Source organism: Streptomyces sp. NPDC002324 (genome assembly GCF_053593335.1).
In genome coordinates, this window is sequence record NZ_JBSFCF010000012.1 from 56484 (window position 1) to 112562 (window position 56079).

General features: G+C 71.3%; 51 protein-coding genes and 1 pseudogene (2 of these 52 running past the window's edge). 24 read left to right on the top strand and 28 right to left on the bottom strand.

What is annotated here, in order from left to right; genetic code table 11:
- The 6 genes from rapZ to ACWCRJ_RS18185 all read right to left on the bottom strand — a co-directional run.
- Nucleotides 1–648, bottom strand: partial view of an RNase adapter RapZ gene (gene rapZ / locus ACWCRJ_RS18160; protein ID WP_450940197.1) — the 5' portion only. The gene continues 414 nt to the left of window position 1, outside the view; only the first 648 of its 1062 coding nucleotides appear in the window; the start codon lies at nucleotides 646–648; the stop codon falls past the left edge of the window.
- Nucleotides 645–2729, bottom strand: coding sequence for an excinuclease ABC subunit UvrC (gene uvrC, locus ACWCRJ_RS18165; RefSeq protein WP_450940198.1), 2085 nt, complete (start codon nucleotides 2727–2729; stop codon nucleotides 645–647). Before uvrC ends, rapZ begins: the two co-directional genes overlap by 4 nt.
- A gap of 82 nt (nucleotides 2730–2811) precedes the next feature.
- Nucleotides 2812–3483, bottom strand: coding sequence for a response regulator transcription factor (locus ACWCRJ_RS18170; protein ID WP_450940199.1), 672 nt, complete (start codon nucleotides 3481–3483; stop codon nucleotides 2812–2814).
- Nucleotides 3484–3809: 326 nt separating this feature from the next.
- Nucleotides 3810–6503: a PAS domain S-box protein gene (locus ACWCRJ_RS18175; RefSeq protein ID WP_450940316.1), complete on the bottom strand. Its 2694-nt coding sequence runs from the start codon at nucleotides 6501–6503 to the stop codon at nucleotides 3810–3812.
- Nucleotides 6504–6632: 129 nt separating this feature from the next.
- Complete coding sequence (locus ACWCRJ_RS18180; protein WP_450940200.1) at nucleotides 6633–8036, bottom strand: ABC transporter substrate-binding protein; 1404 nt, start codon at nucleotides 8034–8036, stop codon at nucleotides 6633–6635.
- Nucleotides 8033–9427 (bottom strand): ABC transporter substrate-binding protein, encoded by a 1395-nt coding sequence (locus tag ACWCRJ_RS18185; RefSeq protein ID WP_450940201.1) that lies wholly within the window; start codon nucleotides 9425–9427, stop codon nucleotides 8033–8035. The genes ACWCRJ_RS18180 and ACWCRJ_RS18185 overlap by 4 nt, the downstream gene beginning before the upstream one ends.
- A 203-nt stretch (nucleotides 9428–9630) precedes the next feature.
- On the opposite strand from ACWCRJ_RS18185, the gene ACWCRJ_RS18190 reads away from it, so the two are divergent.
- From ACWCRJ_RS18190 to ACWCRJ_RS18200, 3 genes are all read left to right on the top strand, one after another.
- Nucleotides 9631–10005 (top strand): response regulator, encoded by a 375-nt coding sequence (locus ACWCRJ_RS18190; RefSeq protein WP_450940202.1) that lies wholly within the window; start codon nucleotides 9631–9633, stop codon nucleotides 10003–10005.
- A 375-nt stretch (nucleotides 10006–10380) separates the two neighbouring features.
- Nucleotides 10381–11346 carry a hypothetical protein gene (locus ACWCRJ_RS18195; protein ID WP_450940203.1) on the top strand — a complete coding sequence of 322 codons (966 nt, stop codon included), beginning with the start codon at nucleotides 10381–10383 and terminating at the stop codon, nucleotides 11344–11346.
- 102 nt (nucleotides 11347–11448) lie between these two features.
- Nucleotides 11449–12360 carry a carbohydrate kinase family protein gene (locus tag ACWCRJ_RS18200; protein WP_450940204.1) on the top strand — a complete coding sequence of 304 codons (912 nt, stop codon included), beginning with the start codon at nucleotides 11449–11451 and terminating at the stop codon, nucleotides 12358–12360.
- 87 nt (nucleotides 12361–12447) lie between these two features.
- Here ACWCRJ_RS18200 and ACWCRJ_RS18205 read toward each other — a convergent pair whose 3' ends face one another.
- A complete protein-coding gene (locus ACWCRJ_RS18205; protein WP_450940205.1) occupies nucleotides 12448–13302 on the bottom strand; it encodes a helix-turn-helix domain-containing protein in 855 nt (284 codons plus the stop codon).
- 206 nt (nucleotides 13303–13508) lie between these two features.
- Nucleotides 13509–16577: an excinuclease ABC subunit UvrA gene (gene uvrA, locus ACWCRJ_RS18210; protein WP_450940206.1), complete on the bottom strand. Its 3069-nt coding sequence runs from the start codon at nucleotides 16575–16577 to the stop codon at nucleotides 13509–13511.
- Nucleotides 16578–16799: 222 nt separating this feature from the next.
- Here uvrA and ACWCRJ_RS18215 point away from each other — a divergent pair, with 222 nt between their 5' ends.
- Both ACWCRJ_RS18215 and ACWCRJ_RS18220 read left to right on the top strand, forming a co-directional pair.
- Nucleotides 16800–17486 carry a maleylpyruvate isomerase family mycothiol-dependent enzyme gene (locus tag ACWCRJ_RS18215; protein ID WP_450940207.1) on the top strand — a complete coding sequence of 229 codons (687 nt, stop codon included), beginning with the start codon at nucleotides 16800–16802 and terminating at the stop codon, nucleotides 17484–17486.
- 9 nt (nucleotides 17487–17495) lie between these two features.
- On the top strand, nucleotides 17496–18149 hold the full coding sequence (locus ACWCRJ_RS18220) for an MBL fold metallo-hydrolase (protein WP_450940208.1): 654 nt from the start codon (nucleotides 17496–17498) through the stop codon (nucleotides 18147–18149).
- Nucleotides 18150–18229: 80 nt separating this feature from the next.
- On the opposite strand, the gene ACWCRJ_RS18225 is transcribed toward ACWCRJ_RS18220, so the two are convergent.
- A complete protein-coding gene (locus ACWCRJ_RS18225) occupies nucleotides 18230–18787 on the bottom strand; it encodes a PadR family transcriptional regulator (RefSeq protein WP_450940209.1) in 558 nt (185 codons plus the stop codon).
- Here ACWCRJ_RS18225 and ACWCRJ_RS18230 point away from each other — a divergent pair.
- From ACWCRJ_RS18230 to ACWCRJ_RS18250, 5 genes and pseudogenes are all read left to right on the top strand, one after another.
- Nucleotides 18738–18874: pseudogene (locus ACWCRJ_RS18230) on the top strand (nuclear transport factor 2 family protein); the annotation flags it as partial. The gene ACWCRJ_RS18225 and the pseudogene ACWCRJ_RS18230 sit on opposite strands and share 50 nt — an antisense overlap.
- Nucleotides 18871–18996, top strand: coding sequence for a hypothetical protein (locus tag ACWCRJ_RS18235; protein WP_450940210.1), 126 nt, complete (start codon nucleotides 18871–18873; stop codon nucleotides 18994–18996). The pseudogene ACWCRJ_RS18230 and the gene ACWCRJ_RS18235, both read left to right, overlap by 4 nt.
- A 313-nt stretch (nucleotides 18997–19309) precedes the next feature.
- Nucleotides 19310–20209: an ABC transporter substrate-binding protein gene (locus tag ACWCRJ_RS18240; protein ID WP_450940211.1), complete on the top strand. Its 900-nt coding sequence runs from the start codon at nucleotides 19310–19312 to the stop codon at nucleotides 20207–20209.
- Entirely contained in the window at nucleotides 20206–21120 is a 915-nt protein-coding gene (locus ACWCRJ_RS18245) for an amino acid ABC transporter permease (protein ID WP_450940212.1), read from the top strand. The genes ACWCRJ_RS18240 and ACWCRJ_RS18245 overlap by 4 nt, the downstream gene beginning before the upstream one ends.
- A complete protein-coding gene (locus ACWCRJ_RS18250; RefSeq protein ID WP_450940213.1) occupies nucleotides 21117–21899 on the top strand; it encodes an amino acid ABC transporter ATP-binding protein in 783 nt (260 codons plus the stop codon). Before ACWCRJ_RS18245 ends, ACWCRJ_RS18250 begins: the two co-directional genes overlap by 4 nt.
- 193 nt (nucleotides 21900–22092) lie before the next feature.
- Here the strand turns inward: ACWCRJ_RS18250 and aroQ are convergent, their stop codons facing one another.
- Complete coding sequence (aroQ, locus tag ACWCRJ_RS18255) at nucleotides 22093–22566, bottom strand: type II 3-dehydroquinate dehydratase (protein ID WP_381202063.1); 474 nt, start codon at nucleotides 22564–22566, stop codon at nucleotides 22093–22095.
- Nucleotides 22567–22665: 99 nt separating this feature from the next.
- Here aroQ and ACWCRJ_RS18260 point away from each other — a divergent pair, with 99 nt between their 5' ends.
- Nucleotides 22666–23712: a S66 family peptidase gene (locus ACWCRJ_RS18260; RefSeq protein ID WP_450940214.1), complete on the top strand. Its 1047-nt coding sequence runs from the start codon at nucleotides 22666–22668 to the stop codon at nucleotides 23710–23712.
- 123 nt (nucleotides 23713–23835) lie between these two features.
- Nucleotides 23836–25113 (top strand): MFS transporter, encoded by a 1278-nt coding sequence (locus ACWCRJ_RS18265; protein ID WP_450940215.1) that lies wholly within the window; start codon nucleotides 23836–23838, stop codon nucleotides 25111–25113.
- Between the two features lie 43 nt (nucleotides 25114–25156).
- Here ACWCRJ_RS18265 and ACWCRJ_RS18270 read toward each other — a convergent pair whose 3' ends face one another.
- From ACWCRJ_RS18270 to ACWCRJ_RS18295, 6 genes are all read right to left on the bottom strand, one after another.
- Nucleotides 25157–26257 (bottom strand): calcium:proton antiporter, encoded by a 1101-nt coding sequence (locus tag ACWCRJ_RS18270; RefSeq protein ID WP_046919672.1) that lies wholly within the window; start codon nucleotides 26255–26257, stop codon nucleotides 25157–25159.
- A 111-nt stretch (nucleotides 26258–26368) separates the two neighbouring features.
- Complete coding sequence (locus ACWCRJ_RS18275) at nucleotides 26369–27370, bottom strand: TerC/Alx family metal homeostasis membrane protein (protein ID WP_450940216.1); 1002 nt, start codon at nucleotides 27368–27370, stop codon at nucleotides 26369–26371.
- Nucleotides 27371–27650: 280 nt separating this feature from the next.
- Nucleotides 27651–29714, bottom strand: coding sequence for a TerD family protein (locus ACWCRJ_RS18280; protein ID WP_450940217.1), 2064 nt, complete (start codon nucleotides 29712–29714; stop codon nucleotides 27651–27653).
- A 46-nt stretch (nucleotides 29715–29760) separates the two neighbouring features.
- Complete coding sequence (locus ACWCRJ_RS18285) at nucleotides 29761–30339, bottom strand: TerD family protein (protein ID WP_037693164.1); 579 nt, start codon at nucleotides 30337–30339, stop codon at nucleotides 29761–29763.
- A 171-nt stretch (nucleotides 30340–30510) separates the two neighbouring features.
- Nucleotides 30511–32640, bottom strand: a complete 2130-nt coding sequence (uvrB, locus tag ACWCRJ_RS18290; RefSeq protein ID WP_450940218.1) for an excinuclease ABC subunit UvrB — start codon at nucleotides 32638–32640, stop codon at nucleotides 30511–30513.
- Nucleotides 32641–32680: 40 nt separating this feature from the next.
- A complete protein-coding gene (locus ACWCRJ_RS18295) occupies nucleotides 32681–33550 on the bottom strand; it encodes an MHYT domain-containing protein (RefSeq protein WP_450940219.1) in 870 nt (289 codons plus the stop codon).
- 280 nt (nucleotides 33551–33830) lie between these two features.
- Between ACWCRJ_RS18295 and ACWCRJ_RS18300 the strand changes: the two genes are divergently transcribed.
- Nucleotides 33831–34700, top strand: a complete 870-nt coding sequence (locus ACWCRJ_RS18300; protein ID WP_450940220.1) for a glycerophosphodiester phosphodiesterase — start codon at nucleotides 33831–33833, stop codon at nucleotides 34698–34700.
- An 85-nt stretch (nucleotides 34701–34785) separates the two neighbouring features.
- Nucleotides 34786–35340, top strand: a complete 555-nt coding sequence (locus ACWCRJ_RS18305) for a methylated-DNA--[protein]-cysteine S-methyltransferase (protein ID WP_046917303.1) — start codon at nucleotides 34786–34788, stop codon at nucleotides 35338–35340.
- A 127-nt stretch (nucleotides 35341–35467) separates the two neighbouring features.
- On the opposite strand, the gene ACWCRJ_RS18310 is transcribed toward ACWCRJ_RS18305, so the two are convergent.
- A complete protein-coding gene (locus ACWCRJ_RS18310) occupies nucleotides 35468–35902 on the bottom strand; it encodes a VOC family protein (RefSeq protein WP_450940221.1) in 435 nt (144 codons plus the stop codon).
- Nucleotides 35903–36001: 99 nt separating this feature from the next.
- Between ACWCRJ_RS18310 and ACWCRJ_RS18315 the strand changes: the two genes are divergently transcribed.
- On the top strand, nucleotides 36002–36907 hold the full coding sequence (locus ACWCRJ_RS18315; protein WP_450940222.1) for a pseudouridine-5'-phosphate glycosidase: 906 nt from the start codon (nucleotides 36002–36004) through the stop codon (nucleotides 36905–36907).
- A gap of 1 nt (nucleotide 36908) precedes the next feature.
- Nucleotides 36909–37811 (top strand): carbohydrate kinase family protein, encoded by a 903-nt coding sequence (locus ACWCRJ_RS18320; RefSeq protein ID WP_450940223.1) that lies wholly within the window; start codon nucleotides 36909–36911, stop codon nucleotides 37809–37811.
- 73 nt (nucleotides 37812–37884) lie between these two features.
- Here the strand turns inward: ACWCRJ_RS18320 and ACWCRJ_RS18325 are convergent, their stop codons facing one another.
- On the bottom strand, nucleotides 37885–38682 hold the full coding sequence (locus tag ACWCRJ_RS18325) for a methyltransferase domain-containing protein (protein WP_450940224.1): 798 nt from the start codon (nucleotides 38680–38682) through the stop codon (nucleotides 37885–37887).
- 295 nt (nucleotides 38683–38977) lie between these two features.
- Between ACWCRJ_RS18325 and ACWCRJ_RS18330 the strand changes: the two genes are divergently transcribed.
- Entirely contained in the window at nucleotides 38978–40105 is a 1128-nt protein-coding gene (locus tag ACWCRJ_RS18330; protein WP_450940225.1) for a magnesium and cobalt transport protein CorA, read from the top strand.
- Nucleotides 40106–40188: 83 nt separating this feature from the next.
- On the opposite strand, the gene ACWCRJ_RS18335 is transcribed toward ACWCRJ_RS18330, so the two are convergent.
- Nucleotides 40189–40617: a CBS domain-containing protein gene (locus tag ACWCRJ_RS18335; protein WP_450940226.1), complete on the bottom strand. Its 429-nt coding sequence runs from the start codon at nucleotides 40615–40617 to the stop codon at nucleotides 40189–40191.
- Nucleotides 40618–40911: 294 nt separating this feature from the next.
- On the bottom strand, nucleotides 40912–41553 hold the full coding sequence (locus tag ACWCRJ_RS18340; RefSeq protein WP_450940227.1) for a uridine kinase: 642 nt from the start codon (nucleotides 41551–41553) through the stop codon (nucleotides 40912–40914).
- A 92-nt stretch (nucleotides 41554–41645) separates the two neighbouring features.
- Between ACWCRJ_RS18340 and ACWCRJ_RS18345 the strand changes: the two genes are divergently transcribed.
- The 3 genes from ACWCRJ_RS18345 (at nucleotide 41646) to ACWCRJ_RS18355 (ending at nucleotide 44667) form a co-directional block, all read left to right on the top strand.
- The gene (locus ACWCRJ_RS18345) at nucleotides 41646–42329 is read left to right on the top strand and encodes a DUF2293 domain-containing protein (RefSeq protein ID WP_450940228.1); all 684 of its coding nucleotides are present in this window, start codon (nucleotides 41646–41648) and stop codon (nucleotides 42327–42329) included.
- Nucleotides 42330–42503: 174 nt separating this feature from the next.
- Complete coding sequence (locus ACWCRJ_RS18350; protein WP_450940229.1) at nucleotides 42504–42983, top strand: anthrone oxygenase family protein; 480 nt, start codon at nucleotides 42504–42506, stop codon at nucleotides 42981–42983.
- Nucleotides 42984–43179: 196 nt separating this feature from the next.
- Nucleotides 43180–44667, top strand: coding sequence for a glutamate synthase subunit beta (locus tag ACWCRJ_RS18355; RefSeq protein WP_450940230.1), 1488 nt, complete (start codon nucleotides 43180–43182; stop codon nucleotides 44665–44667).
- A 168-nt stretch (nucleotides 44668–44835) separates the two neighbouring features.
- Here ACWCRJ_RS18355 and ACWCRJ_RS18360 read toward each other — a convergent pair whose 3' ends face one another.
- Complete coding sequence (locus tag ACWCRJ_RS18360; RefSeq protein WP_450940231.1) at nucleotides 44836–45378, bottom strand: carboxymuconolactone decarboxylase family protein; 543 nt, start codon at nucleotides 45376–45378, stop codon at nucleotides 44836–44838.
- A gap of 47 nt (nucleotides 45379–45425) precedes the next feature.
- On the opposite strand from ACWCRJ_RS18360, the gene pdxR reads away from it, so the two are divergent.
- Nucleotides 45426–46838, top strand: a complete 1413-nt coding sequence (pdxR, locus tag ACWCRJ_RS18365) for a MocR-like pyridoxine biosynthesis transcription factor PdxR (RefSeq protein WP_450940232.1) — start codon at nucleotides 45426–45428, stop codon at nucleotides 46836–46838.
- Nucleotides 46839–47017: 179 nt separating this feature from the next.
- Here pdxR and ACWCRJ_RS18370 read toward each other — a convergent pair whose 3' ends face one another.
- The 3 genes from ACWCRJ_RS18370 to ACWCRJ_RS18380 form a co-directional block, all read right to left on the bottom strand.
- Nucleotides 47018–47821 (bottom strand): SAM-dependent methyltransferase, encoded by an 804-nt coding sequence (locus tag ACWCRJ_RS18370; RefSeq protein WP_450940233.1) that lies wholly within the window; start codon nucleotides 47819–47821, stop codon nucleotides 47018–47020.
- 91 nt (nucleotides 47822–47912) lie between these two features.
- Nucleotides 47913–48191, bottom strand: coding sequence for a DUF397 domain-containing protein (locus tag ACWCRJ_RS18375; RefSeq protein ID WP_046919744.1), 279 nt, complete (start codon nucleotides 48189–48191; stop codon nucleotides 47913–47915).
- A gap of 9 nt (nucleotides 48192–48200) precedes the next feature.
- Nucleotides 48201–49061: a helix-turn-helix domain-containing protein gene (locus ACWCRJ_RS18380; RefSeq protein WP_450940234.1), complete on the bottom strand. Its 861-nt coding sequence runs from the start codon at nucleotides 49059–49061 to the stop codon at nucleotides 48201–48203.
- A gap of 435 nt (nucleotides 49062–49496) precedes the next feature.
- On the opposite strand from ACWCRJ_RS18380, the gene ACWCRJ_RS18385 reads away from it, so the two are divergent.
- The 3 genes from ACWCRJ_RS18385 to ACWCRJ_RS18395 all read left to right on the top strand — a co-directional run bounded on the left by ACWCRJ_RS18385 (nucleotide 49497) and on the right by ACWCRJ_RS18395 (nucleotide 52927).
- Nucleotides 49497–50180, top strand: a complete 684-nt coding sequence (locus tag ACWCRJ_RS18385) for an ATP-binding protein (RefSeq protein ID WP_450940235.1) — start codon at nucleotides 49497–49499, stop codon at nucleotides 50178–50180.
- Nucleotides 50171–50641 carry a hypothetical protein gene (locus ACWCRJ_RS18390; protein ID WP_450940236.1) on the top strand — a complete coding sequence of 157 codons (471 nt, stop codon included), beginning with the start codon at nucleotides 50171–50173 and terminating at the stop codon, nucleotides 50639–50641. Before ACWCRJ_RS18385 ends, ACWCRJ_RS18390 begins: the two co-directional genes overlap by 10 nt.
- Before the next feature lie 261 nt (nucleotides 50642–50902).
- Nucleotides 50903–52927, top strand: a complete 2025-nt coding sequence (locus ACWCRJ_RS18395; RefSeq protein ID WP_450940237.1) for an ABC transporter ATP-binding protein — start codon at nucleotides 50903–50905, stop codon at nucleotides 52925–52927.
- A 2-nt stretch (nucleotides 52928–52929) separates the two neighbouring features.
- On the opposite strand, the gene ACWCRJ_RS18400 is transcribed toward ACWCRJ_RS18395, so the two are convergent.
- From ACWCRJ_RS18400 to ACWCRJ_RS18415, 4 genes are all read right to left on the bottom strand, one after another.
- Nucleotides 52930–53115 (bottom strand): hypothetical protein, encoded by a 186-nt coding sequence (locus ACWCRJ_RS18400; protein WP_005478010.1) that lies wholly within the window; start codon nucleotides 53113–53115, stop codon nucleotides 52930–52932.
- Nucleotides 53116–53318: 203 nt separating this feature from the next.
- Nucleotides 53319–53933 (bottom strand): DUF899 family protein, encoded by a 615-nt coding sequence (locus ACWCRJ_RS18405; RefSeq protein WP_450940238.1) that lies wholly within the window; start codon nucleotides 53931–53933, stop codon nucleotides 53319–53321.
- A gap of 89 nt (nucleotides 53934–54022) precedes the next feature.
- Entirely contained in the window at nucleotides 54023–55414 is a 1392-nt protein-coding gene (locus ACWCRJ_RS18410) for an amidohydrolase (protein ID WP_450940239.1), read from the bottom strand.
- Nucleotides 55415–55515: 101 nt separating this feature from the next.
- Nucleotides 55516–56079: the 3' portion of an FUSC family protein gene (locus ACWCRJ_RS18415; RefSeq protein WP_450940240.1), read on the bottom strand. Its footprint extends 1509 nt past the window's final position; only the last 564 of its 2073 coding nucleotides appear in the window; its start codon lies off the right edge, out of view; its stop codon occupies nucleotides 55516–55518.

Genomic DNA, 56079 nt, shown 5'->3' on the forward strand with positions numbered 1-56079 from the left:
GCGCAGCTCGTGCACGTTCAGGCTGGAGGTGTCGATGACCAGGTCGGCGTCGCCGCGCAGCTCGCGCAGCAGTTCCCGCTCGGCGGCGATGCCGTCGGTGATGCGGCCGTCGCCCTGGAGGGGGTGCGGGCGGCGGACCGACTCGAAGCGGCGCACCAGGGCGTCGTCGGAGGACTCCAGGAAGACGATGCGCCGGGTGACGTGCTTGGTCTCCAGGTCCGCGAGGGAGTCGCGGAGGTTGTCGAAGAAGCGGCGGCCGCGGACGTCGACGACGACCGCGATCCGGGCCACGTTCCCCTGGGAGCGGGCGCCGAGTTCCACCATGGTGGGGATCAGCGCGGGCGGCAGGTTGTCGACGACGAACCAGCCGAGGTCCTCCAGACACTTGGCGGCCGTGGACCGTCCGGCGCCGGACATGCCGGAGATGATGACCAGCTCGGGGATGGCCGCCTCGGGGACCCCGGCTGTTTCGATGCCCGTACTCACGTGTGCTCCGTCTTCGTGTGGCGCTGGGTGCTGCGGGGTACCGTCGCCCACCGCGCTGTGGGCCTCCCCGCGCTCCGCCGTGTGCTCGTGGTGCTGCTCTTCCGGACGCTCCGTGGGTTCTGCGGGCTCCGGGGGTTCCGGTCGTTCGTCGTGCTCGTTCATGTCTCCTGCCCTCGCCGCCGGTCCGGGGCGCCCGCGGCCACGGGCTCCCCAGAGGGGTCCGCCGTCGTACCGGGCTCCTCTTCCTCCATGATCTCTCCAGTGGCCGTGTTCACGGCGGGCGCGGCCGGAGCCGCCTCGGCGAGGGCCACGGCGATGGTCTCGGCCGTCTTGCGGCCTATGCCGGGGACCTCGCAGATCTGGTCGATCGTCGCGGAGCGCAGCTTCTTCAGCGAGCCGAAGTGTTTCAGCAGGGCCTGCTTGCGAGCGTCCCCGAGGCCGGGCACGTCGTCCAAGGGGCTCGCCCGGAAACGCTTGGCGCGTTTGGCGCGCTGGTAGGTGATGGCGAAGCGGTGGGCCTCGTCGCGGACCCGCTGCAGGAGGTACAGGCCCTCGCTGCTGCGGGGCAGGACGACCGGGTCGTCCTCGCCGGGCACCCAGACCTCCTCCAGGCGCTTGGCGAGGCCGCAGACGGCGATGTCGTCGATGCCCAGCTCGTCGAGCGCCCGCCGGGCGGCGGCGACCTGCGGCTGCCCGCCGTCGACGACGACGAGCTGGGGCGGGTAGGCGAACCGCTTGGGGCGGCCGTCCTCCTCGGTGAAGGCGTTCTGGTCGGTGCCCGCGGTCTCGTCCTCCTCGACCCATTCGCCCGTCTTCTCCTTCTCCGCGAGGTAGCGCCGGAAGCGGCGGGCGATGACCTCGTGCATGGAGCGGACGTCGTCCTGGCCCTCGCCGTGCCAGACCTGCGTGTCCCCGACACGGCCCTTGATCTGGAAGCGGCGGTACTCGCTCTTGCGGGCCAGTCCGTCCTCGAAGACGACCATGGAGGCCACGACGTCGTCCCCCTGGAGGTGGGAGATGTCGTAGCACTCGATCCGCAGGGGGGCGCTGTCCAGGTCGAGGGCCTCGGCGATCTCCTCCAGCGCGCGGGAGCGAGTCGTGAGGTCGGAGGCCCGCCTGGTCTTGTGCAGGACGAGCGACTGCTGGGCGTTGCGTGCGACGGTCTCCATGAGGGCCTTCTTGTCGCCGCGCTGCGGGATGCGCAGGGAGACGCCCGCCCCGCGGCGGCCGGTGAGCCACTCCTGGACGGGTCCGACGGGGTCGGGCAGCGCCGGGACCAGGACCTCCTTGGGCACGGAGTCGCCGCTCTCCTCGCCGTAGAGCTGCTGGAGCGCGTGTTCGACGAGGTCACCGGTGGTGACGGCCTCGACCTTGTCGGTGACCCAGCCGCGCTGTCCGCGCACCCGGCCGCCGCGTACATGGAAGATCTGGACGGCCGCCTCCAGCTCGTCCTCGGCGACCGCGATCAGGTCGGCGTCGGTCGCGTCGGCGAGCACGACCGCGTTCTTCTCCATGGCCTTCTTCAGGGCCTCGATGTCGTCACGCAGCCGGGCGGCCCGCTCGTACTCCATGTCCTCGGCCGCGTCCGTCATCCGCTTTTCCAGACGTCGGATGTACGTGCCGGTGCGCCCCGCCATGAAGTCGCTGAACTCGTCGGCCAGTTCGCGGTGGTCCTCGGCGGAGATCCGCTCGACGCAGGGGGCCGAGCACTTGCCGATGTAGCCGAGCAGACAGGGCCGGCCGGTGCGGGCCGCGTTCTTGAACACCCCGGCCGAGCAGGTGCGTACGGGGAAGACGCGCAGCAGCAGGTCGACCGTGTCCCGGATCGCCCACGCGTGCGCGTACGGCCCGAAGTACCGCACGCCCTTCTTCTTGTGACCGCGCATCACCTGCACGCGCGGGTACTGCTCGTTCATCGTGACCGCGAGGTACGGATAGCTCTTGTCGTCGCGGTACTTGACGTTGAACCGGGGGTCGAACTCCTTGATCCAGGAGTACTCCAGCTGCAGTGCCTCGACCTCCGTGGACACGACGGTCCACTCCACGGAGGCGGCCGTGGTGACCATCGTGCGGGTGCGCGGGTGGAGGCCGGCCAGGTCCTGGAAGTAGTTGGCCAGGCGCTGGCGCAGGCTCTTCGCCTTCCCGACGTAGATCACCCGCCGGTGCTCGTCACGGAACTTGTACACCCCGGGAGAGTCCGGGATCTGCCCCGGGCTGGGGCGGTAGCTGGAGGGATCGGCCATGCTCCACACCCTACTGGCGGGGAGTGACAACCCGGGGGCCCTGTGGACGGAGCGGAGGGGCCGGACGGCCGCGCTCTGGGCGCTAGCGCGTCTCCAGGAACGTCAGCACCGCCAGGACCCGCCGGTGGTCGTCCGGCTCCTCGGGCAGCCGCAGTTTCCCGAGGATGCTCCGCACATGCTTCTCGACGGTCCCCTCGGTCACCCACAGCCGTCGGCCGATGCCCGAGTTGGACCGCCCCTCCGCCATCAGGCCGAGGACCTCCCGCTCACGATTGCTGAGCATCGACAGCGGATCGTCACGGCGCTGCGCCGCCACCAGCTCCTGCACCAGTGAGGGGTCGACCACGGACCCGCCCCGGCGGATGCGGTCGAGGGTCTCCAGGAACTCGTCCACGACCGTGATCCGGCTCTTGAGCAGATACCCGATGCTGCGCCCGCCGGCCAGCAGCTCCAGGGCGTCCTCGACCTCGACGAACGCCGACAGCACCAGGATCCCGACCGACGGATACCGCTCCCGGATGATACCGGCGGCCTTCAGGCCCTCCGTGGACTGCGTCGGCGGCATCCGGATGTCGACGATCGCGATGTCCGGCAGCTCCGTCTCGACGAGGTCCATGAGCCCGTCGGCGTCGCCCGCCTGGCCCGCCACCTCGTAGCCGACGCGCTCGCACAGGCTCGCCAGCCCCTCCCGCAGCAGTACGTCGTCGTCCGCGAGCACCACCCGTCCGCGCACCGGATGCTGATCGGCCTCCATGGTCTCGGCCTCCCCCTTGCCCGACCTGTCCCGTTCGTCTCGACAGCCTGCCTGAACACGGGTCTTACGGCTAGCCGGAAGCCTAGTTGGGGGAGGGCCGTGAAGACACCTGAACGTCTGTCCGCCATGCTCGCAGATGTGCGGCCGCGGGTGGACCGGCGTCTCTGACGAGAGACGGCGAGTCATCCGCCCTGCCCCGGGACCGGACGGCCGTCTCCGCCGTCCGATTCGGCCGCCCGGAACGTACGCCCGTACCGAGTCCCGAACTCCCCCCTTTGAACGGGCCTCACCGCGTACGCTTCGGGCGGTCACACACGTCACCCACGTCACACACGCGGCAGGACGACCGCCGCGTCCCCCTCCTGCGGCGGCGTCAGCGGCAGACGTACGCTCAGCGTCGTCCCGCTGCCGGGCGCGCTGGCCACCGTCAACCGGCCGCCGATCGCCTCCACCCGGTCGATGAGCCCGATCAGTCCCGACCCCTTGTCGGGGTCCGCCCCCCCGGCACCATCGTCGCGGATGACCAGTTCCAGCCCGCCCGAGCGCTCCTCGGCCGCCACGGTCACCACGTTCGCGCGCGCGTGCTTGACGGCGTTGGTGAGGCTCTCGGAGATGACGTAGTAGGCGGCCACCTCGACCTGTTCCGGGAAGCGGGCCTTGCCGAAGGCGAGGTCGAGTTCCACGGGGACGGCGCAGCGGCGGGCCAGGGCGCGCAGGGCGGGGCCCAGGCCACCTCTGGAGAGGACGGAGGGGTGGATGCCCCGGGCCACCTGCAGCAGGTCCTGGAAGGTGTCGTCGAGGCCCTTGGCCAGCTGGTCCAGCCGCCGGGCCAGTTCCGAGGAGGGGTCCTTCACCAGGGTCTCGGCCATCCTCAGCTCCAGTTGCAGGGAGACCAGGCGCTGCTGGACACCGTCGTGCAGGTCGCGCTCGATGCGCCGCCGGGAGGCGTCCCCGGCGGCGACCACGCGCGCGCGGGAGGCGGCCAGCTGGGCCCGGCTGTCGGCGTTGGCGATCGCGGTGGCGATCAGTTCGGTGAAGTCGGCGAGCCGGGACTCGGTGCCCCCGGGCAGCGGGTCGAGGAGCGAGGCGGCCACGACGACCCCCCACAGACAGCCCTCGACGACGATGGGGGCGCCCACACAGGTGCCCGACCGGGCGGAGCACCGGGTGCGGGCCACCTCGCTGATGGTCTTCCTGGCCGCCTCACGGCGGGTCGTACGGACGATCTCGGCGGCCTCGTCCCCGCGCGCGTGCGCGATCCCGAGGATCTTGACGCTGCGGTCGGGCTCGTAGCGCAGGACGGCCGCCGCCGTGCCCAGCAGGGACGCCACCTCCTCGGCGACCTTCCCGAACACGTCGGCCGGCGGTACGCCGCGCGCGACCGCGGTGGCGACCCGGCGCAGCGCGGCCTGTTCGAGCGCGGCCCGGCGGCTCTCGGTGACGTCGCGGGCGGCCGCGTAGATGAGGCCCTCCTCCAGGACCGGCCGGGCACTCCACTGCAGCCAGCGTTCGGTGCCGTCGGCGCGGACGTACCGGTTCTCGAACTCGGCGACCTCGGTGCCGCTCGCCAGCAGCGCGATGGCCTCACGCGTCTTGTCCCGGTCCTCCTCGTGGACGAAGTCGATTAGGGGCCGGGAGGTCAGCGTCTCGATCGGGTAGCCCAGGGTGCGTTCGAACGCCGGGTTGACGCGCTTGAAGTAGCCGTCGACGCCGCTGATGCAGAGCAGGTCCATGGAGAGGTTGAAGATGCCCTCCAGTTCCTGTTCGGCCCGTCTGCGCCGGCCGTGGGCGGCGGCGAAGGACGCCATGGTGCCGTTCATGCCGCCCAGCAGCTGGGCCCACGTGCCGTCGAAGGAGTCGACGTCCGCCCGGTGGCAGAGCCGGCCCGCGTCGATCGCGGTGTTCATGGCCCGGATCTCGCCGGCCAGCCGTCCGCTGGTCACCCGCAGCTCGCGGAACGTGTCGGCGACGTCCCCGAGTTCGTCGCGTCCGGTGTAGTGGATGTCGTACGAGAGGTCGCCCTCCGACAGGGCGCGGGCGCCCTCGGAGACCTCGCCGAGAGGGCGGGTGATCGAGCGGCGCAGGGCCAGCGCGAGCAGGGTGACGAAGGCCAGCACGGCGAGGGAGATGCCCAGTTCGGTCAGGGCCCGGGCCCGTATGGCGCGCAGATCGCGGTGGGCGGTGTCGTCGAGTTCGCGGGCGGCGCGGACCTGGATGCCGCGCAGGGCGTCGACGTAGCGCGCGGAGTCGTCGAGCCAGCTGTCGTACGAGGGCCAGTCGGCGGGCCGGGGGTCGGTGTCGGCGGCGAGCAGGTCGCGGACCGTGCGGACCTCGCGTCCGGGGGCCTGAAAGATCACGGTGTGCAGTTCGGCGTTCAGTCCGTCCGAGGCGGTCAGCCGAAACCTTCTGAGCTGGGACTTCTCCAGTTCGGTCCAGCGGCCGGCGGCGGCGGTGGTGCGCCGCTCCCCGGGTGTGTGGAAGAGGATGGCGAGTTCCGCGCGTTCGCTCTCGGTGGCGGCGACGGCCCGCAGCATCGCCATGTGGGCGTCGGCCGCGCGGCCCGCGGACCTGGTGGGGCGCCCGGCTTCGAGGCCGGCGACCGTGTCGAGCACCCTGTTCTGGATCACCTCGTACCGCTGGGTCAGGGTCCGGGCGTCCAGCGAGCCGGTGCCGGTCTGGACCCGCAGTGCGTGCAGTTGGCGGCGTACGGAGTCGAGGACCCCGGCGACGTCGGACCCCACCTGCCGGTCCACGGCTTCCCCGAAGGCGTGCCGCAGGGCGTCGTCGGTGACCCGCTCGGCCTGCGACCGGGCGCGCAGGGTGTCCGGTCCGGCATCCAGCCGGGCCTCGACCGCGGCGATCCGCTCACGGGCCACGGCGCCTCCGACCTCGCTGGTCGCGAACGAGACCTCGATCGCGGTGTCGAAGTCGCGCAGCGTCCGCGCCTCCTCCCACTGGGTCATGGCGGTGAACGCCGTGAAGGACAGCAGGACGGTGACCGGCAGCAGGACGAGCAGCATCAGCTTGGGGCCGACGCGCAACCGCGCCAGGAACGGGACGGTGCTCGCGCCCGTGGCGGTCCGGCGGACCTCGGTGGGGCGCGGGGCGGGGGTACGTCCGTGGGACGGTGGGCGGAGCACGGCCGGGCCTCACGGTCCGGTCGGGGGGTAGTGCCCGTGGTCCGCCAGATCCTGGTCGACGGCCCGCACCGCCTCGTCCAGCGCGGGGCGCACGGCCCCTCCCCGCATGATCTTCGCGAAGGCGTGGGAGAAGGCCTCGGTGATCGCCGGATAGGCGGGGGTCTGCGGCCGGGGACGCGCGGTCCCGGCGCGCAGTTGTTCTATGTAGAGGCGTGCGCGGCCGCCCTCGGCGAAGGCGTCGGTCCGCTCGATCGCGGTTCCGGTGGCGGGAATCGCCCCGTTGGCCTCGGTCATCCGCAGGATCTCCTCGGGGCGCAGCAGGAAGTCCAGGAACCGCCACACGGCGTCGCCGTCCGCCGGGCCCGCGGGGATGCCCCACTGCCAGGAGCCCATGCCGGTGGCGCTGCCCGTGCCGAAGTCGGGCAGCGCCACGATCGCCACGTCGCCCGGGTGGGCCTCGGTGTAGCGCCCGTACGACCAGTGACCGGCCCAGGACACCGGGGTTCTGCCCTTCTGGAAGGCCTCGAAGTCCTTGTTCTCGTCCACGTAGCCCGTCTTCACCCAGCCCTGCAGCGTGGTCAGCGCCTGGACCGACCGCGGCCCGTTGAGCACACCGTCGGCCGTTCGATAGGTGGAGCGGTCGATCAGGTCGCCGCCCGCCGACCACAGCGCCGGTGCGAAGCCGTACGTCCCCCACTCGGTGTCGGCCCACTGCAGCTGGAGGTCCAGCGGCCGCTCGTGGCCGTGGGCGCGCAGCTTCTTCAGGATGCCGGTGAACTCGTCGGCGGTCCAGGCGTCGCCGACGCCCCGCGGGATGCGTACGCCCGCCTTCTTCAGCACCGACGGCCGTACGTACAGGCCGAGTCCGGAGTCGAACGTGCCGAGGCCCCACAGCCTGCCGCGATAGGTGCCCTGTTCGAGGACGGACGGCAACAGGTCGGTGCGCAGGGACTTCGGGACGCAGGAGTCGATCGGCCGGAGGTCGCCGGCCCAGGCGTGGCTGAACAGTTTCGGGGCGTCGAAGTCGAGCAGGTCCGGCAGTTCGCCGTCGGCGGCCGCCTCGCGGACCAGGTCGTCGTGGTCGCCCTTCGGATGGTGGACGAGCCGGACGGTCACGTCGTCCTGGGCGGTGTTGAAGGCCCGCACCTGGGCGCGCAGGGCCTCCAGTTCGCCGCGTGCCGAGGGCCGGTGGTACCACATGGTGATCTGCGCGGGGGCGTCGATCCGCCCGTCGCAGGTCACGTCGGAGGCCCGCCGGATGTTCTCGTCGCCGTCCCCGCCCGCCTCGCAGCCCGCGAGCAGCAGGGCCATGCAGAGCAGGAGCGCCGCCGGACCCCGCCGGGCCGGCCGCACCGTGCTGCGCCGGCCCGCCGCGCGGGGCGTGCTGCGCCGGGGTCCGGCGGCTCGGGTCATGGTCCGCTCTTCGGGTATCCGTCGTGGGCCGCGAGGTCCTGGTCGATGCTCTCGACCGCCTTGTCCAGCGTCTTCTCGACGGGTGCTCCGGAGAAGACGATGTCGGCGACCGCCCGCGAGAACGCGACGGTGACCGCCGGGTACGCCGGGGTCTGCGGCCGCGGCCGGGCGGCGCCGCTGCGCAGCTGCTCGATGAACAGCCGCTCCGCGCCGTCCTCGTCGTACATCGGGGACAGCTTCACGCCCCCTTCCGTCGCCGGGATCGCGCCGTTGGCCTCGCTCATCCTCGCCACCTGCTCGGGCCGCAGCAGATACTCCAGGAAACGCCACACCGCGTCGCCGTCGGCGCCCCCCGAGGGGATGCCCCACTGCCAGGAGCCCATGCCGGTGACGGTACCCGTGCCGAAGTCGGGCAGCGGCACGATCGCCACGTCGCCCGGGTAGGCCTTGCTGAACTCCCCGTACTTCCAGTGCCCCATCCAGGAGATGGGGCTGCGGCCCTTCACGAACGCGCTCCTGTCCTTCTTCTCGTCCCTGTCGACATAGCCCTCCTTCACCCAGCTCTGCATGGTGGTGAGTGCCTCGACGGCCTCCGGGCCGTTGAGGAATCCGTCGGCCGTGCGGAACTCCTCGGGGTCGATGAGGTCGCCGCCCGCCGACCACACGGCCGGTGCGAAGGCGTAGGTGTTCCACTCGTCGGCGAGCTTCGAGTCGGTGAAGTTCAGGTCGAGCGGCGCCTCGTAGCCCTGCGCGCGCAGTTTGCGCAGGATCCGCGTCAGTTCGTCGGCGGTCCAGGCGTCGTCGACGCCCTTCGGGACGCGCACGCCCGCCTTCCTGAGCACCGAAGGCCGTACGTACAGGCCGAGTCCGGAGTCGAACGTGCCGACGCCCCACAACCGGTCGTCGTACGTGCCCTGTTCGCGGATGGAGGGGAGCAGGTCCTCGCGGCTCCTCGCGGGTACGCAGGAGTCGATCGGCTTGAGGGTGCCGGACCAGGCGTAGCTGTAGAGGTTCGGGCCGTCGAAGTCGAGCAGGTCGGGCAGGTCGCCGCTGGCCGCCGCGGACAGGACGAGTTCGTTGTACGGGCGCTGTTCGGGCAGGGTGACCAGTTCGACCCGCACCTGCCGTTGGGACCTGTTGAACTCCCTGACCTGGCTCTTGAGCGTGCTCTGTTCTCCGCTCTGCCCGGCGTGGAACCACATCGTGATGTGGGCGGTGCCCTCGATCCGTCCGTCGCAGGTCGTGTCGGCCGCCGCCTTGCCCTCCTCGTCCACCCGGCCGCCGCCGTCACCGCCGCTGCATCCGGCGAGGAGCAGGACGGCCGCCGCCGAACCCGACAACAGGGCACGGCGGACGGGACGTATCCCGAGGTCCCGGCGCTGTTTCTGCATCGCACACTCCCACTTGACCGGAGGGTACGGCCCCCAGGGCAGCGACATGCTACTCCTCGTGTCGCGCCCGATTCCCTGGGTGAGAGTGAACCCGTCGTCACGGCACAGGACGTGGGCACATTCCACCTGAGGGTGCGCGGCGGGGCCCACTCTTTCCCGCTAGCCGGAATGTGCGTCCATGACCGCCTTGGGAGGCTGTGCGCATGTCCACGCGCTGTCTCCTCGTCGATGACAGCGCCCGGTTCCTGGAGGCTGCCCGTACGCTGCTGGAGCGCGACGGGATCCGCGTCGTCGGTGTGGCCCGCACAGGCGCGGAGGCGCTGGCACGGGCCCTGGAACTGGCCCCTGATCTCGTCCTGCTGGACATCGACCTCGACGGCGAGAGCGGTCTGGAGCTCGCGCCGAGGCTCGCGCGCACCGCCGCGTCCGTCATCATCCTGACCTCCACGCACCCGCTGGACGACGTCGAGGAACTCGTCGCCGCCAGTCCCGCCCGGGGATTTCTGCACAAGTCGAACCTCTCGGGGCGAGCGCTACGGGACCTGCTGGGGCCTGATCAGAGGCCCCTGGCGCGTTGAGGATCTTGCCGACGGTGTCCGGCCATGTGACGCATCAGGTGTTGTCGGGACCTGGTCAACACGCTTCAATGCGGGGGAACTCGGGGCATGGAGCCCTCCCTACGGATGCGCGGACGGACGGATGCGCGGACGGAGGTGCGGACAGAGGTACGCACGTGGGGTGCGGACGGAGGTATGCACGGGGGTGCGGACGGACGGCCGGCGACGGACGGGCGGCCGCCGACGGACGGGCGGCCGCCGACGGACGGGCGGCCGCCGACAGGCCGCGGGGGCCGGGGGCCCGCGGGCCCGCGGGCCCCGAGAATCCGCTGGACGCCCCCTCGGCCCGCGTGGTCCGACCACCCGTCGCGCTCTCTTCTACAGAAAGGTCTCTGCATGCGGCACGCCACAGAGCACGCGGACGTCGCGACGGTCACGGACGTCGCCACGGCGGAGTTGGAGTCGGTCCTGCGGGGCGGCCCCTTCCATGTCGCGCTGCGCGCCGCGATCGCCGCCCGTGGCCTGCCGCTGCAGCGCGTGCAGCACCACCTCTCGCGCTACGGGGTCAAGGTCGGTGTCACCAGTCTCAGTTACTGGCAGCAGGGCGCCCGGCGTCCCCAGCGTCCCGAGTCCCTGCGGGCCGTGCGGGCCCTGGAGGAGATCCTCCAGCTCCCGGACGAGTCCCTGATCCGGCTGCTCGCCCGGGCCGACGACCACCCCGGCCCGGAGCGCCCCGCCGGCCGCTCGTACCGCTCGGTCGTGGAGGCCTCCGACGTCCTGGAGCGCCTCCTCGGCGAACTGCGGGTGCCGCTCGACGGCGGTGTCCACACCGTCGGCCATCACGAGCGGGTCCGGGTCGGCGCGGGTCGCGAGCTGCTGGGCCGCGAGTCCCAGCACATCGTGCGCGCCCACAAGGACGGCGTGGACCGCTATGTGGCCGTCCATCACGGCGACCCGGGCTGCGCGCCGGAGCGGATGGCCGTCCGCGCCCTGGAGAACTGCCGCAGCGGCAGGGTGCGGTGGGACCGGGAGACCGGCGTCCTCGTCGCCGAACTCCTCTTCGACACCCGGCTGCGCAGCGGTGACACCTACCTCTTCCGTTACGGCTTCGACGACGGCACGGCCGGTGTGTGCACCGAGTACGTCCGTGGCTTCCGCTCCCCGGGCGGCCAGTACGCCCTCCAGGTCCGCTTCGACGAACGCGCCCTGCCCCTGCGCTGCCACCGCTTCAGCCAGCACTCCCCCGCGGCCCCCCGCGGCGGCCGGCAGATCCTTCCTCTGAGTGGCCCGCACCGCTCGGTCCACCTCGTCGAACCACGCGTGCGGACGGGGGTCGTGGGCATCGGCTGGGACTGGGAGTGACGGCCGGGAGGCACGGGGCCCGCGCCGGGACGACCGTCCGTCATGGTGCGCACGCCTTTGCGATACTTTCCGGCCGACAGCCCCCGAGAAAGGATCCGCCTCGTGATCGTCGTCGCCGGTGAAGCCCTGATCGACCTGGTCCCGCAGGGTGCGGGCGCGCTCGTGGATCTGCGGCCGGCGCGCGGCGGCGGCCCCTACAACACGGCCGTGGCGCTCGGCCGTCTCGGCTCCCCCACCGCCTTCTGCTCGCGGGTGTCCCACGACGCCTACGGCGAGGCCCTGCTGGACGGCCTGCGCGCCGCGGGCGTGGAGGTGACGTCCGTGCAGCGCGGGCCCGAACCGACGACCCTCGCCCTGGCCTCGATCGGCGAGGGCGGCTCCGCCCGGTACTCCTTCTACGTCGAGGGCAGCGCCGACCGCCTGTTCGAGACCCCCGACCGGCTGCCCCCGGGCACCCGGGCCGTCTCCTTCGGGACCTGCTCACTCGTCCTGGAGCCCGGCGCGAGCGCCTACGAGAAGCTGCTGCACGCCACCGCCGCCCGGGGTGTGTTCACCGCCCTCGACCCCAACATCCGGGCGGGGCTGATTCCCGACGCGGACGCCTACCGGGCCCGCTTCAAAAGCTGGCTGCCCTCGGTGTCGCTGCTCAAGCTCTCCGAGGAGGACGCGCGGTGGCTGGGCGGCACCCCGCGCCGGTGGCTGGACTCCGGACCCGCCGCGGTCGTGGTCACCCGCGGCGGTGACGGCCTGACCGTCCACACCCGCGCCGGCGAGGAACACTCCGTACCGGGCGAGAAGGTCGACGTCGTGGACACCATCGGCGCCGGCGACACGGTCAACGCGGCCCTCCTCCACGGCCTGTCGACGCGGGACGCCCTCTCCGCCGGGGCTCTCACCGCCCTCGGCACCGACGAGTGGACCCGCTTGCTCCGCTTCGCCGCCCGCGCGGCGGCGATCACCTGCTCCCGGGCGGGCGCCGAGCCGCCGTACGCGGCGGAGGTGGGCGAGGTCTAGGGCCCTGCCCTTCGCGCGAGGGTGTCCTGTCCGGGCCGGTCGGCGTTTTCGCCCGCGGTGCCCGCGGGCTCTGAAACGTTCGCGTGGTCAGCCGCCGACCGCGCGCAGCGCCCCCGGCTCACGGCTGTCGAGGAGTTCGAGGGCGGTGGCCGTGGCCTTGTCGGCCGGGAGATGGACCACGAGGCGCTGCCCGTCGTCCGGCAGCGCGAGCGTCTCGTACGCCAGGCGCAGCCGTCCCGCCTGCGGATGCTCGACGAGATCCGTGCCGTTGCGCATCGGCATGGCCGGTACGCCCTTCAGCCGCAAGGTGAACCTGGCTCCCGCGGTGACCGTCAACTCGTCGGTCAGGGCGGCGACATACGGGTCGTGCGGCGGGGCCTCGTGGCGCAGATGGGCGACCTGTTCGTCGGCGAGCCGCTCCCAGCCCGGATACACCGTGCGGGCCCGCTCGTCGGTGAACAGATACCGCGTGACGTTGGGCGGGTCGCCGTCGAGCAGACCGAGCGGGCGGGCGAGGCGCTCGTAGCCGGAGGTGTGGGCCACGATGTCGCCGAGCCAGTTGAGGAGCACGGCCGGGGTGGGCTCCAGCCGGTCGAGGAGGGCCCGGACGGTGGGGCGTACGGTCCGGGCCGGTGGAGCGGCCGCCGGGCGGACCGTCCTGTCGTCGCCGGTCTCCCTGGCCAGTCGGCGCAGCAGGACCCGGTCCGGCACGGGCAGGCACAGCGCGTCCGCGAGGGCGCCGAGCACTTGAGAGGTGGGGGTGTGGTCGCGGCCCTGTTCCAGCCGGGTGAGGTACTCGACGCTGATCCCGGCGAGGGTGGCCAGCTCGGCGCGGCGCAGGCCGGGTGCGTGGCGGCGGGGGCCGGCGGGCAGTCCCGCCTCGGCCGGGGTCATGGCCTCGCGGCGGCTGCGCAGGAAGGCGGCCAACTCGTTGTCGCTCACCCGTCGAACGTACAGGGTGTGCAGCTGCTGGGAGGCGCCCTCGCACCACCGCACCGGACCGGGCGCCCGAGGTGCGGGAGGGCTGACCGGCCACAGGGCCAGGGCGGTTGAGGGAAGAACGTGCGGTGGCCCGCGGGGAGTTCCCGCGGGCCACCGCACTTTTCCGGATTTCGGCGGACCTGTCGGTCAGGCGCCGCGGACGCGCCTCACTCCTCGCGGGCCCGCGTGGTCCTCTTGGCGGGGGCGGCCTTCTTGGCGGCCGTGGCCGCCTTCTTCGTGGCGGTGGCGGCCTTCTTGGCGGGGGCGGCCTTCTTGGCGGTGGCCGCCGTGGCCGTCCGGGCCGTCGCCGTCTTCTTCGCGGGCGCCCCGGCGGCGACCGTCCGCTTGGCCGCGGCCTTGCGCGGGGCCTTCACCTGGGCCGCGTCGCTGATCCGGTCGGCGCCCAGGATCTCCCGCAGGAACTTGCCCGTGTGGCTGGCCGGCACCCCGGCGACCTCCTCGGGCGTGCCCTCGGCGATCACGAGGCCACCGCCGGCGCCGCCCTCGGGTCCCATGTCCACGACCCAGTCGGCGGTCTTGATGACGTCGAGGTTGTGCTCGATGACGATGACCGTGTTGCCCTTGTCGACCAGGCCCGAGAGCACCTTGAGGAGCTTGCTGATGTCCTCGAAGTGCAGTCCGGTGGTCGGCTCGTCCAGGACGTAGACCGTGCGTCCGGTGGAACGGCGCTGCAGCTCGCTGGCGAGCTTGACGCGCTGCGCCTCACCGCCGGACAACGTGGTCGCGGACTGCCCGAGGCGGACGTAGCCGAGGCCGACGTCCTTCAGCGTCCTGAGGTGACGTGCGATCGCGGGGACGGCCTCGAAGAAGTCCGTGGCCTCCTCGATCGGCATGTTCAGTACGTCGGCGATGGACTTGCCCTTGTAGTGGACCTCCAGGGTCTCCCGGTTGTACCGGGCGCCGTGGCAGACCTCGCACGGGACGTAGACGTCCGGGAGGAAGTTCATCTCGATCTTGATGGTGCCGTCGCCCGCGCAGTTCTCGCAGCGGCCGCCCTTGACGTTGAAGGAGAAGCGGCCGGGCAGATAGCCACGGACCTTCGCCTCGGTGGTCTCGGCGAACAGCTTGCGGACGTGGTCGAAGACGCCGGTGTACGTCGCCGGGTTGGACCGGGGCGTACGGCCGATGGGCGACTGGTCGACGTGCACGACCTTGTCGACCAGGTCGTCGCCGTCCACGCGCGTGTGCCGGCCGGGCACGTTCCTGGCGCCGTTCAGCTCGCGGGCCAGGTGCGTGTACAGGATGTCGTTGACCAGCGTGGACTTGCCGGAGCCGGACACACCGGTGACGGCCGTGAAGACGCCCAGGGGGAACGAGACGTCGATGTCCTGGAGGTTGTTCTCCCGGGCGCCGTGCACGGTGAGCCGGCGGCTCGGGTCGAGCGGGCGGCGGATGTCGGGCAGCGGGATGGCCTTCCGGCCCGAGAGGTACTGCCCGGTCTGCGACTCCGCGTTGTCGAGCAGCTCCTTCAGGGAGCCGCTGTGCACGACGTTGCCGCCGTGCTCGCCCGCGCCGGGACCGATGTCGACGATCCAGTCGGCCATCTTGATGGTGTCCTCGTCGTGCTCGACGACGATGAGCGTGTTGCCCATGTCGCGCAGCCGGACCAGGGTCTCGATGAGCCGGTGGTTGTCGCGCTGGTGCAGACCGATGGAGGGCTCGTCGAGGACGTAGAGGACGCCGACGAGACCGGAGCCGATCTGGGTGGCCAGACGGATGCGCTGGGCCTCGCCACCGGAGAGCGTGCCGGCCGCGCGGTTCAGCGAGAGGTAGTCGAGGCCGACGTCGACCAGGAACCTCAGCCGTTCGTTGACCTCCTTCAGGACGCGCTCGGCGATCTTCTTGTCGCGGGTGTTGAGCTTCAGCTCGCCCAGGAAGTCGGCGCAGTCGCTGATGGACATGGCGGCGACCTCGGCGATCGACTTCTCCATGACCGTGACCGCGAGGACGATCGGCTTCAGTCGGGTGCCCTCGCAGGTGGGGCAGGGCACCTCGCGCATGTAGCCCTCGAAGCGCTCACGGCTGGCGTCGCTCTCGGCCTCGCCGTGGCGTCGCTTCACGAAGGGGACGGCACCCTCGAAGGCTGTCGTGTAGACCCGCTCGCGCCCGTACCGGTTGCGGTAGCGCACCTCGATCTGCGTCTTGTGGCCGTACAGCAGGGCCTTCCTCGCGCGCTGCGGGAGTCCGGCGAAGGGGATGTCGGTCCGGAATCCCAACGCGTCCGCGAGGGCTCCGATGAGGCGGCCGAAGTAGTCCTTGGTGTGGCCGTGGGACCAGGGGTGGATGGCGCCCTCGTCGAGCGACTTGTCCTCGTCGGGGACGATCAGCTCGGGGTCGACCTCCATGCGCGTGCCGATGCCGGAGCAGTCGGGGCAGGCGCCGAAGGGCGAGTTGAAGGAGAAGGAGCGGGGCTCCAGCTCCTCGAAGGACAGGTCGTCGTACGGGCAGTACAGGTGCTCCGAGAACATGCGCTCGCGCTCGGGGTCGTCCTCGGGGAGGTCGACGAAGTCGAGCACGACCATGCCGCCGGAGAGGCCGAGGGCGGTTTCCACGGAGTCGGTGAGGCGGCGCTTGGCGGAGTCCTTCACCGTCAGGCGGTCGACGACCACCTCGATGGTGTGCTTCTCCTGCTTCTTCAGTGTGGGCGGGTTGGAGAGCTGGACGGTCTCGCCGTCCACCCGCGCGCGGCTGTACCCCTTGGTCTGGAGGTCCGCGAAGAGGTCGACGAACTCACCCTTGCGCTCGCGCACCAGCGGTGAGAGGACCTGGAAGCGGCTGCCCTCGGGAAGCTCCAGCACCCGGTCGACGATGGCCTGCGGCGACTGGCGGGAGATCGGGCGGCCGCACTCGGGACAGTGCGGCTTGCCGATGCGCGCGAAGAGCAGCCGCAGGTAGTCGTAGACCTCGGTGATCGTGCCGACCGTCGAGCGCGGGTTGCGCGAGGTCGACTTCTGGTCGATGGAGACCGCCGGGGACAGACCCTCGATGAAGTCGACGTCCGGTTTGTCCATCTGCCCGAGGAACTGCCGGGCGTAGGAGGAGAGCGACTCGACGTACCGGCGCTGCCCCTCGGCGAAGATCGTGTCGAAGGCCAGCGAGGACTTGCCCGACCCCGACAGGCCCGTGAAGACGATGAGCGAGTCGCGTGGCAGGTCGAGCGAGACGTTCTTCAGGTTGTGCTCGCGCGCGCCACGGACGATGAGACGGTCGGCCACGCCGGTCCGCACCTTTCTTGAGTGAATGACAGGGGCCGGAGCCCCCGTCTTCACAGACTAGGGGGAGCCACTGACAACGCCGGTCCTGTTTCCCCGTTCCAGAACAATCCCGGGCCTTCCAGCATGCCCGACGCCGCACCCGACCATATAGCACGCGCATTCGATTTACGGGCGTGGCCGGACCGCTTCACCCGAAGGTGTGGCGGGGTTAGGGTCGGCGGCATGATGGATCACGCACGTGACCTGGCCTCTGTACGAGAAGCGACGGACCGGCTCCTCACCGCAGCCGCCCGGCTGGACGACGCCGCTGTGACCGACGCGTCACGACTGCCCGGCTGGAGCCGGGGTCACGTCCTCGCCCATCTCGCCCGCAACGCGGACGCGCTGGTGAACGCGCTCGAAGGGCGCCCCATGTACGCCTCCGGGGAGGCCCGGGACCTCGACATCGCGCGGGACGCGCCGCGGCCACTGAAGGCGCAGCTCGCCGACGTGCGTGACAGCGCGGACCGGTTCCAGGAGGCCGCCTCGCTCCCTGCGGACCCGGCCCGCACGATCGAGCTGCGCAACGGGGTCACGGACTCCGCGTCCCGGTTGCCCTTCCGGCGCTGGATCGAGGTGGAGCTCCATCACGTGGACCTCGGCATCGGGTACGAGCTGGAGGATCTTCCGCGGGAGTTCGTTGAGCGGGAGATCGGCTTCCTCGTCGACCGCTTCGTGGGGCATCCCGATGTGCCGCACACCCGCCTGACGGACGGCACGCACGCGTGGACCACCGGTAGCGCCGCTTCCGGTTCCGGGGTGACGGTGACCGGCACCGCGCCGGCCCTCCTGGGCTGGCTCGCGGGCCGCCGCGACGGTACCGCGCTGCGCGCCGAAGGAGGGGCCCTCCCGCCGCTGCCCCCGCTATAGGCTGCCACCATGACGTACAGCGGAGCGGTGAAGGTCGGCGGCCCTGCGGATGTGCACGAGCTGCGGGACGTGATGATCTCCAAGGTCGCCGTCGGCCCGATGGACAACAACGCGTACCTGCTGCGCTGCCGCGCCACCGACGAGCAGATGCTGATCGACGCCGCCAACGACGCCGGAACCCTGCTCACCCTGATCGGGGACGACGGGATCGCCTCGGTCGTCACGACGCATCGGCACGGGGACCACTGGCAGGCGCTCGCCGAGGTCGTGGCGGCCACCGGCGCCCGTACGTACGCGGGCCGGGACGACGCCGAGGGCATCCCGGTGGCGACCGACGTACCCGTCGGCGACGGCGACACGATCCGGGTCGGACGCGTGGAGCTCACCGCGCGCCACCTGGTGGGCCACACGCCGGGTTCGATCGCCCTGGTCTACGACGACCCGCACGGGCATCCGCATGTGTTCACCGGGGACTGCCTCTTCCCGGGGGGTCCCGGCAGGACAACGGACCCGGTGGAGTTCACGAGTCTGATGGACGGGCTGGAGGAGAAGGTGTTCGGCCCGTTGCCTGACGAGACGTGGATCTATCCGGGCCACGGGAACGACACGACACTCGGGGCCGAGAGGCCGCACCTGGCTGAGTGGCGAGCCCGCGGCTGGTGATCGGCTGATCTGCGTGGGACCGCCCAGGGACGGGTCACCGTCGGCCGGGCGGACCGGTAGACGCACCCCATCCGGTCACTCTACGGAGTATCAGCGGCCGCACGCTGTTCGAGTCGACGCAGCGCCACGTCTCCCCAGGCGAGGTTCTCCCGCTCGAACGCCATCCCGCGCAGCTGGGTGAGGTACGGACCGATGCGCTCGGCCTCGGTGAAGCAAGCCTCCTCCGAGCGCCCGGCGAGCAGACGCCGGCGGATTTTTTCGTAGCGGGCCGGCTTGGCCGTGGCCCATTCCATGCGCTCGGCGACGGCCGCCCGCACCGCCTCGATGTCCCCCGCGTCCGCGCATCGCACCTTGACCGGCAACTCGTCCCGGATGACCACGGGCCGGCTCGGAGACGCCGCCGTGCAGGCGCGCACAGCCCGCCGCCCGGCTTCCGTCGACGAGAACAGTCGTTTGTCGGGGCGACGCTCCTGCTCGACGACCCGGGCCGTGATCAACCCCCCGGTCTCCATGCACTCCAGCTCTCTGTAGAGCTGCTGAGGTGTCGTCATCCAGAAGTTGGCGACCGTCGCGTCGAACCCCTTCGCGAGCTGCGACTTCCTGCACTTCGACGAGCACGGAAAGATCGACGACTTCACGGTGATGGTGCGCCCGCTGTCGGCCGCGAAGGCGCTGTCCGAGGCGATGTGTTCGACGAGATCGCCCGAGAGGCGGCCGAGCAGTGACCGCGACGCCCGACTTCGACGTCCGCGTGGGCAACACCCGCAAGGACCCGGAGGCGTTCGCCGGTCGGCTCCACGGCGCGAAGCGCCCGCACCCGTCGGAGCGGCACGCGCGGGGATGGTGAACTGGCCTGTGCTGTAAGACAGTTGGTGAGGCGGCCGACAGGGGGCGCGAGTTCGCCCGCGCGCGCCCCGTGTGAATCGAACGCACACTCCGACGTCCCGCGCGCGCTCCCGGCGTACGCCGTGGCGTAGTCCACTGGAAGCAGGTCCGCACGGGATGACGGCTCCCGCGCGGATGGGCCGCCGGCCACCCATCCCCGCCCTCGGCCGGCGGCCCCGCCCAGCATTCACAGGAATGCAACACACGTTCCCAGAATGCGGACAGTTACCCACGTGACCTCGACAAACAGGACGTCGCGCTGTCAATCTCACGCCATGCTTCCTGTCCCGCGAGCCGCGCGCTCCCCGCGCCGTGCCGTCTCCGCCGCCATAGCCGCCCTGCTCGCCACCGTCGCGGTGGGCTGTGCCCCGCAGCCGGAGGAAAATGCCTCCGGCTCGGCCTCCGCCTCGGCGTCCGGGGCGTCCTGCGCCAAGGGCGGGTTGGACACGAAGACCTCCGGCAAACTGACCGTCGCCACCGACGAACCGGCCTACGAACCCTGGTTCACGAACGACGACCCGAAGAACGGCAAGGGCTTCGAGTCGGCGGTCGCGTACGCCGTGGCCGAGCAGCTCGGCTACGCGAAGGCAGACGTCGTCTGGCAGAGCGTGCCCTTCAACAAGGCGTTCGCGCCGGGGGAGAAGACCTTCGACTTCGACATCAACCAGGTCTCGATCAGCGACGAGCGCAAGAAGGCCGTGGACTTCTCGTCGGGCTACTACGACGTGCGCCAGGCCGTCGTGGCGCTGAAGGGCTCCGCTGCCGCGAAGGCCACGAGCATCGCGGACCTCAGGAAACTGCACCTGGGCGCCCAGGTCGGCACCACCAGCCTCAACTACATCGACGACGTGGTGAAGCCGGCCCGGGACGCCGCCGCGTACGCGAAGAACGACCAGGCCAAGTCCGCTCTGAAGAACGGCCAGATCGACGCCATCGTGGTCGACCTGCCGACCGCGTTCTACATCACGGCCGCCGAGGTGACGGACGCGAAGATCGTCGGCCAGTTCGAGAACCAGGGCGGCACCCCCGAGCAGTTCGGGCTCGTCCTCGACAAGGGCAGTGCCCTCACGTCCTGCGTGACGTCCGCCGTGGACGCGCTGCGCGAGGACGGCACGCTGGCGAAGATCGAGCGGCAGTGGCTGTCCGAAGCCGTCGACGCCCCGGTGCTCAAGTGACGGTCGTCAAGCAGGAGTCCGGGCAGGGGGACGCCGACGACGACGGCATGCCCGGCGAGGACGACGGCTACGTCCCCTCACCGCGACGACTCGACCGGGAGCGCTACAAGCGCGACCGGGCCCGCCGCGCCACCGGCATAGCCGCCCTGTCGACCCTGGCCACGGCCGTCGTTCTCTATCTGGTCGTGGTCAACGCTCCCGGTTGGGCGCGCACCAAGGAGACGTTCTTCAGCGCCGAGTACGCGCGCGAGGCGTTCCCGAAGGTGCTCGAAGGGTTGTGGCTCAACGTCCGGCTGCTGCTGGTCTGCGGCGTCGCCGTCCTGGTCCTCGGCATGCTGATCGCCGTCGCCCGCACCCTGCGCGGCCCGGTGTTCTTCCCCCTGCGGGCGCTCGCCGCCGCGTACACCGACTTCTTCCGCGGTCTGCCGCTGATCATCAACCTGATGATCGTGGTGCTGGGCGTCCCGGCGCTCAGGCTCCAGGGCGTGACCGTCGATCCGGTGCTGCTCGGCGGCACCGCGCTGACGCTCACGTATTCGGCGTACGTCGCCGAGGTGTTCCGGGCCGGCATCGAGTCCGTGCACCCCTCGCAGCGTGCGGCGGCCCGCTCGCTGGGCCTCACCAACCGGCAGGCACTGCGGCACGTGGTGCTCCCCCAGGCGGTACGCCGCCAGGTGCCGCCCCTCCTCAACGACCTGGTGTCGCTGCAGAAGGACACCGGGCTGGTCTCCATCGGCGGCGCGATCGACGCCGTACGCGCCGCCGACATCATCGTGGGCCGCAGCCTCAACTACACGCCGTACATCGTCGCGGGACTGGTCTTCGTCGCCCTGACCATCCCCATGACCCGCTTCACCGACTGGGTCACGGCCCGGATGGACCGGCAGCGGGCGCAGGGAGGGACGACATGAGCGACACCCGACAGACCGCGCACGCCCCCGAGGCGTCTCCCGTGCTGCGGATGGAGTCCGTGCGCAAGACCTTCGGCGGCTCGGTCGTGCTGCGCGACGTCGACCTGGAGGTCGCCCCGCACACCGTCACCGCGCTGATCGGCGCCTCCGGTTCCGGTAAGTCGACCCTGCTGCGCTGCGCCAACCTCCTGGAGGACATCGACGACGGGGCGATCTGGCTGGACGGCGAGGAGATCACCGACCCGCGCGCCGACCAGGACGCGGTACGCCGCCGCATCGGCGTGGTCTTCCAGTCGTACAACCTGTTCCCGCACATGACGGTGCTGGACAACATCACCCTCGCCCCGCGCCGGGTGCACGGCGTGGGCCGTGCGGACGCCGAGGAACGGGCCCATGGGCTCCTGGACCGGCTCGGGCTGAACGGGAAGGCGGGCGCGTATCCCGACCGGCTCAGCGGAGGTCAGCAGCAGCGCGTCGCGATCGTGCGCGCCCTGGCCGTACGCCCCCGGCTGCTGCTGCTCGACGAGATCACCGCTGCCCTCGACCCGGAGCTGGTGGGCGAGGTCCTGAACGTCGTCCGCGACCTGAAGTCCGACGGCATGACGATGGTGCTGGCCACTCACGAGATGGGCTTCGCACGCGATGTCGCCGACCAGGTCTGCTTCCTGGACGGAGGTGTGGTGCTGGAACGCGGCACGGCGGAGCAGGTCTTCGGCGACCCACGTGAAGAACGCACGCGGCAGTTCCTGCGCCGGATCGTGGAGGCGGGCCGTCTGTGACGGGCGGGTGCAAGGGGCGGGTGTAGAGGGCTGGTGTCAGGGGCGGGTGTAGAGGGCGGGTGTAGAGGGCTGGTGTCAGGGGCGGGTGTAGAGGGCGGGTGTAAGGGGCGGCCGCCTGGAGATCGGGCATTACCGTCCGCCTCGCCGGTCGGACCGGTCCCGGCCCGACCGCGCACCCCCGGACGACGGAGCCCTACGCCTCCGCCTTCCCCGCCCCCGCCAGCGCGGCGACCCGCTCCACGCCGAACACATAGCCCTGCACCCCGCAGCCGGCGATGACCCCGTCGGCGCGCAGGGAGACGTACGAGTGGTGCCGGAACGTCTCCCGCTGGTGGATGTTGGAGATGTGCACCTCCAGCACGGGCAGCCCGTCACAGGTGTTGAGCGCGTCGAGGATCGCCACGGAGGTGTGCGAGTAGGCGCCGGGGTTGATGACGATGCCGCTGTGGTGGAGCCGTGCCTCATGGATCCAGTCGACCAGTTCGCCCTCGTGGTTGGACTGCCGGAAGTCCACCGTGCCCCCGTGCGCGGCCGCCGCCTCGGCGCACATCGCCTCGACGTCGGCGAGTGTGTCGGAGCCGTAGATCTCGGGCTGGCGCTGCCCCAGGAGGTTCAGGTTGGGGCCGTTGAGAATCATGATCGGGGCGTGGGCCAGGCTGCGGGGCACGGTTCCTCCGGTCCTTCGGGGTGGGCGGCCGTCGGGGCCGCTGCTCGACCCCGGTTTATCACGGTGAAACGATGCGGCAGGAAGCCGTACCCTCCCCGCATGACCACGCCCGCGTATCCTCCGAAGCCCTCCCCCGGTGACCGTGTCGCCGTCCTCTCGCCCGGCGCCGGCCTGCCCGAACTCTTCCCGCGCCCCTTCGAACTCGGCCTGCGGCGGCTGCGCGAGGAGTACGGTCTCGAACCGGTCGAGTACCCGACGACCCGGAAGATGGGCGCCACACCGCGGCAGCGGGCCGACGACATCCACGCCGCCTTCGCCGACCCGGACATCAAGGCGGTGTTCACGTCGATCGGGGGTGACGACCAGATCACCGTACTGCCGCTGCTCGAACGGGAGTTGCTGCGGGCCAATCCCAAGCCGTTCTTCGGACTGAGCGACAACACCAATCTGTTGGCCTTCCTCCACTCCACCAGAATCGTCGGATACCACGGCGGCACCGTCATGACCGCGCTCGGCAGGTCCGTCGCCATGGACCCGCTGACCGCGGAATCCCTGCGCGCCGCCCTGTTCACCTCCGGGCCCTACGAACTGCGGCCGGCGGAACGCTTCAACGACATCGACCGTGACTGGGCCGACCCGGCGGCCTTCGACGCGGAGCCGGAGACCGTGCCCGGCACCGGATGGACCTGGGTGAACGCCGACCGCGTGGTGGAGGGCCGGAGTTGGGGCGGCTGTCTGGAGATCCTGGGCTGGCTGCTGATGGCCGACCGCGAGGTGCCGCGCGACCTGTCCGTGTTCGACGGCGGGGTGCTCTTCCTGGAGACCTCGGAGGATCTGCCCAGCGCCGAGGAGGTCTTCCGCACCCTGCGGAACATGGGCGAACGCGGCCTGCTCCACCGGTTCTCCGCGCTCCTGATGGGACGTCCCAAGGCGTGGTCCCTGGAACGGCCCACCACCCCGGACGAGGCGGCCCGTTACACGGCCGGACAGCGGGAGGCCGTCCTGCGCGCCATGCGGACGTACGCCCCCGACACCACGATCGTCTTCGACGTCGATCTCGGGCACACCGATCCGCAGGTCGTCATCCCCTACGGGGGCGTGGTCCGGGTGGACGGTCCCGCCCGGCGCATCACCGTGACGTACTGAGGCCGGTTGACGCCTCCCGGGGCACAGTGACCTCGCACGAGCCTCCGCACGCCCCCGTAACCGCCCGTCACCGTGGGTAGTTGACGCGGCATGCAACCAGCACGCACCGTGAAAACGCCGTCCATGCTGCGCCTCGCGTCCGCCTCGCTCGCCGGGACGGCCATCGAGTTCTACGACTTCTTCGTCTACGGGACGGCGGCGGCGCTCGTCCTGGGGCCGCTGTTCTTCCCGACGTTCTCGCCCCTGGCGGGGACCCTCGCGGCCTTCGCCACGTTCGGGGTCGGGTTCGTGGCGCGGCCGCTCGGTTCGGTGCTGTTCGGGCACATCGGGGACCGGCGCGGGCGGCGGCCGGTCCTCGTCGCCTCGCTGCTGCTGACCGGAGGCGCGACCGTGGCCGTCGGCTGCGTCCCCACGTTCGACTCCATCGGTGTGATGGCCCCCTTCCTCCTTCTCGTGCTCCGCTTCCTCCAGGGGCTCGGGCTGGGCGGGGAGTGGGGCGGGGCGGTGCTGCTGACGGCGGAGCACGCGCCGGCCGACCGGCGCGGACTGTGGTCGAGCTTTCCCCAGGTCGGCCCGGCGGTGGGGTTCCTGCTGGCCAACGGCGTGATGCTGGCGCTGTCGGCGACTCTGACGGAGGCCCAGTTCGCCGCCTGGGGGTGGCGGGTGCCGTTCTGGGCGGCGGGCGTCCTGGCCGTGGCGGGACTGTGGCTGCGGTCGTCGCTCACGGAGAGTCCGCAGTTCCTGGGGATCGACGAGCCCGCGCGCGTGCCGTTCGCCGAGGTCGTACGCGGCCACTGGCGGCTCGTCCTGCTGACGGCCGGGGCGCTCGCGATCGGGTACGCGGTGTTCTACGCGGTGACGACCTGGTCCCTCGCGTACGGAACCGAACGGCTCGGTGTCAGCCGGACGGTCATGCTGACCTGTGTCATGGGCGCCGTGGTGGTGAAGGGCGCCCTGACGCCGGTGGCGGCGATGCTGGGCGACCGCTACGGGCGGCGCCCGATGTGCCTGATCGGCTGCGGTGTCACCGTGCTGTGGATGTTCCCGATGGTCGCGTTGCTGGCGACCGGTGAGCCGCTGCTGATCTTCTTCGGCTTCCTCGTGGCGATGCTCGCGTTCGTCACGATGTTCGCCGTCATCGCCGCGTACCTGCCGGAGCTGTACGAACCCCGGGTGCGCTGCACGGGCGCCGCCGTCGGCTACAACCTCGGCGGGGTGCTCGGCGGTGCCCTGACCCCGATCGTGGCCACCGCCGTGTCCCAGGGCGGGCGGGTGCCCTGGGGCGTGGGCGCGTATCTGACCGGGATCGCCGTGCTGAGTCTGGGCTGCTTCGCACTGCTCCCGGAGACCCGGCCGGTGCCCCTGACTGCGACGGCGCAGGCGGAGGCCGCCGCGGGGTGAGCACCTCTGTCCCGTACTCGTCACCCCGCGCGACGGCACCGGCCTACGGGTTGACCGCCAGCTCCAGATACGCCGCGAACAGCACCAGGTGGACCCCGCCCTGCAGGGGTGTCGCGCGTCCGGGGACGACGGTCAGCGAGGCCACGACGACGGTCAGGGCGAGCAGCACCATGTGGGTGGCGCCGAGGCCGAGGACGAGGGGGCCGGAGAGCCAGACGGAGGCCAGGGCGACGGCCGGGATGGTCAGGCCGATGCTGGCCATGGCGGAGCCGAGGGCGAGGTTGAGGCTGGTCTGGACGCGATCACGGCGGGCCGCGCGCAGGGCTGCGATGGTCTCGGGCAGCAGCACCAGCAGCGCGATGACCACACCCACGACGGCGTGCGGCAGGCCCGCGGCGTCGACACCGGACTCGATGGTGGGCGAGACCCCCTTCGCCAGGCCGACCACACCGACGAGTGCGAGACCGAGCATGCCGAGGCTGATCTTGGCGGTGCGGGCCGACGGAGCCTCGGCGTGGTCGTCCTCGGCGATCACCTCGCCCAGCCGGGTGATGGGCAGGAAGTAGTCCCGGTGGCGCACGGTCTGCGTCGCGACGAACAGGCCGTACAGAGCCAGTGAGGACAGCGCGGCGAAGGTGAGTTGCGCCGTGGAGAACTCCGGGCCCGGCTTGCTGGTGGTGAAGGTCGGGAGCACGAGGCTGAGCGTGGCCAGCGTCGCGACCGTGGCGAGCGCGGCGCCGGTGCCCTCCGGGTTGAAGACCGCGAGTCCGTGGCGCAGTGAGGCGACGAGCAGACAGATGCCCACGATGCCGTTACAGGTGATCATCACGGCGGCGAAGACGGTGTCGCGGGCGAGGGTCGCGCTCTTGTCACCGCCGTCGAGCATCAGGGTGACGATCAGGGCGACCTCGATGATCGTGACGGCGACGGCGAGGACGAGGGAGCCGAACGGTTCCCCGACCCGGTGTGCGACGACCTCGGCATGGTGCACGGCGGCCAGTACGGCGCCCGCGAGCACCAGGGTCACCAGGGCGACGGCCGCAGGGGGCAGATCACGTCCCCAGCTGAGAGCGAGCAGGACGACCGCGGCCACCGGGACGACATCGGTCCATCGTGTCGTGAGCGACCGGAGCCGAGCGAGCATACGGTGATCCTTTCAGACGTGAAGGGGCCCCGCACTCCGGTGGACGCCGTGGTTACGCGTCACCGTCGTGCGGGGCCCCATCAGTGATTGCTGTGCGGTACGGGCCCTGCGTCAGGCCTCGATGCTGTCCTTCTCGGTGCCCTCGGCCTTCTCCTGCGCCGCCTCGGCCTCCACCTGCTTCTTGGAGGCGATGAGGCTGGTGATCGTGGTGACGACCAGGACCGCGCAGATCACGCCGAGCGACACGGGGATAGAGATCTCGGGGACGTGTACCCCGGACTCGTGCAGGGCATGCAGCACCAGCTTCACCCCGATGAAGCCGAGGATGACCGACAGACCGTAGGACAGGTGGACCAGCTTCTTCAGCAGCCCGCCGATGAGGAAGTACAGCTGTCGCAGGCCCATGAGCGCGAACGCGTTGGCCGTGAACACGATGTACGGGTCCTGGGTCAGGCCGAAGATCGCCGGGATCGAGTCCAGTGCGAAGAGGATGTCCGTGGTGCCGATGGCGAGCATCACGACCAGCATCGGCGTCATGACGCGCTTGCCGTTCTGCTCGATCCACAGCTTGGTGCCGTGGTACCGGTCGGCGACGCCGAAGCGCTTCTCGACGGCCTTGAGGAGCTTGTTCTCCTCGTACTCCTCCTCCGCCTCGTCGGCCCTGGCCTCCTGGATGAGCTTCCAGGCGGTGTAGATCAGGAACGCGCCGAAGATGTAGAAGACCCAGGCGAAGCTGGCGAGGATCGCCGCGCCCGCGGCGATGAATATCGCGCGGAGCACCAGGGCGATCAGCACGCCGACCAGCAGCACCCGCTGCTGGTACTGCGTGGGCACCGAGAACTTCGCCATGATCAGGACGAAGACGAAGAGGTTGTCGACGCTCAGGGACTTCTCGGTGATGTAGCCCGCGAAGAACTCTCCGGCCGGCTGGCCGCCGGAGAAGACGAGCAGCCCGAGTCCGAAGAGGGCGGCCAGGACGATCCAGACGACCGTCCAGATTCCGGCTTCCTTGATGGACACTTCATGGGGCTTGCGGCCGATGAAGAAGTCGACCGCGATGAGGGCGGCGAGGCCCACAACTGTCAGGACCCAAAGGGTCGTTGAAACATCCACTGCGCCTCCGGCAGTACGTAACGGCAAATTTCAGCGTCGTCGCTACCGGAGGTCTCTTCCACCCGGTCCTCCAGGACGTTCCACAACGTCCGGTGCCGCCGGGCCGACGCCCCGGGATCAGGATTGATCCGTATTGACGGGTACGCCGCAGCAAGTAGGGAGTACTCCCCTCCGCACGAAAAGAGTACCCCAATCACCAAGAATTGGTAAAGGGCCTGGCAAAGAAAGAATCAAAACCGCAGGTCAGGCGGCTTTGCGAGGGCTTGGTACAGGGCTGGGCTCACCGGTTCCAGGAGCGGCGGGCGTCCGCGACGCGGGCGAGGACGTCGCGCATGACCCGGCTGCCGGGCGGGATGCTCGACGGCTCGTACGTCCAGGCGTGCCCGACCCAGGGGTCGGCGAGATGGTCGTCGGGGGTGGGTGTGAGTCGCATCAGCGAACGCCACAGCGGGTCGAGCAACGGCCCGTAGGAGGCGGCTTCCTGCCGGTCGGCGACCATCATCAGGTGGACGCCGAAAGCCGGGCCCTCGTCCGCGAGATAGCGGAGCTGGGTGACGGCGCGGTCGTCGAAACCGTGCGGGAAGTCGTTGACGATCAGCAGCTGTTCGGCCGTGTCGAAGCCGGGGGGCAGGGCGTCGGCCGCACCACCGCGCACCGCCATCTGCACGAGGTCGACGCGCTGGGTGAGCCGCCCGAGGACGTCGGAGACGCCCGCGGCTCCGGCGGCCGGCGGTCCGGCGAGGACACCCGCCCCCACCAGCGGAGCCAGTGCGGACACGCCGGCCCCGGCCGCGTCGACGACATGCACCGTGAACTCTCCGGGCGGGTAGACCGCGAGCAGGCGCGCGGCGAGCGCCACCGCCGTGTCCAGCGCACGGCGGCGCAGCTCGTCGGAGTCGACGAGCGAGTCGCGGGAGCCGGAGCGCCCGCTGTCGATCCACAGACCGCGCTCCAGCGGCAGCCGGACCAGCATCGGTATGCGCACGTCCTCGCTCTCCGGCAGCCGGAGGTCGCCCAGGCGCAGGGCCATCGGGATCTCCATCGGCACCCGGTAGCCGTGCCAGACCGGGTTGTCCCAGCCGGCGAAGGCCGGGGGCAGCGCGGGCTCGACGACATCGGCCTCGGCCCGGAGCTGGGCGAGGTCGCGGTCGAGGGCCTCCCGGGCCTGGTCGACGAGCTGGGCGTGCTTGGCGCGGGCGGCCTCGCGCACCGCGTCGCCCTGTCCGCCGATCCGGCTGCGTGGGTCGGACAGGGCCCTGTCCAGCTCCTGCTCCATGCGCGACTCGGCGAAATCGACGGCGCTGCGATACGCGGCGGTGGTGCGGGCGAGGTCCTCGAACATGCCCCACACCTGGTTGTAGAGCCGCTCCTCCATGGACCAGCCGGTCGCGTCACCGGCGACGGGCCGCGCGGGCTGTCCCGGCTGGGCCGGGGGCGCGGTCGGCGGCGGAGGCGGCGGCGCGGTGGTCTGGCGGCCGGGGTGGCTGTAGTTGACGGGGCCGCCGGTGGTGGACGCGGCGGGCTGGGACCCGGCGGACGGGTCGGCCGGGGCGGGGCCGCCGTGCTGCGGCGAGAGGTGATCGGGCAGTGTGGCGTCGGGCGAGGAGCCGTACGGGGGTGTGCCGCCGTACGGGGAGGCGGGCGGATGTCCTTGCTGCGGTGGGGTGTTCCCGGGCAGGCCCTGAGGTGTCGCGTCCCCGTGGGTCTGGTCGGGGCCCTGCGCGGGGGCGGCCGTCCGGCGGGGACGGTCCGTCTCCGGAACGCGGGGCGGAGGCGCGGCCACGGAGCGGGCGAGGCCCTGGACCACGGCCTCGTGGATGCTGCCGGCGAGCTGCTGGGCCTGCGCCAGCCCCTGGTCGGTGAGCAGCTCGGCGAGGCCGCCCGCGTACCCCTGGCCGACCGCGCGGACTTTCCAGGCGCCCTGTCTGCGATACAGCTCCAGGGCGATGACCGCCGACTCCGCCTCGAGGTCGGTGATGGTGTAGCTGGCGACCTCGGTGCCGTCGAGGCCGGTGACCGCGACGAAGGGGGCGGCGACGGCACCGAACCGCGCCGGCCCGCCGCTGCCGGACGGCAGGGCGAGCAGCACGGTCACCCGGTGCACGGACGGCGTCAGGGCATCGAGGTCCACGGCGAGGCGGTGGTCGGCCGCCGCCTGTCTGGGGACCTCGACGCCCGGCAGGGTGGGCGCGCCCGGGTGGGCGACCCACTCCACTCCGTGCACCCGGCCGCGCTCGTCGCCGAGGGTGGCCCCGGCCACGATCGGCGTGCCGGCCGAGACGCGGATCTCCAGTCGGACCTCGGGGAGCGGATGGTTCTGCCCCCGGACCAGCTCGGCCGTCATCGACTTCTTCCCCCTGTGTCGCTCACCGCGTGCTGCGTCGTGCTCGCTAGAGAACCGGCAGGATCGCCGGCATCAGGTCCTGGAAGGTGCGCCCGTTGGCGGGCGTGCCGATGGCGGTCATCTGCCATCCCGCGCCCGCGCGGTGCACCTTGGCCATGATCTGGGCCGTGTACTGGCCGCCGCCCGCGAGGGTGTAGCGCGCGAGCTCCTGGCCGTTGGTCTCGTCGACCAGACGGCAGAACGCGTTCTGCACCTCCTGGAAGGTCTGGCCCGTGAAGGAGTTCACGGTGAAGACGATCTGGTCGATGTGGACCGGGATCCGGGCCAGGTCGACGAGGATCGCCTCGTCGTCGCCGCCCTGGCCCACGCCGCCGACCAGGTTGTCACCGGTGTGGCGGACGGAGCCGTCGTCGCTCACCAGGTGACGGAAGAAGACGACGTCGACCGGCTGCTTGTCCGCGAACAGCACGGCGGAGGCGTCGAGGTCGATCTCGCGGGTGCGGGATCCGAACAGGCCGCGCCTGGGGGCAGCCTGCCAGCCGAGACCCATGCGTACCGCGGTCAGGCTGCCTCCGTCGTTCTTCTGCAGACTGATGGCCTGACCCTTGGTCATGTTGACGGTCACGCGCTGTTTCCCCTCTCGAACTGTCCCCTGTTTCCGCGGAGTCCGCGGATGTGCAGCACCTTACGCAGCGGCACTGACATTGCCGCAGCCCGTGTGGCACTTTGTGTCGGTCTTGCAACACAGCGCGCCCGCGCCGGGGGTGTGCCTCCTCCCCCGGCGCCGCCCCGGCCGTCAGGCCTGCCCCGCCTCTCTCATCTGCCGCAGTTCCTTCTTCATCTCGGAGACCTCGTCACGCAGCCGGGCGGCGATCTCGAACTGCAGGTCGGCGGCGGCCGCGCGCATGCGCTGCGTCATCTCGTCGATCTGCTGGGCGAGCTCGGCGGCGGGGCGGTCGGTCGGAGCGGCTTCCTTCACTCCCGCCTTGGCGGCTCTGGCCGCCTTGCCACCGAGGGCGGGGACAGGGGCCTTGGCGGCCTTGCCGTCCTTCCCCTGGCGGTAACCCGTGCCGAGCAGCTGTTCGGTGTCGACGTCCTCGCGGGCGATCCGCGCGACGATGTCGTTGATCTTCTTGCGGAGCGGCTGGGGGTCGATGCCGTTCGCCTTGTTGTACGCGACCTGCTTCTCCCGGCGCCGGTTGGTCTCGTCGATGGCCTTCGCCATCGCCGGGGTGATCCTGTCGGCGTACATGTGGACCTGCCCCGACACGTTGCGTGCCGCGCGGCCGATGGTCTGGATCAGTGAGGTCCCGGAGCGCAGGAAGCCTTCCTTGTCGGCGTCGAGGATCGCCACCAGGGAGACCTCGGGGAGGTCCAGACCCTCGCGCAGGAGGTTGATGCCCACCAGGACGTCGTACTCACCGGCCCGTAGCTCGCGCAGCAGTTCGACGCGGCGCAGGGTGTCGACATCGCTGTGGAGATAGCGGACCTGGATGCCCAGTTCCAGGAAGTAGTCGGTGAGATCCTCGGCCATCTTCTTGGTGAGCGTGGTGACGAGGACCCGCTCGTCCTTCTCGGTGCGCCCCCGGATCTCGTGCACCAGGTCGTCGATCTGGCCCTCGGTGGGTTTGACGACGACCTCGGGGTCGACGAGGCCGGTGGGGCGGATGATCTGCTCGACATGGCCGTCGGAGCGGGACAGCTCGTACTGTCCGGGGGTCGCCGAGAGGTAGACCGTCTGCCCGACGCGTTCCTGGAACTCCTCCCACTTCAGGGGACGGTTGTCCAGGGCGGAGGGCAGCCTGAACCCGTGGTCGACCAGGGTGCGCTTGCGGGAGGCGTCGCCCTCGTACATCGCGCCGATCTGGGGCACGGTGACATGGGACTCGTCGATGACCAGGAGGAAGTCGTCCGGGAAGTAGTCCAGCAGGGTGTTCGGCGGGGAGCCGGGCTCACGGCCGTCGAAGTGCATCGAGTAGTTCTCCACGCCGGAGCAGGAGCCGATCTGGCGAAGCATCTCCAGGTCGTAGGTCGTGCGCATGCGCAGCCGCTGGGCCTCCAGGAGCTTGCCCTGTTTCTCCAGCTCGGCGAGTCGCTCCCCCAGCTCCTTCTCGATGTCGTTGGCGGCGCGCTCCAGGCGCTCGGGGCCGGCGACGTAGTGGGAGGCGGGGAAGACGTACAGCTGCTGGTCGTCGCTGATGATCTCGCCGGTGAGGGGGTGGAGCGTGGAGAGGGCCTCGATCTCGTCGCCGAACATCTCGATGCGGACGGCGAGTTCCTCGTAGACCGGGAAGATCTCGATGGTGTCACCGCGGACGCGGAAGGTGCCGCGGGAGAACGCCAGGTCGTTGCGCGTGTACTGGATGTCCACGAAACGGCGCAGCAGCTCGTCACGGTCGAACTCCTCACCGACCCGGAGGGGGACCATGCGGTCCACGTACTCCTGAGGCGTACCGAGGCCGTAGATGCAGGAGACCGAGGCGACCACCACGACGTCGCGGCGGGTGAGCAGCGAATTGGTCGCGGAGTGGCGCAGGCGCTCCACCTCCTCGTTGATCGAGGAGTCCTTCTCGATGTAGGTGTCCGACTGCGGGACGTACGCCTCGGGCTGGTAGTAGTCGTAGTACGAGACGAAGTACTCGACCGCGTTGTTCGGCAGCAGCTCGCGGAACTCGTTGGCCAGCTGGGCGGCCAGCGTCTTGTTCGGCGCCATCACCAGGGTGGGGCGCTGGAGCTTCTCGATCATCCACGCGGTGGTGGCGGACTTGCCGGTACCGGTCGCGCCGAGCAGGACGACGTCCTTCTCACCCGCCCCGATGCGCTGGGCGAGCTCGGCGATGGCCGTGGGCTGGTCACCGCTCGGCTGGTAGGAGCTGACGACCTCGAGGGGCGCCACCGTGCGTTCGATCTTGGAAACGGGCCGCATGGAATCCACCGTACGACCCCGCACTGACAACGGGCTCCGATCAGCGGTTCTGCGGGGTGCGGGAACTGCGCTCGCGGTGCTCCCGGGCGAGGTGGGACTCCGGGTGCCGGCAGGTGTGTGCGGAGGCCTGGGCCGGGATGCCGGGCCGCCGCTCGACCGGACCCGCGTAGAACCGGCCCATGATCATGAACGGGTCGAACATCACGACGACGCCCGCGAGGAGCAGGAAGACCAGCGGGCCGATGATGAGCGGGGCGAGCAGTCCGGCGGAGGAGGAGCCGTCGGCCGGGGCGGAGGCGGCGGCGCTGTGCAGATGGACGTCGAGGGCGGCCATGCCCGTGTAGTGCATGCCGCTGACGGCGATCCCCATGACGAGACTGGCGCCGACGCTCCACAGGAAACCGCGGACCTGTCCGGCGGCCCACAGCGCGGCGATGGCGGCCACCACGGCGATCACGACCGACGCGGCCACGGTGAGCGTGTTGTATTCGAGCGTGCCGTTGAGACGCAGTCCGGCCATGCCCAGGTAGTGCATGGAGGCGATGCCCAGTCCCGTGATGGTGCCGCCGGTGAAGAGCGCGGCCCCGGTCGCCCCCTTGGAGGCGACCATGAAGATGCCGATGCCGACCATGACGATCGCGACGGCGAGACTCGCGAAGGTCGTCAGGGGGTCGTAGCGGACCGGGGTCTGCAGGACCTTGAACCCCATCATCGCCACGAAGTGCATCGTCCAGATGCCGGAACCGATGGCCGCCGAGCCCAGCGCGAGCCAGCCGATCCGCCGGCGGCCGTCCACGAGCGTCGATCTGGTGGTGCAGCGCAGGCCCAGCGCACCACCGAGGCAGGCCATGAGATAGGCCACCACCGGTGTGACGAGTCCGTAGCTGAAGCCGTCGACCGTGCCCTGCATTCGCGGCTGCCTTTCCCGCCCTGTCGCGTCCCTGGATTGCCTGACGTGCCCCCAGCCCCGGGACCGCCACGACGGTCAGGGTTGTCGCAGAGAGTATGACCCCCACCGGAATGGTCGAACGATTTTCCGGCAAAGAAACACGCCCTTGCCTCACTTGTGCGGTGCCCGTGAGCGGACTTGGGCAACTCCATTCAATTCGTGGTCATCCTGCGCCCCTCTGCCGTTGACCCTCTGCTGTCACTCTTGAGCTGACCGTGATCGATCGACGCGAGGAGTACGCATGCACGTGCGCGCAGTTGCCGCCGCGACCACAGCGTTCTTGGGGGCCACCGTCCTCCTGCTCCCCACTTCCGCCGCCCATGCGGCCGCCGATACCGAGAATCCGCTGGTCGTCGCGCATCGCGGAGCATCCGCCTACGCGCCCGAGAACACACTGGCCGCCGTCGACAAGGCCGACGAGATGGGCGTCGAGTGGGTCGAGAACGACGTCCAGCGCACCAGGGACGGCAGGCTCGTCGTCGTCCATGACGCGACGCTGACGCGGACGACCAACGTCGAGGAGCTCTATCCGGAGCGCGCTCCCTGGAACGTGGCGGACTTCACCGCCGCGGAGATCGCGCGCCTGGACGCGGGCAGCTGGTTCGGCGACGCGTACGCGGGCGCGCGCGTTCCGACGCTGGAGCAGTACATGAGGCGTGTGTCACGCAACCACCAGAAGCTCGTCCTCGAGATCAAGAACCCGCAGCTCTATCCGGGCATCGAGCAGGAGACCCTCAAGGTGCTCGGCAACGAGGGTTGGCTCGGTCCGGCGCATCTGGACAGGCTGGTGATCCAGAGCTTCGGCGCCGACGCCGTCCGGCGGGTGCACGAGCTGCGCCCGGCGGTGAAGACCGGACTCCTCGGCACCCCGGACATCGCCGACCTGCCCGAGTACGCGACGTTCAGCGACCAGATCAACTCCTCGTACACGACCATCTCCGAGTCCTACGTCGCCACGCTCCACGCGCTGGTGGGTCCGCACGGGAAGCCCCTGGAGATCCTCACGTGGACCGTGAACGACGCGGTCAACGCGCGCCGGGTGGCGGGCTACGGTGTGAACGGCATCATCACCAACAAGCCGGACGTGGTCAGAGACGCCACGCAGGGCTGACACGGTCCGGGGCCGAGGGCGTGCGTCTCGCCGGGGTGGACCGCACGCCGCCGCCGTTGTCAGTGGCGGCCCGTACGGTGGTCGCATGAACAGCCATGCGCAGGACGAGCAGCGGGTCGTATGGGCCGTCGTCGGCACGGACATCGGGCCGCTGCTGCTGGCCGCGACGGACGAGGGCCTGGTGCACGTCGTGTTCCACGCCACGGACGCGGTGCGCGACCAGACACTCGGCCGGCTCGCCTCCCGCCTGGGCACCACCCCTGTGGAGGCACCCGGCGCTCCGCAGCTGGCCGAGGCGATACGTCAGGTGAAGGCGTACTTCGCGGGCGAGCGCCATGACTTCGAGCTGCCGCTGGACTGGTCGCTGATCTCGGGGTTCAACCGCCAGGTGCTGCGCGAGCTGGCGTCCGGCGTCCGCTACGGCTCGGTCGTGGGCTACGGCGATCTCGCGCGGCGCGTGGGGCAGCCGGGCGCTGCCCAGGCGGTCGGAGTCGCGATGGGGTCGAATCCGTTGCCCGTGGTCGTGCCGTGCCACCGGGTGGTCGAGAGCGACGGCGGCATCGGCGGATTCGGCGGCGGGCTGGAGACCAAGCGGAAGCTGCTGGCGTTGGAGGGCGTGCTTCCGGAGCCCCTGTTCTGAGACGGCCGTGGACGGACTGCGCGTGTCCGTCTCCGGCCTGTGCGGAAGGGGCACCGAAGGCGGGTGCAGTGGGCGCGCATCGGTCGTCGGGCCGCGCTCCGGCACGCGCGGAGCGGCCGGAAACCGATCACGCCTCGTCGTAGTGACGTGCCTCGAGCACGTTGCCGTCCGGGTCCCGGAAGTAGAAGCTGCGCCGGGCCGCTCCCCGCGCACCGAAGGAGTCGTACGAGAAGTCGGAGACGGGAACCGCCCTGTCCTCCAGGCGGGTGCGCAGGTCGTCGAAGGCGTCGCCGGGCATGGCCAGGCAGACGTGGTTGACCGGGTGCCCCGCGCTGTCGGCGGCGCCGGGCACCATGGTCAGGGTTTCGGCCATGGCGAGCGGCATGAGGTCGAGGAGGGTCTCGTCGTTGAGGCGTACGGAGGGGAAGGGCGCTCGTCCCGCCGCGTACTCGGTGACCCGCACTGGCTCCAGGCCGACGGCCTCCTCGTAGAAGGCGGCCGCGGCGATCGGCTCCCGCACCCACAGGACGACATGGTCAAGGCGTGTCGTGTTGTCCTTCATGCACTTCAGGCTGGTGTCCTGCACCACAGTGCGCAAGGGTTTGGCCGGGCGCGCCGTCCGCCAGGGATGAGAGAAGAACGACAGACAGGAGGCGAGCGCGTGCTGGTGGTGTCCGAAGAGGTGCGGGAAGCGGTCGACGCGCGTCGACCCGTGGTGGCGCTGGAGTCCACGATCATCGCGCACGGGCTTCCCCGCCCGCGCAATCTGCAGGTGGCACTGGAACTGGAAGAGGTCGTACGGCAGGAGGGAGCCGTACCCGCGACGATCGCCGTGCTCGACGGGCGGCCCCACATCGGCCTCGGCAAGGACCAGTTGGAGCGGGTCGCCAACGAGGACGGCATCCGCAAGCTGGGACACCGGGACCTGCCCCTCGCGGTGGCCTCCGGTGCGAGCGGCGCGACCACCGTGTCGGCGACCGCCCAACTGGCGGCCCTGGCAGGCGTACGGGTGTTCGCTACGGGCGGGCTCGGGGGTGTGCACCGGCAGTGGACGTCGACCCAGGACGAATCCGCCGACCTGGGCCTTCTCGCCCGCACCCGGATCACGGTGGTGTGCGCCGGCGTGAAGTCGATCCTGGACGTCCCGGCCACCCTGCAGCGCCTGGAGACGCTGGGTGTCGCGGTCGCCGGGTACGGCACGGAGCGCTTCCCCGGGTTCTATCTGTCCGACTCGGGTCATCCGGTGGAGTGGACGCTTCGGTCCCCGGACGAGGTCGCGGACGTCATGCGGGCACAGGACACGCTCGACGGACCGGAGTCGGCGCTGATCGTCGCCAACCCCGTACCGGAGGAGGAACAGCTCGATCCCGAACTGCACGCGCGCGTGCTCGCGGAGGCGCTGCGCGCGTGCGAGGCGGAGGGCGTCACGGGGCAGGGGGTCACACCCTTCCTGCTGAGCCATCTGGTCAGGCACACGGACGGCGCCTCCCTCAGCGCCAACCTGGCAGCGGTACGCGGCAACGTGCGGCTCGCGTCCCGGATCGCGGCGGCCTGGGCCGGGGCGTGACATGAGCCGCGGGCTGCTCGTCGTGGGGGACGTCGTCACGGATGTCGTCGCCCGGCACCGCGGACCGCTCGCGCCGGGCACCGACACGGCCTCCGCGATCCGGACGCTGCCGGGCGGGGCGGGTGCCAACGTGGCCTGCTGGGCGGCCCACTGGGGCTGCGCCGACGTGCGGCTGCTGGGGCGTGTGGGCACGGACGGGGCCGCGTGGCACGAGCGGGAGCTGCGGGCTTCGGGGGTACTGCCCCGTCTCGTCGTCGATCCGGACGCGGCCACGGGGACGGTGATCTGCCTGGTGGACGCGGGTGAGGCGGCCGAACGCACGTTCCTCACCGACAGCGGCGCCTCGTTGCGGCTCGACCCTGACGACTGGTCACCGTCACTGCTCGACGGGATCGCGCGGCTGCATCTGTCGGGCTATCTGTTCTTCTCGGAGCCGAGTCGCGCGCTGGTGTCCGTGGCCCTGGAGTCGGCACGCGCGCGTGGAGTGCCGGTGAGCGTCGATCCCGCGTCGGCGGGATTCCTCAGGCGGCTGGGCGTGGCCCGTTTCCTCTCGCTCGTCGAGGGAGTCGATCTGTTGCTGCCCAGCCGCGACGAGGCGTGCCTGCTGACCGGACTGCCCGATCCGGCCGACGCGGCGGCCAAGTTGAGCCGCCTCGTCCCCCTGGTCGTGGCCAAGCAGGGCGCCGACGGCGCGCTGGTCGCCCGCGGGGGCAGTGTCGCGGCACGGATTCCGGCGGCTCCAGCCACGCCGCGCGACACCACCGGCGCCGGTGACGCCTTCACCGGGGCGTTCCTGGCCGCGCTGCTCGCGGGCGCGGAGGCCGAGGAAGCGGCGATCGAGGGGTGCGGGGCGGGGGCGCGGGCGGTGCAGAAGGTGGGGGGACGGCCGCCGGGGGTGGGCTGAGGGTCTCGCACGGCGTAGGTCGGGCGGTCGCGCCCCCGCACGCCCGTGCGGGATCGAACACGAACACGCCGCACTATGCCTTTCGGCCCCATGCCGAGATGAGCGGCGGGGCGGCGATGTCCATGGCGCCGGCGGCGATGTCGGCCAGATGCCGGTCGATCTCCTCCTCCGTGGCGAGGTTCGCCTCGACGAGTGCACCGCGCAGTCCGCCGATGGTCGTCGACTCCAGCGCCGCGCAGGCAGGTGAGGCCACGGGGAAGTACGCGTCGGCCTCCACACCACGCAGTCCCGCCGCGCGCAGCAGTCGCGGGAGTCGCCGGCCGTGTGCCGGATCGACTCCACGTTCGGCGAGCAGGGCGCGGACGGCCTCGCGGAGCCTGTTGGCCAACTGGTGCTCGGGGCCGGTTTCCTCCAGGCAGGCCAGGGGTTGGAGAGCGGGGTCGGCGTCCTCGATCAGGAGCCGTCCACCAGGACGCAGAGCCTTGACCATCGACAGCAGTGCCCGCTCGCGGTCCGGCGCGTGGGCCAGGGCGAGGCGGGCATGGACGAGGTCGAAGCCGTCGCCGGGCGGCTGGTCGACGCCCAGGCGGTGGACGAGGGCCTCGACCGGCGGGCGGGTGACGGAGGGGACGGCCCAGGAGATGTCGGTGCCGGTCGCGATGACCTTGCCGGTCGGCCCGACCTTCTTTGCCAGCCAGGAGACCACGGTGGTGCCGCCCGCGCCGACCTCCCAGCAGCGCCAGCCCGAACCCAGTCCGAAGCCCTCCATGTGTCGGAACGTCGCGGGGTCGAAGAGCGTGGCGAAGGCGTCGGGGCCCTGGCCCTTCTCGGCCCGCCGGTGGTCGAGGAGATACCCATCGGTTCGCATCATGTCGCGATCATCCCATTTGACCGACTTATCACTCACGGCGACTCTCCAGCGGTCCGCGAGGTCCGTCCCCCTGACGGCGATCGCACGGGGCGGACCGGATCGGAGCGGCTGGATCAGGGCGGCTAAGCCAGGGCGGCTGGATCAGGAACGGCCGGCGTCGGCAAGAGCGTCCGCATGCACAAGCGAAGTGGAATATTCCGTTCCCACAGCCTTACCCGGCACTCGTTCGGCCCTGGCAAACTGGCGCGACAAGGCACGGAGTGCGGTGCGAGGGGATTCACGCAAGGAGATCCAGATGTCCATGGCAGGGAATCTGCGGAAGGTCACCGGTTTCGACAAAGTCGGTGGTCTGCGCAGGATGGCACGGCTGGCCCGACGGCGTCCCCGCGTCGACCTCAGCCATCCGGCCCGCTCCCCGCTGGGCACCTCGGTGGTGAACTGCGTGACGTACCACAAGGGCGTCCGCTCCCCCGGTGGCCGTGATGTCGTCGAGGCCGTCAAGCAGGTCCGCAAGCACGACCACGGCTTCGTCTGGCTGGGGCTGCACGAGCCGACGCAGCGGGAGTTCGCCGGCATCGCCGAACTCTTCGATCTGCACCCGCTGGCGGTCGAGGACGCGGTCGAGGCCCATCAGCGCCCCAAGCTGGAGCGTTACGGCGACACCCTGTTCGCGGTGTTCAAGACGGTCTGCTACGTCGAGCACGCCGAATTGACCGCGACGAGCGAGGTGGTGCACACCGGCGAGATCATGGTGTTCGTCGGCGCCGACTTCGTGATCACGGTCCGGCACGGGCGGCACGGCTCGCTCGGTCCACTGCGCGAGGAGCTGGAGGCGAACACGGAGCAGCTGTCCAAGGGACCGGCAGCGGTACTGCACGCGATCGCGGACCATGTGGTCGACGACTATCTGAACGTCACGGACTCGGTGCAGACGGACATCGACCAGGTCGAGACGGATGTGTTCGCCGCGAACGGCGCGCGCGTCGACCCCGGTCGCATCTACCAGCTCAAGCGCGAACTGCTCGAACTCAAGCGGGCGGTGGCCCCGCTCGCCCGCCCCCTCCTGGAACTGACCTCGCGGCCGATCCGGGTGGTCGATCCGGAGATACAGGCCTACTTCCGGGACGTCTCCGACCACCTGCTGCGGGCCACCGAGCAGATCGCCGCGTTCGACGAACTGCTCAACTCGATCCTCCAGGCGCACCTGGCGCAGGTCAGCGTCGCGCAGAACGAGGACATGCGACGGATCACGGCGTGGGCTGCACTGATCGCCGTGCCGACCATGGTGTGCGGGGTCTACGGCATGAACTTCGAGCACATGCCCGAGCTGCACTGGAGGTTCGGCTACCCGCTCGTCCTGGGAGTCATAGCCACCGCCTGCGTCACCCTCTACCGGGGCTTCAAGCGCAACGGGTGGCTGTGACGCCCGGAGGGGAACGGGAACGGGGACAGCGCGGGAAGCGGAGTGGTGGCCGGTCGGGTCGGTCGGTCGGTCGGTCGGTCGGGTCAGTGTGTCGTGCTCTTGGCGTAGACGCTCTCGACCCAGGCGGCGATCTGGTCGTCCGACAGGTGATGGGCCAGGTCGGCTTCGCTGATCATGCCGACGAGCCGCTTGTTCTCGATCACGGGGAGACGGCGGATCTGGTGCCCCTTCATCTCCTCCAACACCTCACCGATGTCCGCGCTCGCGTCGATCCAGCGCGGGGTGCCCTTGGCCATCTCGCCCGCCGTGATCGTCGACGGGTCGTGGCCCAGGGCGACACAGCCGACGACGATGTCGCGGTCGGTGAGGATGCCGCAGAGCCGTTCGTTCTGGTCGCTGATGGGGAGTGCCCCGACGTTCAGCTGGCGCATCAGCTGCGCGGCGCGGTCCAGGGTCTCGTGGGCGGGGATCCACTGGGCTCCGCGGTGCATGATGTCTCCGGCGGTGGTCATGTAGTACCTCCCGGTGCCGGACGGCCGGCGCGGCGCAGGACGCACCGCTAGTCCCGGCGCCCTACATTCTTGCCGCGACCGGAGCGAAGCGCACTCGGGGGCGTATTCGGGGCGGGCCCGCGCCGCCCACGCGGGATGCGGATGGACCCGGACGGCGAATTGGACGGTACGGCCCCTGGGCTCGCCGACGAGCCGGATGCTCACGCCGTGCCTCGCCGCCCCGAGGGCCGGCCGGCGCATGGGCCCACCGGACCGCCGGACGTGGCGGAGCTTCCGGAGTTCGCCGCGTGTCTGTCAGCCGTTCCAGGCCGGGTGTCGTGGGTCGTCGGCGCGCACCAGGACGTCGGCGGTGGCGGCCGGGTCCGTCTCGGCCTCGTAGCGCTCGAAGGCGGGGAGGGTCCAGTGCTCGCCCTCAGGGGTGCGGCGGCGCAGGGCGCCCGGGGAGAGGAGGACATGGACGGTCAGGTCGAAGGGGAACCAGTGCTTGAGGAGGAGGGGGCCGTGCGTCAACAGGATCGCACCGGGTGGGAGTGGGACGTAGGGGCTGCGGGTCGCGCGGTCGGTGGTGGGGTCCCACAGGTCGGGCAGGATCCGGCCCGTGCCGCCGGGGTCGAGGGGGCCGAAGACCTCGCGCCACAGGGCGGCGGTGTCGAACCAGCCGTCGTAGTACGCCTCCACGTCCTCATGGCCGTACTCGAACCGGAGCGACGCGGGCCGGAGGAACCCCTCGGTGCCCACGACGAGCGAGGGCCGGCCGCGTATGCGCAGTGCCTCCGACACCCGGTCGGCGAGGTCTCCCGGGCGGGCGGCCGGGGCACCGTCGAAGGCGATGCGCGGCCAGGGCGATCCGTCGTCCGGCTTCAGGTCGACGATGCGGTCGGCGAGGAGGTCGCCGAGCCGTTCCCAGGTGATCGCTTCGAATCGCACACGGCCCATGATGCCGCGCGCGGCCGACCGCGCCGGCGCCGGTCGGGACGCCGGTCCGACGACGACGTGACCACACGGTCACCAGCGGGAAAGTACCGCGTATGGCAGCGCTCGCTACTCCCCCGCCCCGTACCGGACTTGTCGTCGTGCAGGCACTCAGGAAGAAGCACTGCGCCGAGTGCCGGAGCGGTCCGGTGGCGCTGTTGGTGCTGGAGGAGGGAGCGCCGCGCTGCCTGGACTGTGCGGATCTCGGGCACCTGGTGTTCCTGCCCCGGGGCGACACCGCGCTCACGCGGCGCGCCCGGGAGGAGAGTGCGTTGTCGGCGGTGGTCGTACGGTTCAACCGGCGCCGAAGTCGTCACGAGCGCCAGGGTGTCCTGGTGGAGGAGGCGGCGCTGGTCCGCGCAGAGGAGCGATGTCTGGCGGACGCCGAGGTGCGACGCCGACGCCGGCTGCGGGACGCACGGCGACGGGCGGTGGAGGACGTCCGTTTCACGGACGCGTTCGCCGCGGAGGTACGACGGCTGTTCCCCGCGTGCCCGGCCGAGCGGGCTCGGGAGATCGCAGCCCACGCGTCGTTGCGCGGCAGCGGCCGCGTGGGCCGCAGCGCGGCCGGACGCGCGCTGACGCAGGTCGCGGTGACCTCCGCCGTCATCGCGTCCGTACGGCACGTGGACACGCCGTACGACCGACTACTGATGACCGGCGTGCTCCGGCACGAGGCGAGACGACGGATCGCGGGGGCGGTGGAGGCGAGGCTGCGGGAGTGGCGGGGGGTGGGGTGAGGGGGGTGGGGGGGAGGCCCCCCGAAGGGGTACGCCAGGTTCAGAGGCCCCGAACGCTCGCGCACGGCTCGGCGTCGCCGCAAGGGTGACCCTGGTGGTACGGATGTTCGCTTGTGGTGACGGTGGGTGCGGGGCAGGATCTTGGGGATTCGGGGGATCGAGGTGGGAGCGGACATGATCGATGGGCCGTATTTCGTGCTGACGGTGTTGGGGCTGCTCGGGACGGCGATCGTGGCGGGCGTGTTCTGCGGGTTCTCGACGTTCGTGATGAAGGGGCTGGCGTCGTTGCCGCCCGCGCAGGGTGTGGCGGCGATGCAGGCGATCAACGTGAGCGCGTTGACGCCGGCGTTCATGCTCGTGTTCATGGGCACGGCGGTGTTGTGTGCGGTCGTGGCCGTCGTGACGTTCGTGCTGTGGCCGGACGAGGGCAGGGTGGAGCTGCTGCTGGGGAGTGCGCTGTATCTGTTCGGGTCTTTCGGGGTCACGATGGTGGCGAACGTGCCGCGCAACGAGACGCTCGCCAAGCTGGACGCGGGTACGGCGGAGGCCGCCACGTACTGGCGTGAGTACGTGATCCGGTGGACGACCTGGAACACCGTCCGGGCTGTCGCGTCGGCCGCGGCCGCTCTGTCGTATCTGCTCGCGCTGGCCTGAGGCGGGGGCGGCGGGCGCGTCGTATCGTGGCGGGAAGAGAGCCGCCCGACGGCGTACAGCCTCGCGCTTCGCGCCCCAGTCCCCATGCCCCTCAGCCCCTCGTGCCTCTCATGCCTCTCATGCCGACCCAGTCCGCCGGAGCACGGCCCTGTGCGGCCGCGCCCGTCCGCGTACGCCATACGTGAGGGAGACGGCCATGGCCGATCCCAAGGGTTTTCTGACCACGCCGCGCGAGGAGTGGCGCCGTCGGCCCGTCGAGGAGCGGGTGCGGGACTGGGACGAGGTGTATGTCCCGGGGGCGCTTCTGCCGATCGTCAGCAGACAGGCAGACCGGTGCATGGACTGCGGGGTCCCCTTCTGCCACGACGCCTGTCCGCTGGGCAATCTGATCCCCGAGTGGAACGACCTCGTGTCGCGGGAGGACTGGCGGGCGGCGAGCGACCGGCTGCACGCCACGAACAACTTCCCCGAGTTCACCGGACGCCTGTGTCCCGCACCGTGCGAGGCGGGGTGCGTGCTGGCGATCAACCAGCCCGCGGTGACCATCAAGAACGTGGAGGTCGCCATCGCGGACCGGGCCTGGGAGGACGGTTTCACACCTCCGCGCCCACCGGACCGGCTGTCCGGGAGGACGGTCGCCGTCATCGGCTCCGGGCCCACCGGGCTGGCGGCGGCACAGCAGTTGACGCGGGCCGGGCACACGGTCGCCGTGTACGAACGGGCCGACCGGATCGGGGGGTTGCTGCGATACGGGATCCCGGCGTTCAAGATGGAGAAGCGGCATCTGGACCGGCGGCTGGAGCAGATGCGGGCGGAGGGAACGAAGTTCCGTACGTCGACCGCCGTCGGGAGGGACGTCGACGCGGCCGAGCTGCGGGCCCGGTACGACGCGGTGGTGATCGCCACGGGGGCCACGGCCTGGCGCGAACTGGACGTGCCCGGGCGGGAGCTGGGCGGGATTCATCAGGCGATGGAGTATCTGCCGCTGGCCGACCGGGTGTGCGAGGGGGACCTGGAGGTGTCGCCGCTGTCCGCGGCCGGGAAGCATGTGGTGATCGTCGGAGGTGGTGACACGGGGGCGGACTGCCTGGGGACGGCGGTGCGGGAAGGGGCCGCGTCCGTGACGCAGTTGGACATCTATCCGCTGCCGGAGGCGGAGCGTGACGAGGATCTCGATCCGTGGCCGACGTATCCGAAGGTCTACCGGCTCTCGCCGGCGCACGAGGAGGCGCGCGAGCTTCGGTCGGCGCCGGCGGCGGACGCGGACGCGCGGCTCTTCGCGGCGTCCACGCTCCGCTTCACCGGAGACGGGGCGGGGCATGTACGGGCCTTGCACCTGGTCGAGGTCGATGGACGGCGGCAGGTCCGGCCCGGAACCGGGCGGTCGCTGCCCGTCGATCTGGTCCTGCTGGCCCTCGGGTTCTCCGGGCCGGACCGTCACGACGGGCTCGTCGAGCAGCTCGGGCTGGCTCTCGATCCGCGCGGGACGATCACGCGGGGGCCGGACTTCGCGACGAACGTGCCCGGTGTGTACGCCGCCGGGGACGCCGCCCGTGGGCAGTCCCTGGTCGTCTGGGCGATCGCCGAGGGGCGCGCGGTGGCCGCCGCGGTCGACCGGCAATTGACCGGCACGGGACGTCTGCCGGCACCGATCGGACCGTACGACCGGCCCATGACGGCGTGACCGGCCGGGGGCGGCATCGCATCACCGGGCCGCGTCGCCAGGCCGCGTCGCCGGGCCGCGTCGCCGGGCCGCGTCGGCGGGCCGCGTCGGCGTCGTCGGGATGACCTGGCGCGGTGACCTGGCGGGATGACCTGGCGGGATGACCTGGCGGGGGCGGATCCGGGTGGGTCAGCGGGTGTCCGTGCCGGCTTGTTTGGCGGTGGAGAGGGCGATGCGGTTCCACGTGTTGATGGCGAAGATCAGGGCGAGGACGTGGGCCAGTTCGGTGTCGTCGAAGTGGGTGGCGGCTTCCGCGTAGACGTCGTCGGGGACGCCGGCGTCGGCGACGAGCGTGACCGCTTCGGTGAGGGCCAGCGCGGCCTGTTCGCGGGGGGTGAAGAAGTGCCGGGCCTCCCGCCAGACCGGGATCATGTGCAGCCGGTCCTCGCTCTCGCCGGCCTTGCGGGCGTCATTGGTGTGCATGTGGAGGCAGTAGGCGCAGTGGTTGAGGTGAGAGGCGCGGATCTGGATCAGTTCCACCAGGGTCGGGTCGAGGCCCTCGCGGGCCGCCGCGTCGAAGCCGATGAGGGCCCGGAAGGCGTTTCGGGCGGACTTCGCGAAATCGAGGCGGGGCGTGTTCGTCGCGTTCGCCGCGCCCGCCGCATGTGTCGCGCCCGCCGCGTGCGCCGGGTCCGTCGTGTCCGTCGCGTTCTTCACCGTGTTCGTCGTCATGACCATGAATCTATGACGGAGATAGACCTGCCGTAGGGTGCATTCTCATGGTGGATTCGTGGGTCAATTCCGCGGAGCGGATCGGAGCCGATCTGCATCTCGAACTGTCCGGGCGGGGCGGGCGGCGGGCGGCGCTGATCCGGGCGTTGCGGGACGCGGTGCGCGGTGGGCGGCTCCCTCCCGGGACCCGGCTGCCTCCGTACCGCTCGCTCGCCGCCGACCTGGGGATCGCCCGGAACACGGTCGCCGACGCGTACGCGGAGTTGGTCGCGGAGGGTTGGCTGACGGCGCGGCAGGGGTCGGGGACGCGGGTCGCCGAGCGTGCCGAGCCGTTGGACGTCCTCGCGCGCACATCCCGGGAGGCACATCCACGCGTGCGTGGGCCTCGGCACGATCTGCGGCAGGGTACGCCGGACGCGTCGGCGTTCCCGAGGACGGCCTGGTCGGCGTCGTATCGCAGGGCGTTGGCGCAGGCGCCCAACGAGGTGTTCGGGCCAGGTGATCCGGCCGGCCGGATCGAGCTGAGGGAGGCGCTCACCGAGTACCTGGCCCGCGCGCGGGGCGTGCGGGCCGAACCCTCGCGGATCGTGATCTGCTCCGGCTTCGCGCACGCGCTGCGGCTGCTGTTCCACGGCCGGGTGCTGCGGGGGCCGCTGGCCGTGGAGTCGTACGGGCTGGGTTTCCATCGTGAGCTGCTGTCGGCGGCCTCCGTACGGACGGTTCCGTTGCCGCTCGACGAGGACGGTGCCCGGGTGGACGGGCTGGGCCGGGAGCGGGCCGTGCTGCTCACGCCGGCGCATCAGTTCCCCACCGGCGGCCCGCTGCATCCCGTCCGGCGGGCCGCTGTCGTGGACTGGGCACGCGCGCGTGGGGGGCTGATTCTGGAGGACGACTACGACGGGGAGTTCCGCTACGACCGTAAGCCCGTCGGGGCCCTGCAGGGTCTGGATCCCGAACGGGTCGTGCACATCGGTTCGGTGAGCAAGAGTCTGTCGCCGGCGTTGCGGCTGGGGTGGATGGTGCTGCCGGAGCGGTATGTGGGCGCCGTGCTGGAGGCCAAGGGCGAGCGGGAGGCGTGGGCGAGTGTGCCGGAGCAGCTGGCGCTCGCGGACTTCGTGGTCTGCGGGGCGTACGACCGTCATGTGCGGCGTATGCGGCAGCGGTACCGGGCGCGGCGGGACCGCCTCGTCGCGGCCCTCGCCGCGCACGCGCCGCACGTCGAGGTCACCGGGATCGCCGCGGGACTGCACGCCGTGCTGCGGTTGCCGCCCGGTACCGAGCGTTCCGCGGTGAAGGCGGCGGTCTGGCGGGGCGTCGCGCTCGACGGTCTGGCGGAGTTCCGGCATCCGGAGGCCGTGGGCGACGCGCCGGACGGGCTCGTCGTGGGGTACGCGACGCCCCCGGAGCACGCGTACGGCGCGGCGGTCGAGGCGCTGTGCGGGGTGCTGCCGCCCGGGTGAGGTGTGCTGTCCTCCGGGTGAACCGCTCCGCCACACCCGAGCGCGCCCCACACCCGAGCGCGCCCCCGCGCGCGACCGCGTGCGTGCGCCGCGACCGCGTGCGTGCGCGGCGACCACGCGCGTGCGCGGCGCGTGCCAGGAGGCCCGCGCCGCGCTCGTGCGTAACCGTCCGCGAAGCCCTACGGCTTGCGCGCCACCGCCCCGTATCCCGGGATGATCCCGTCGTCCTGACCCGGGACGGGTTCGCCGAGTTCGGGGTGCCAGTGCTGGGGCACCTCGACGCCGGGGTCGACCAGTTCGAGGCCGTCGAAGAAGCGGGTGAACTCCTCGCGGGAGCGCAGGGCCAGGGTGACGCCCGCGGCCTTGAGCTTCTCGGTCGCGGCCCTGGACTCCTCGGGGGTGAAGTCGGCGGTGGCGTGCGAGAGGACGAGGTAACTGCCGGAGGGCAGTTCGGACATCAGCCGCTGGACCAGGGTGTGCGCGCCGTCCTCGTCGGAGACGAAGTGCAGCAGCGCGATCAGCGAGAGCGCCACGGGCCGGTCGAAGTCCAGGACCTTCCTGGCGCCTTCGACGACGGCGTGCGGGTCGCGCACGTCGGCCTGCAGATACTCGGTGCGCCCCTCGGGCGTGCCGCGCAGCAGGGCGGCCGCGTGGGCCAGCACGATGGGATCGTTGTCGCAGTAGACGACGTGCGCGTCGGGGGCGACGCGCTGCGCGATCTGGTGCAGGTTGGGCTCGGTCGGGATGCCGGTGCCGATGTCGAGGAACTGCCGTACGCCGTTCTCCGTGAGCCAGCGCGTGGAGCGGTGCATGAAGGCACGGTTGACCTGTGCCATCACCGGCACCCGGGGATCGAGGGCCAGCATCTGCCTGCCCATGGCCTCGTCGACGGGGTAGTTGTCCTTGCCGCCGAGGTACCAGTCGTACATACGCGCGGGGTGGGGTCTGCTCGTGTCGATCTCGACGGGGGGACTCCCGTTCATGACGAACTCCGTGGGAACGTGCGGCGGCAGGTGATCAACTCAAGGCCAACATAGGGAAAGCGGCTGAACAACAGGGAGGGCGCAACAAGCCTCAGGACAGGAGGAAGTCGGCCACCCCCGCCTTGGCGCCCTGGATGAAGGCGTTCATCTCGTCGGGTGTGTAGATCAGTGCCGGTCCGTCGGGGTCGGTGGACTGGCGTACGGCGATGCGGCCGTCGGCCAGCTTCATGGCCTCCAGGCAGTTGCCGCCGTTGCCTCCGCTCCAGGGCTTGTGCCAGCCCTCGCTGCCGAGTTCCCGGGCGGGCATGCCGTTGTAGACGCGTGTGTGCGGCTGCTTGCGCGTGCGCGACTGCGACTTGACGAGTTCCATTCGGTGTCTTCAGAGCTCCTTGCGGAGATCCCTGAGGATCTCCTTCGTGCGTTGTGCCGTGGCGGCCTGCGCCGCCATGCGGTCCATGACCTCGAGGTGGGTCGCCACCTCGGAGCGGTCGTCCAGATAGACGGCGCCGGTCAGGTACTCGCTGTAGACCATGTCCGGAAGTTCGGGCATGGCGAAACGGAACAGGACGAACGGCCCGTAGGTGCCGGGGTGCGGTCCTGTGTCGAAGGGGGCGACCTGGAGCGTGACATGGGTCAGCTCCATGGCCTCCAGCAGTCGGTCGATCTGGGCGCGCATGACCGCCGGTCCTCCGACGGAGCGGCGCAGGACGGTCTCGTCCATCACGCACCACAGCCGGGGCGCGTCCTCACGCATGAGCAGTTCCTGCCGTTGCATGCGCAAGGCGACATGGCGCTCGATGTCCTCGGGCTTGGTCTGGCCGATGGCGCCCGAGGTCATGACGGCGCGCGCGTAGTCCTCGGTCTGCAGCAGGCCGGGGACGAAGTGGGGGTCGTAGCCGCGGATCAGGCCGGCCGCGCCCTCCAGGCTGACGTACATGGAGAACCAGCCCGGCAGGATGTCGTGGTAGCGCTGCCACCAGCCGGGCTTGTTGGCGTCCTCGGCGAGCCGGACGAAGGTTTCGGCCTCTTCGTCGCCGACCCCGTACGCCTTCAACAGGAGTTGGAGGTAGGGGATTTTGAGGGCGACCTCTGCGGTCTCCATGCGGCGGACGGTGGCGGCGGCGACGTGCAGGATGCGTCCGGCCTCCTCGCGCCGGATGCCGGCGCGCTCGCGCAGGTCCAGCAGGCGTCGGCCCAGCACGACCTGGCCGACCGTCGGCGCGGACCGCGGCTCGCTCATCTCGCCCCTCTCTTCTGGCTCTGCGCTGACCTGCGTCGATTCCCGGCCCGTCGGGTTCCGGCAGCCCGGCGGCGCTGTTTCGGGCCTCGCGCGCCACGCGTGGCCGTGTACGCAAACGAACACTGTGCGTGCTTAAGAACGTTGTGCGAGGGATTTCCAACTGGCGCCGCTACACGTGCTGTTGCGTGCAGTGTGCCATGACCGTTCAGAGAGTCATACGGCACTCTGCAATTTTCAGAGTGACACTTGCCAAGTGTTCACGGCGGGGCGATAGTGGCAAGCGTGATTCCGCCCCCTGCGCCGTTAGGAACAGACGCCGCCGGAGACCGTGTCGGTCCCGGTCCGGCCGCCGGGGCGCGCCCCGAGACAATCGCCGAGCGCCGGTTTCGATTCGAGCTGGCCGCGCACCCGGCTGCCGTGGCCCAAGCCCGGCGTGTGACCCGTACCCAGCTCACCGGCTGGGCCGTCTGCGAGGACACCTGTGACACGGCCGCCCTGGTCGTGTCCGAGCTGGTGACCAACGCGATCGTGCACACCGCCAGCACGCAGATCGTCTGCGAGCTGGTGGACGGCGACGAGCTGCTGCGCATAGTCGTACGGGACGAGGGCTGTGCGCCCGGTGAACCGCACCCCTCGCCGCAGCGACCGGAGGAGGAACACGGCAGAGGGCTGCTCCTCATAGAGTCGCTCTGTCGTTCCTGGGGGGCGCAGCCGGCCGGTCTGGGGCTCCTGGTGTGGGCGGACGTGCCGCGCGGGCTCCTCGCCGACGCGGTCTCCCCCGACCTGGGCGCGAGCACCGTCACCGTCACGAGCCTGGCCCCGGCCGCGGACACGGCCGCCCGGTCCGATCTGGGCTGGGGCGCGAAGAAGCCGCCGACGGAGGACCGGGAGGGCGAGCCGGAGGCCTTCCGCCTCACGGGCTCCGACGGTCTCGGCGGTGGTGCCGGAGCCCGCAGGGACACCGCGACCCACCGGGGTGGCGAGACCCGTGGAGGAACCGAGGTCCGCAGGGGCATCGCCGGCCTCGCGGTGGCCGGGGGTCGCCCGGGTATGGAGAGTCGTCGGGAAGTCGAGGTCCGGCCCGAAGCCGGACGCTGGTCGGGGGCCGAATGGGTGTGAGCGCGTCGATCGGTCCCGCTCGGCCCCCCGGTGGGGGCAGAGTGGCTCGTGTGGTGAGCCTCGACACCCTGACCCGTCTGCGCCGCGCCCAGCGCCCCGCTGCGACGCCCCGCCCCGTCCCCCTGCCCGAGGGCATGACCGCACCCATGGGCTGCGACGCGGTGACCGTACCGGCCCGCTTCGGGCCGCTGGTCCTGCCCCGTCTGCCCCGTGTGGGGTGCGTCTACGCCGACAGGGCGCACTGGTGGTGGATCGTGCCGGCCGACTCCGACTACGCGCTGGAGTGGCCCGCGCCGGTGCGCTACACCACCGGCGCGCTGGTCGCCGACGGTGCGGACGTGCCCGCGCTGATCCTCCGGCCGGAGGGTCCCATCGCCTACACCCCGCCGATACCGCTGTATCTGGCGCTGTGCCGGGTCACCGGGACCACGCCGTCCTGGTCCCGGACGATGACCGCGTAGGGACTCCGCGGTCTCCGCCGCCTCCGCGGTCTCAGCCGCCTCCATGGCCTCCCCCCGCCTCTCCTGCCTCTCCGGTCTCCGCGGCATCCGCCGACAGAGCCGTGTTCAGCCCCCTTCACCCGCCTCGCGACGTACTCCTCCCTGCCTCTTCGCGCCCCGGCGTGCTCCGGGCGGACGAGGGTCTGGCCGTCGTGCGCCCTGGTCGGGGACGGGGTGCGCCGGGATAGTGGCCTGTCGGCGACGACTCGGGGGAGGCCGTGGGTGGGCAAGGCGCGTGACGGGGGCAAGCCGGAGACCTCGGAGTCGGAGCTGCTGCTGTTCGGGGGACCGCTGCGGTACGACATGGGCTGGTCGCAGCATGCGAACGCGTTTCTGGAGCTGAACTTCCGCGCGATGGTGCGGCGGCTGCCGTCACTGCTCGCGTCGAGTTTCCGGCTGGCCTGGCAGGCGGACCGCTGGGCGGCCCGGACCGTGTTGGCGTCCGAGACGGGCCGCGGTCTCGCCCAGGCGGTGAGCCTGCTCGCGATGAACTCGATCCTGGCCCGGCTGATCGCGGACGGCACGGTCGAGCAGCGGCTCCGGGGAGCCGCCCCCGCGCTCGTCGCCATCGCCGCCGTGATGCTGGTGTCGACCCTGCTGCGGGCCGCGTCGACGTACGCCACGGGCCGGCTGGAACCGAAGGTGGAGCGCGTCGCGACCGAGCTGTATCTGGAGCGGGCGGCGGCCGTGGAGCTGTCCGCGATCGAGGACGACGGTTTCCACAAGCTGCTGGACACCGCGAAGTACGGCGCCCAGTCCGCCCGCCGGATGATCAGCTACTCGGCGCGCGTGGTGAACGCGTTGATCTCGCTGATCGCGGCGGCCGGTGTGCTGACCGTGCTGCACCCGGCCCTCCTGCCGCTGCTCGTCACGATGACGCTGCCGAGCGCCTGGAGCGCGCTGACGATCGCCCGTCGCCGGTACACGTCCTTCCACGCCTGGGTGCAGCACGCGCGCGCGGGGTATCTGATCGGCTCCCTGCTGATCGAGCCGGAGGCCGCGCCGGAGATCCGGGTGCACGGCGTCGGCCCGTTCCTGCTGCGTCACTTCCGCTCCATGTCGGAGACGGCGGAGGCGGAACAGGCCCGCCTGGCCCGCCTGGCGGCCCGTACGGGCCTGTACGCGGCGCTGTGGACCGGGCTGGCCACCGTGGCGACGTACGCGACGCTGGGCGGTCTGCTGCTCGCCGGCGCGATGGCGCTGTCCGTGGCCGGAACGGCGGTCATCGCGATCCGCACCGGCTCCGCCAGCCTCGACACCCTGGTGCTGGAGGTGAACTCCCTGCACGAGGAGGCCCTCTTCGTGGGCGACATGCAGCGCCTGTACGTGGAGGCCGCCAAGCGCGCGATCCCGGAGGGCGGTGACGCACTGCCCGAGGACCCGCAGGAGATCCGGCTGGAGAACGTGACCTTCACCTACCCGGGCAAGGCCGCCCGGCCCGCGCTGAGCGATGTCACCCTGACCGTGCCGCTGGGCAAGATCGTGGCGCTCGTCGGGGAGAACGGCTCGGGCAAGACCACCCTGGTCAAGCTGCTCGCCGGGCTGTACGCCCCCGACCAGGGCAAGATCATGTGGGACGGTGTGGACGCGGCGGGCGCCGATCGGCGGCAGCTCGCCGAGCGCATCGCGATGGTCGCGCAGGACTTCAAGCGGTGGCCGTTCACGGCCCGCGTCAACCTGGCGATCGGGCGTCCCTCGGCGCCGCTGACCGAGGAGCGGCTCGCCGCGTCCGTCGCCGAGGCCGGGGCGCAGGACGTGCTGGAGGATTTGCCGCGTGGCCTCGACACGCTGCTGGGCAGGGGGTTCAGCGGCGGGCACGAGCTGTCGGGCGGGCAGTGGCAGCGCCTCGGGATCGCGCGGGCCGCGTACCGGCGCGGGCGCATCCTGATCGTCGACGAGCCGACGGCGGCCCTCGACGCCCGTGCCGAGCTGGAGGTCTTCGAGAAGATCCGCGCTCTGGCGGGCACCGGTCAGACGGTCGTCCTGATCACGCACCGGCTGGCGTCGGTGCGCCACGCCGACCTCGTGCACGTCCTCGACCAGGGCCGTCTCGTGGAGTCCGGCACCCCGGAGGAGCTGCTGGCCACGGGCGGGGTGTACGCGGAGCTGTACTCGCTGCAGGCGGAGCAGTTCGCGGCGAAGGTGCCGGCGCCCGCGCGGGTTCCCACGTCGGCGCCGGCCGCGGCTCCCGAGCCGGCGCCGACCGGGACCTCCTCGACGAAGGCTGCCGCGCCGGAGCCGGGGTGAGGTCAGGCCGACGCGGTCACGGCGGTGTCGGCGCCGCGCACGATGACCAGGAACATGTCGGTCGCGATGTCCATCACGACCTCGGCCTGCAGCCCGTCGAGGCGGGCCGCGTGCGCCAGTTCCTCCGCCGGCCATGAGCCGCGCGGCCCACCGGCGGGAAAGCGCCCCAGCACCGTTCTCCCGTTCATGCTGCACCTCCATGTCGCGCCGTGCCCGTGGCCGGTGATCCGCGGCCGGGCAGCTTGTAGATTTAAACGCCAACCACGGGGTGAACGGCTCGGGAAGTGACGGTACTGAGACGTAGTTGACACGAGGTCAACGGTGGATCGTGAGGTACCTCTCAGAAACCACACATTCCGGTGACGCTACGTGCCGAATCTTGCGCTAATAGTCACTCCTCGTACTCGTCGTGGTAGCGGATCCGCTCGTCGCCCACCGCTCCCAGTGCCGTGAGGGCCAGCAGTCCGGCCGTGGAGCCGAGCCCCTCCAGGCCGCGCCCGTACGCCGAGTACGTGTGGAAGACCCGCTCGCGCTCCCGCAGGAAACAGCTCACGCCCGGCCGGTCGACGGCGTCGTGATCATGATCGAACGTATTGCCGAACGACGAGTACCAGGGCACCGCCCATCCCATGCGCGCCTTGAACGGGAGGATGCGGGTGTACGGCGCCCGCGACACGACGGCGAACTCGGTGCCCCGCGCGCGCAGATGCGCGAGGTGCCCGATCTGGTCGAGGAAGGCGGAGCAGTCGCGGGAGCCCGCGTCCCACTGCGGGGCGAACACGAAGTGCTGCACGATCAGTTGCCGCCGCTCCCGGAACAGGTCCAGCAGCGTCGCCTTGCCGTCACCGCCCTCGAAGACGTACTCCTCGGCGACCTCGACCATCGGCATCCGCCGCCGCTCCGCTTCCAGCGCGTCCCGCGCGCGGGCGAGGGCCTCCTCCTTGAGCAGCAGTTCCTCCCGCGCGGCACGCCATTCCTCGCGCGGGACGATCCGCGGAAGCGCCATGTGTTCCTCCTCCGGTGCGGTGCGTCGTGTCGGGGTGGACCGCAGGAGGAGGCGGAACTCATCGGTCGGGTGGGACTTTTCCGCCGCGTCTACCCGGGTGGCCTGTCGTAGTCCTGGATGCGCCTGCCGTGACCGCGGTCGGTGAGCGCGGCCAGACGGCCCGTCAGTTCCGCCGCGATCGCGGGCACGTCGACGGTGAGCAGCTCGCGGTCCCGCATCAGGACACGTCCGTCGACGACCGTGGTGCGTACGTCGGCGGAGCGGGCGCTGTGCACGAGGGTGGCGGCGAGGTCGTGCACCGGCTGGGTGTGCGGGCCGCCGAGGTCGACGAGGACGAGGTCGGCGCGCCGGCCGGGGGCGAGGCTGCCGATCCGCTCCCCCAGCCCGACGGCCCGGGCGCTCTGCAGGGTGGCGTGGTGCAGGGCCTGGCGGGAGGTGAGCCAGCGGGGGTCGCCCTCGGTGGACTTCTGCACGAGCGCGGTGAGGGCCATGGCCTCCCACACGTCCAGGGAGTTGTTGGAGGCGGCCCCGTCCGTGGCGAGCCCGACGGGGACGCCGATCCGGCGCAGCGCGCGCACCGGGGTGGTCGGCCAGGCGAACCTCAGATACCCCCGGGGCGCGGTGGCGACGGCCACCGGTCCGGTCGCCCGCTCCAGCACCGGCAGGTCGCGGTCGAGGATCCCGGTGCCGTGCGCGACGAGGACGCCCGCGTCGAGGCCGAGCAGTCCGGTGCGCTCCAGGACCTCGATGGGGGTGACACCGTGCCGGGCGAGGCTGTTGTCGGTCTGGTCGCGGCTCTCCGCGGCGTGCAGATGCACGGGGAGGCCGTGTGCGTGGGCGAGTTCGGCGGTCGCGGCGAGGTCGGAGTCATCGACGGTGTAGGGGGCGTGCGGGGCGAGCGCGGTGGTGATACGACCGCCGGCCGCGCCCCGGTGGCGCAGCGCGAACTCCAGGGAGCGTGCGCGTCCTTCGGGCCCCTGGGAGGAGAAGAACGCCTCCCCCAGATGGGCCCGCATCCCGGTCTCCTCGACCACGGCGGCGACGGCGGCCATCGAGAAGTAGTGGTCGGCGAAGCAGGTCACCCCGCCCCGGATCATCTCCGCACAGGCCAGTCTGGCCCCCAACTCCACATCCGTGGCGGTCAGGTTGGACTCGACCGGCCAGATGACGTCGTCGAACCACTCCTCCGCCGGCATGTCCTCCGCGATGCCGCGCAGCGCCACCATCGGGGCGTGGGTGTGGCAGTTGATCAGCCCCGGCATCGCGACCTGCCCGCGCGCGTCGATCCGCTCCGCCGTCGCGACCGGGGCCGTCTCCTCCGCCGGCCCGATGCTCTCGATCACTCCGTCCCGTACGACGATCGCGGCGTTCTCGACGAAGGTGATCCCCTCGTGCTCGTCATGGACGAGGGCGGTGCAGCCGGTGATGACGAGGTCGGCGGGGGTCGGGGGCGGGGTCGGTGCGGACGGAGGCGACGTCATGCCGTCACGGTACGTCCGGGGCGCGCCCGGGAGGGAGGTGCGGGGGCATCCGTGACCGGATGGGCGAGCGGCCCCATGGGCGCGGGCTCCCGCGCCCGGGCTCACGCGCTCAGGTTCTGCCTCCTCGACGCTGCTTCGGTCACGTCCGGTGTGTCGGTCACGTCCGGTGCCTCGGGGAGTGTGGTGCCGGTGTGCCTCTGGTGGCGGGTGAGTTCGTCGAGGAGTGCGGTGAGGCGGTCGGTGTGGTGGCGGCTGAGCCGTCCGGTGTCGTCGAGGTGCACGGCGCAGGCGGTGGTGGTGTCGACCAGCCGTTCGAGGAGAGCGGCGATCTCGTCGGTGCCCTCGGTGTGCCGGGCCAGGGCGGGCAGTTCGGCTTCGGAGAGGGCGATCGCGGAGCGGGCCTTGGCGAGCGCGCGGTAGGCCTCGCGGCGCAGGGCCCAGCGTGCCGCCCGCGCGTCGGCCGTACCCGGCAGGGCGGACCCGACGGACACGGTGACGCCGTTGGGCGTGGCCGAACCGCCCGACGACGTCCCGCCCGTCCTGCCCGACGACGACGTCCCGCCCGTCCCGCCCGTCCCGGAGCGTGCGCCCGGCGTGCGCGGCTCGTCCAGGACGTGCGTGAGGTAGGCGTACGCCGCGGTGCCCGCTTCCGTGAGCCGGGCGCG

Bases quoted from the DNA above. Each gene is read 5' to 3' on its own strand.
- uvrC (WP_450940198.1), bottom strand. From the start codon at position 2,729: ATGGCCGATCCCTCCAGCTACCGCCCCAGCCCGGGGCAGATCCCGGAC.
- ACWCRJ_RS18170 (WP_450940199.1), bottom strand. From the start codon at position 3,483: ATGGAGGCCGATCAGCATCCGGTGCGCGGACGGGTGGTGCTCGCGGAC.
- ACWCRJ_RS18175 (WP_450940316.1), bottom strand. From the start codon at position 6,503: ATGCTGCTCGTCCTGCTGCCGGTCACCGTCCTGCTGTCCTTCACGGCG.
- ACWCRJ_RS18180 (WP_450940200.1), bottom strand. From the start codon at position 8,036: ATGACCCGAGCCGCCGGACCCCGGCGCAGCACGCCCCGCGCGGCGGGC.
- ACWCRJ_RS18185 (WP_450940201.1), bottom strand. From the start codon at position 9,427: ATGCAGAAACAGCGCCGGGACCTCGGGATACGTCCCGTCCGCCGTGCC.
- ACWCRJ_RS18190 (WP_450940202.1), top strand. From the start codon at position 9,631: ATGTCCACGCGCTGTCTCCTCGTCGATGACAGCGCCCGGTTCCTGGAG.
- ACWCRJ_RS18195 (WP_450940203.1), top strand. From the start codon at position 10,381: ATGCGGCACGCCACAGAGCACGCGGACGTCGCGACGGTCACGGACGTC.
- ACWCRJ_RS18215 (WP_450940207.1), top strand. From the start codon at position 16,800: ATGATGGATCACGCACGTGACCTGGCCTCTGTACGAGAAGCGACGGAC.
- ACWCRJ_RS18220 (WP_450940208.1), top strand. From the start codon at position 17,496: ATGACGTACAGCGGAGCGGTGAAGGTCGGCGGCCCTGCGGATGTGCAC.
- ACWCRJ_RS18240 (WP_450940211.1), top strand. From the start codon at position 19,310: ATGCTTCCTGTCCCGCGAGCCGCGCGCTCCCCGCGCCGTGCCGTCTCC.
- ACWCRJ_RS18250 (WP_450940213.1), top strand. From the start codon at position 21,117: ATGAGCGACACCCGACAGACCGCGCACGCCCCCGAGGCGTCTCCCGTG.
- ACWCRJ_RS18260 (WP_450940214.1), top strand. From the start codon at position 22,666: ATGACCACGCCCGCGTATCCTCCGAAGCCCTCCCCCGGTGACCGTGTC.
- ACWCRJ_RS18265 (WP_450940215.1), top strand. From the start codon at position 23,836: ATGCTGCGCCTCGCGTCCGCCTCGCTCGCCGGGACGGCCATCGAGTTC.
- ACWCRJ_RS18270 (WP_046919672.1), bottom strand. From the start codon at position 26,257: ATGCTCGCTCGGCTCCGGTCGCTCACGACACGATGGACCGATGTCGTC.
- ACWCRJ_RS18280 (WP_450940217.1), bottom strand. From the start codon at position 29,714: ATGACGGCCGAGCTGGTCCGGGGGCAGAACCATCCGCTCCCCGAGGTC.
- uvrB (WP_450940218.1), bottom strand. From the start codon at position 32,640: ATGCGGCCCGTTTCCAAGATCGAACGCACGGTGGCGCCCCTCGAGGTC.
- ACWCRJ_RS18295 (WP_450940219.1), bottom strand. From the start codon at position 33,550: ATGCAGGGCACGGTCGACGGCTTCAGCTACGGACTCGTCACACCGGTG.
- ACWCRJ_RS18300 (WP_450940220.1), top strand. From the start codon at position 33,831: ATGCACGTGCGCGCAGTTGCCGCCGCGACCACAGCGTTCTTGGGGGCC.
- ACWCRJ_RS18305 (WP_046917303.1), top strand. From the start codon at position 34,786: ATGAACAGCCATGCGCAGGACGAGCAGCGGGTCGTATGGGCCGTCGTC.
- ACWCRJ_RS18310 (WP_450940221.1), bottom strand. From the start codon at position 35,902: ATGAAGGACAACACGACACGCCTTGACCATGTCGTCCTGTGGGTGCGG.
- ACWCRJ_RS18320 (WP_450940223.1), top strand. From the start codon at position 36,909: ATGAGCCGCGGGCTGCTCGTCGTGGGGGACGTCGTCACGGATGTCGTC.
- ACWCRJ_RS18325 (WP_450940224.1), bottom strand. From the start codon at position 38,682: ATGATGCGAACCGATGGGTATCTCCTCGACCACCGGCGGGCCGAGAAG.
- ACWCRJ_RS18330 (WP_450940225.1), top strand. From the start codon at position 38,978: ATGTCCATGGCAGGGAATCTGCGGAAGGTCACCGGTTTCGACAAAGTC.
- ACWCRJ_RS18335 (WP_450940226.1), bottom strand. From the start codon at position 40,617: ATGACCACCGCCGGAGACATCATGCACCGCGGAGCCCAGTGGATCCCC.
- ACWCRJ_RS18340 (WP_450940227.1), bottom strand. From the start codon at position 41,553: ATGGGCCGTGTGCGATTCGAAGCGATCACCTGGGAACGGCTCGGCGAC.
- ACWCRJ_RS18345 (WP_450940228.1), top strand. From the start codon at position 41,646: ATGGCAGCGCTCGCTACTCCCCCGCCCCGTACCGGACTTGTCGTCGTG.
- ACWCRJ_RS18350 (WP_450940229.1), top strand. From the start codon at position 42,504: ATGATCGATGGGCCGTATTTCGTGCTGACGGTGTTGGGGCTGCTCGGG.
- ACWCRJ_RS18355 (WP_450940230.1), top strand. From the start codon at position 43,180: ATGGCCGATCCCAAGGGTTTTCTGACCACGCCGCGCGAGGAGTGGCGC.
- ACWCRJ_RS18360 (WP_450940231.1), bottom strand. From the start codon at position 45,378: ATGACGACGAACACGGTGAAGAACGCGACGGACACGACGGACCCGGCG.
- pdxR (WP_450940232.1), top strand. From the start codon at position 45,426: ATGGTGGATTCGTGGGTCAATTCCGCGGAGCGGATCGGAGCCGATCTG.
- ACWCRJ_RS18370 (WP_450940233.1), bottom strand. From the start codon at position 47,821: ATGAACGGGAGTCCCCCCGTCGAGATCGACACGAGCAGACCCCACCCC.
- ACWCRJ_RS18375 (WP_046919744.1), bottom strand. From the start codon at position 48,191: ATGGAACTCGTCAAGTCGCAGTCGCGCACGCGCAAGCAGCCGCACACA.
- ACWCRJ_RS18380 (WP_450940234.1), bottom strand. From the start codon at position 49,061: ATGAGCGAGCCGCGGTCCGCGCCGACGGTCGGCCAGGTCGTGCTGGGC.
- ACWCRJ_RS18390 (WP_450940236.1), top strand. From the start codon at position 50,171: ATGGGTGTGAGCGCGTCGATCGGTCCCGCTCGGCCCCCCGGTGGGGGC.
- ACWCRJ_RS18400 (WP_005478010.1), bottom strand. From the start codon at position 53,115: ATGAACGGGAGAACGGTGCTGGGGCGCTTTCCCGCCGGTGGGCCGCGC.
- ACWCRJ_RS18405 (WP_450940238.1), bottom strand. From the start codon at position 53,933: ATGGCGCTTCCGCGGATCGTCCCGCGCGAGGAATGGCGTGCCGCGCGG.
- ACWCRJ_RS18410 (WP_450940239.1), bottom strand. From the start codon at position 55,414: ATGACGTCGCCTCCGTCCGCACCGACCCCGCCCCCGACCCCCGCCGAC.